The organism is Halomonas sp. DN3 (assembly GCF_024137905.1).
GTDB classification, from domain to species: Bacteria; Pseudomonadota; Gammaproteobacteria; order Pseudomonadales; family Halomonadaceae; genus Halomonas; species Halomonas litopenaei.
This window is the reverse complement of the sequence record NZ_CP099965.1, coordinates 2,245,061-2,302,731: the sequence shown is the minus strand read 5'-3', so window position 1 is coordinate 2,302,731 and position 57,671 is coordinate 2,245,061. Positions and strand designations below refer to the sequence as shown.

The 57,671-nt window shown below is 63.5% G+C and carries 41 protein-coding genes (2 of these 41 running past the window's edge); 16 read left to right on the top strand and 25 right to left on the bottom strand.

What is annotated here, in order from left to right; translation table 11 throughout:
* The 6 genes from NKF27_RS09880 to NKF27_RS09855 form a co-directional block, all read right to left on the bottom strand.
* Positions 1–9,870: the 5' portion of an Ig-like domain-containing protein gene (locus tag NKF27_RS09880; protein ID WP_253556301.1), read on the bottom strand. 4,053 nt of this gene lie to the left of the window's left edge; the window shows 9,870 of its 13,923 coding nt (coding positions 1–9,870); it begins with the start codon at positions 9,868–9,870; its stop codon lies beyond the left edge, outside the window.
* Between the two features lie 2 nt (positions 9,871–9,872).
* Positions 9,873–10,610 (bottom strand): hypothetical protein, encoded by a 738-nt coding sequence (locus NKF27_RS09875; protein WP_253556300.1) that lies wholly within the window; start codon positions 10,608–10,610, stop codon positions 9,873–9,875.
* Between the two features lie 69 nt (positions 10,611–10,679).
* A complete protein-coding gene (locus NKF27_RS09870; RefSeq protein ID WP_253556299.1) occupies positions 10,680–12,815 on the bottom strand; it encodes an HlyD family efflux transporter periplasmic adaptor subunit in 2,136 nt (711 codons plus the stop codon).
* 3 nt (positions 12,816–12,818) lie between these two features.
* The gene (locus tag NKF27_RS09865) at positions 12,819–14,243 is read right to left on the bottom strand and encodes an efflux RND transporter periplasmic adaptor subunit (RefSeq protein WP_253556298.1); all 1,425 of its coding nucleotides are present in this window, start codon (positions 14,241–14,243) and stop codon (positions 12,819–12,821) included.
* Positions 14,240–15,025 carry an efflux RND transporter periplasmic adaptor subunit gene (locus tag NKF27_RS09860; RefSeq protein WP_253556297.1) on the bottom strand — a complete coding sequence of 262 codons (786 nt, stop codon included), beginning with the start codon at positions 15,023–15,025 and terminating at the stop codon, positions 14,240–14,242. The genes NKF27_RS09865 and NKF27_RS09860 overlap by 4 nt, the downstream gene beginning before the upstream one ends.
* 41 nt (positions 15,026–15,066) lie before the next feature.
* On the bottom strand, positions 15,067–16,515 hold the full coding sequence (locus NKF27_RS09855; RefSeq protein ID WP_253556296.1) for a TolC family protein: 1,449 nt from the start codon (positions 16,513–16,515) through the stop codon (positions 15,067–15,069).
* Positions 16,516–16,534: 19 nt separating this feature from the next.
* Here NKF27_RS09855 and NKF27_RS09850 point away from each other — a divergent pair, with 19 nt between their 5' ends.
* Entirely contained in the window at positions 16,535–16,906 is a 372-nt protein-coding gene (locus NKF27_RS09850) for a hypothetical protein (RefSeq protein WP_253556295.1), read from the top strand.
* A 721-nt stretch (positions 16,907–17,627) separates the two neighbouring features.
* Here the strand turns inward: NKF27_RS09850 and NKF27_RS09845 are convergent.
* The 7 genes from NKF27_RS09845 to NKF27_RS09815 form a co-directional block, all read right to left on the bottom strand.
* On the bottom strand, positions 17,628–17,768 hold the full coding sequence (locus tag NKF27_RS09845; protein WP_253556294.1) for a hypothetical protein: 141 nt from the start codon (positions 17,766–17,768) through the stop codon (positions 17,628–17,630).
* Positions 17,768–18,685 carry a LysR substrate-binding domain-containing protein gene (locus NKF27_RS09840; RefSeq protein WP_253556293.1) on the bottom strand — a complete coding sequence of 306 codons (918 nt, stop codon included), beginning with the start codon at positions 18,683–18,685 and terminating at the stop codon, positions 17,768–17,770. The genes NKF27_RS09845 and NKF27_RS09840 overlap by 1 nt, the downstream gene beginning before the upstream one ends.
* Before the next feature lie 247 nt (positions 18,686–18,932).
* The gene (cls, locus tag NKF27_RS09835; RefSeq protein WP_253556292.1) at positions 18,933–20,366 is read right to left on the bottom strand and encodes a cardiolipin synthase; all 1,434 of its coding nucleotides are present in this window, start codon (positions 20,364–20,366) and stop codon (positions 18,933–18,935) included.
* A 161-nt stretch (positions 20,367–20,527) separates the two neighbouring features.
* Positions 20,528–22,033, bottom strand: a complete 1,506-nt coding sequence (locus NKF27_RS09830; RefSeq protein WP_045991456.1) for a fumarate hydratase — start codon at positions 22,031–22,033, stop codon at positions 20,528–20,530.
* A gap of 365 nt (positions 22,034–22,398) precedes the next feature.
* A complete protein-coding gene (gene uvrB, locus NKF27_RS09825) occupies positions 22,399–24,429 on the bottom strand; it encodes an excinuclease ABC subunit UvrB (protein WP_253556291.1) in 2,031 nt (676 codons plus the stop codon).
* Positions 24,430–24,506: 77 nt separating this feature from the next.
* A complete protein-coding gene (locus NKF27_RS09820) occupies positions 24,507–24,926 on the bottom strand; it encodes an OsmC family protein (protein WP_253556290.1) in 420 nt (139 codons plus the stop codon).
* Positions 24,926–25,123 (bottom strand): hypothetical protein, encoded by a 198-nt coding sequence (locus tag NKF27_RS09815; RefSeq protein ID WP_045991458.1) that lies wholly within the window; start codon positions 25,121–25,123, stop codon positions 24,926–24,928. The genes NKF27_RS09820 and NKF27_RS09815 overlap by 1 nt, the downstream gene beginning before the upstream one ends.
* A gap of 190 nt (positions 25,124–25,313) precedes the next feature.
* On the opposite strand from NKF27_RS09815, the gene NKF27_RS09810 reads away from it, so the two are divergent.
* Positions 25,314–26,342: a folate-binding protein YgfZ gene (locus NKF27_RS09810; protein ID WP_253556289.1), complete on the top strand. Its 1,029-nt coding sequence runs from the start codon at positions 25,314–25,316 to the stop codon at positions 26,340–26,342.
* 54 nt (positions 26,343–26,396) lie between these two features.
* Here the strand turns inward: NKF27_RS09810 and NKF27_RS09805 are convergent, their stop codons facing one another.
* Both NKF27_RS09805 and NKF27_RS09800 read right to left on the bottom strand, forming a co-directional pair.
* Positions 26,397–27,176 carry a TatD family hydrolase gene (locus NKF27_RS09805; RefSeq protein ID WP_253556288.1) on the bottom strand — a complete coding sequence of 260 codons (780 nt, stop codon included), beginning with the start codon at positions 27,174–27,176 and terminating at the stop codon, positions 26,397–26,399.
* 144 nt (positions 27,177–27,320) lie between these two features.
* On the bottom strand, positions 27,321–28,910 hold the full coding sequence (locus NKF27_RS09800) for a peptide chain release factor 3 (protein ID WP_253556287.1): 1,590 nt from the start codon (positions 28,908–28,910) through the stop codon (positions 27,321–27,323).
* Positions 28,911–29,219: 309 nt separating this feature from the next.
* On the opposite strand from NKF27_RS09800, the gene NKF27_RS09795 reads away from it, so the two are divergent.
* Positions 29,220–30,773 (top strand): alkaline phosphatase, encoded by a 1,554-nt coding sequence (locus NKF27_RS09795; RefSeq protein ID WP_253556286.1) that lies wholly within the window; start codon positions 29,220–29,222, stop codon positions 30,771–30,773.
* A 144-nt stretch (positions 30,774–30,917) separates the two neighbouring features.
* Here NKF27_RS09795 and NKF27_RS09790 read toward each other — a convergent pair whose 3' ends face one another.
* Both NKF27_RS09790 and NKF27_RS09785 read right to left on the bottom strand, forming a co-directional pair.
* Positions 30,918–34,070, bottom strand: coding sequence for an efflux RND transporter permease subunit (locus tag NKF27_RS09790; protein ID WP_253556285.1), 3,153 nt, complete (start codon positions 34,068–34,070; stop codon positions 30,918–30,920).
* Complete coding sequence (locus NKF27_RS09785; protein ID WP_253556284.1) at positions 34,067–35,350, bottom strand: efflux RND transporter periplasmic adaptor subunit; 1,284 nt, start codon at positions 35,348–35,350, stop codon at positions 34,067–34,069. The genes NKF27_RS09790 and NKF27_RS09785 overlap by 4 nt, the downstream gene beginning before the upstream one ends.
* Positions 35,351–35,667: 317 nt before the next feature.
* Between NKF27_RS09785 and NKF27_RS09780 the strand changes: the two genes are divergently transcribed.
* A complete protein-coding gene (locus NKF27_RS09780) occupies positions 35,668–36,927 on the top strand; it encodes an ATP-binding protein (RefSeq protein ID WP_045991463.1) in 1,260 nt (419 codons plus the stop codon).
* Between the two features lie 21 nt (positions 36,928–36,948).
* Positions 36,949–37,488, top strand: coding sequence for a response regulator transcription factor (locus tag NKF27_RS09775; protein ID WP_045991464.1), 540 nt, complete (start codon positions 36,949–36,951; stop codon positions 37,486–37,488).
* 287 nt (positions 37,489–37,775) lie between these two features.
* On the opposite strand, the gene NKF27_RS09770 is transcribed toward NKF27_RS09775, so the two are convergent.
* Together NKF27_RS09770 and hybE are read right to left on the bottom strand one after the other, a co-directional pair.
* Entirely contained in the window at positions 37,776–38,546 is a 771-nt protein-coding gene (locus NKF27_RS09770; protein WP_108447995.1) for a 3-hydroxybutyrate dehydrogenase, read from the bottom strand.
* A 139-nt stretch (positions 38,547–38,685) separates the two neighbouring features.
* The gene (gene hybE, locus NKF27_RS09765; protein ID WP_253556283.1) at positions 38,686–39,105 is read right to left on the bottom strand and encodes a [NiFe]-hydrogenase assembly chaperone HybE; all 420 of its coding nucleotides are present in this window, start codon (positions 39,103–39,105) and stop codon (positions 38,686–38,688) included.
* 122 nt (positions 39,106–39,227) lie between these two features.
* Between hybE and NKF27_RS09760 the strand changes: the two genes are divergently transcribed.
* The 3 genes from NKF27_RS09760 (at position 39,228) to NKF27_RS09750 (ending at position 41,505) form a co-directional block, all read left to right on the top strand.
* Positions 39,228–40,058 carry an inositol monophosphatase family protein gene (locus NKF27_RS09760; RefSeq protein WP_253556282.1) on the top strand — a complete coding sequence of 277 codons (831 nt, stop codon included), beginning with the start codon at positions 39,228–39,230 and terminating at the stop codon, positions 40,056–40,058.
* A gap of 187 nt (positions 40,059–40,245) precedes the next feature.
* Positions 40,246–40,509 (top strand): GrxA family glutaredoxin, encoded by a 264-nt coding sequence (locus NKF27_RS09755; RefSeq protein ID WP_045991468.1) that lies wholly within the window; start codon positions 40,246–40,248, stop codon positions 40,507–40,509.
* Positions 40,510–40,746: 237 nt separating this feature from the next.
* Positions 40,747–41,505 carry a DUF1338 family protein gene (locus NKF27_RS09750; RefSeq protein WP_253556281.1) on the top strand — a complete coding sequence of 253 codons (759 nt, stop codon included), beginning with the start codon at positions 40,747–40,749 and terminating at the stop codon, positions 41,503–41,505.
* Positions 41,506–41,512: 7 nt separating this feature from the next.
* On the opposite strand, the gene NKF27_RS09745 is transcribed toward NKF27_RS09750, so the two are convergent.
* The 3 genes from NKF27_RS09745 to NKF27_RS09735 all read right to left on the bottom strand — a co-directional run bounded on the left by NKF27_RS09745 (position 41,513) and on the right by NKF27_RS09735 (position 44,580).
* On the bottom strand, positions 41,513–42,805 hold the full coding sequence (locus NKF27_RS09745; protein WP_045991470.1) for an MFS transporter: 1,293 nt from the start codon (positions 42,803–42,805) through the stop codon (positions 41,513–41,515).
* A gap of 356 nt (positions 42,806–43,161) precedes the next feature.
* Positions 43,162–43,821, bottom strand: a complete 660-nt coding sequence (locus tag NKF27_RS09740; protein ID WP_045991471.1) for a CoA transferase subunit B — start codon at positions 43,819–43,821, stop codon at positions 43,162–43,164.
* A 57-nt stretch (positions 43,822–43,878) separates the two neighbouring features.
* Entirely contained in the window at positions 43,879–44,580 is a 702-nt protein-coding gene (locus NKF27_RS09735) for a CoA transferase subunit A (RefSeq protein ID WP_253556279.1), read from the bottom strand.
* A gap of 182 nt (positions 44,581–44,762) precedes the next feature.
* Here NKF27_RS09735 and NKF27_RS09730 point away from each other — a divergent pair, with 182 nt between their 5' ends.
* The 6 genes from NKF27_RS09730 (at position 44,763) to NKF27_RS09705 (ending at position 50,379) form a co-directional block, all read left to right on the top strand.
* Complete coding sequence (locus NKF27_RS09730; protein WP_045991473.1) at positions 44,763–45,665, top strand: LysR family transcriptional regulator; 903 nt, start codon at positions 44,763–44,765, stop codon at positions 45,663–45,665.
* 130 nt (positions 45,666–45,795) lie between these two features.
* Positions 45,796–46,671: an acyltransferase gene (locus NKF27_RS09725; RefSeq protein WP_253556278.1), complete on the top strand. Its 876-nt coding sequence runs from the start codon at positions 45,796–45,798 to the stop codon at positions 46,669–46,671.
* Positions 46,614–47,552 carry a LysM peptidoglycan-binding domain-containing protein gene (locus NKF27_RS09720; protein ID WP_253556277.1) on the top strand — a complete coding sequence of 313 codons (939 nt, stop codon included), beginning with the start codon at positions 46,614–46,616 and terminating at the stop codon, positions 47,550–47,552. Before NKF27_RS09725 ends, NKF27_RS09720 begins: the two co-directional genes overlap by 58 nt.
* 163 nt (positions 47,553–47,715) lie before the next feature.
* Positions 47,716–48,876, top strand: coding sequence for a glycosyltransferase family 1 protein (locus tag NKF27_RS09715; protein WP_045991475.1), 1,161 nt, complete (start codon positions 47,716–47,718; stop codon positions 48,874–48,876).
* A 149-nt stretch (positions 48,877–49,025) separates the two neighbouring features.
* A complete protein-coding gene (locus NKF27_RS09710) occupies positions 49,026–49,598 on the top strand; it encodes a phosphatase PAP2 family protein (RefSeq protein ID WP_253556276.1) in 573 nt (190 codons plus the stop codon).
* Between the two features lie 115 nt (positions 49,599–49,713).
* Positions 49,714–50,379, top strand: a complete 666-nt coding sequence (locus NKF27_RS09705; protein WP_253556275.1) for an alpha-ketoglutarate-dependent dioxygenase AlkB — start codon at positions 49,714–49,716, stop codon at positions 50,377–50,379.
* Between the two features lie 164 nt (positions 50,380–50,543).
* On the opposite strand, the gene gcvT is transcribed toward NKF27_RS09705, so the two are convergent.
* Positions 50,544–51,653: a glycine cleavage system aminomethyltransferase GcvT gene (gene gcvT, locus NKF27_RS09700; RefSeq protein WP_253556274.1), complete on the bottom strand. Its 1,110-nt coding sequence runs from the start codon at positions 51,651–51,653 to the stop codon at positions 50,544–50,546.
* An 83-nt stretch (positions 51,654–51,736) separates the two neighbouring features.
* Positions 51,737–53,128 (bottom strand): sodium:alanine symporter family protein, encoded by a 1,392-nt coding sequence (locus NKF27_RS09695; RefSeq protein WP_045991478.1) that lies wholly within the window; start codon positions 53,126–53,128, stop codon positions 51,737–51,739.
* Positions 53,129–53,692: 564 nt separating this feature from the next.
* On the opposite strand from NKF27_RS09695, the gene gcvH reads away from it, so the two are divergent.
* Both gcvH and gcvP read left to right on the top strand, forming a co-directional pair.
* Positions 53,693–54,085, top strand: coding sequence for a glycine cleavage system protein GcvH (gene gcvH / locus NKF27_RS09690; protein WP_045991479.1), 393 nt, complete (start codon positions 53,693–53,695; stop codon positions 54,083–54,085).
* A gap of 146 nt (positions 54,086–54,231) precedes the next feature.
* Positions 54,232–57,126, top strand: coding sequence for an aminomethyl-transferring glycine dehydrogenase (gcvP, locus tag NKF27_RS09685; RefSeq protein ID WP_253556273.1), 2,895 nt, complete (start codon positions 54,232–54,234; stop codon positions 57,124–57,126).
* 102 nt (positions 57,127–57,228) lie between these two features.
* On the opposite strand, the gene NKF27_RS09680 is transcribed toward gcvP, so the two are convergent.
* Positions 57,229–57,671, bottom strand: the final stretch of a protein-coding gene (locus NKF27_RS09680; protein WP_253556271.1) for a helix-turn-helix domain-containing protein. Its footprint extends 517 nt past the window's final position; 443 of the gene's 960 nt are visible here — the last part of the coding sequence; the start codon falls outside the window, past its right edge; the stop codon is at positions 57,229–57,231.

The window sequence follows — 57,671 nt, the reverse complement described above, 5'->3', positions numbered from 1 at the left end:
TGTGCTGCTGCCGCCCTCACCATCGCTGACGGTATAGGTGATCGTCGGTACTTTGCCGTGGTAATTGAGGACCGGTTCGAAACGCCAGGCGCCATCGGCTCCCACCGTCAGCTTGCCGACACCCTCGATGGTGACGGTTGAACCGGCATCGGCACTCTCGCTCATGCCGTCGACGCTGAAGTCCACGATCGTCAGGCTGCCATGATCGCTGTCGATGTCGCTGTCATTGTCCAGTAGCCCCGGCAAGCTGTCGTCGGCCTCCGAATCCAGCGGCGTGTCCTCGGGAGTCGTGGCAGTCTCGCCGGCAACCACTGGTGCGTCATTGACCGGCGACACCTTGACCGTCACATCGACGGTGGTGGTGCCACCGTTGCCATCGGAGACCTCGACCTGGAAGGTGATATCGCCACTGACGTTGTCATCGGGGGTGAAGGTGAAGGTTCCATCTTCATTGAGCGTGACCTTGCCGCCGTCAGGCTGCTCGACGAGTTCGAAGCTGAGATCATCCCCGTCGACGTCATTGGCCTCGATGGAGCCGCTGACGGGCGTGTCCTCCTGGGTCGTCAATGCATCGACGCTGGCCGTAGGGGCGTCGTTGGCCCCCTTGATGGTGATGGTCAAGGTCGCGGTGGACGCGCTGCCGTCGGCGTCGGTGATCTGATAGCTGAAGGTCTCGGACAGCGTCTCTCCCGATTGCAGGGCATCCACCCTGGCATTGGTGTCGTCCAGGGTATAGGTGTAGCTGCCATCGGCGCCCAGGATCAGGCTGCCGAAACTGCCGGCGATCTCGGCGCCGACGCTGTCCGCACTGACGCTGCTGCCCTTGCCTACCGCACTCACCTTGGTTCCGCCATCGGCGCCTTGGCGGTCATTGGTCACCACACTACCGGCACCGGCATCGCCATCCTCGACGACGCTGGCGGTATCCTTGGCGGCGATCGGCGCATCATCGAGGATCTTGACCACCAACTCCTTGCCGTAGGTCTTGGTATCGTTACCGAGGGTATCGGTCATTGATACCTCAACGTGGTCGAAGACCGCCCCCCCGGAGTGATCGGTCTGCTCGGTCAGCACAAATCGATAAGTGACGGTATTTTCCCGTACGTCGGTGCCTTTACCCAATGTATAGCCGGTGATCTCGAAATAGCCGTGCTCGGCCTCGATACGTACTGATGGGTTCGCCTCGGATAACGCCGCCAACTCGCTCTGGGTGAAGCTGGTGTCGCCGATGGTCAGAGTATCGAGCTGCTGTCCCACCCGGTCGACCACCGAGAACGCCCCCTCATAGATCACCTCGCCCGAGACTCCGGGGTCTGTGCCGGTGGCGCCATCCGTGTTGAGCTGGGCTTCGTCTACCTCGCCCCCTTCCGTACCGATGACCGCCGTCGTGCCATAGATGCGGATGGTCAGGCTGGCGGTAGACGTGTCGCCGTCGGGATCGGTCACCGTGTAGGTAAAGGTGTCCTCGATCTTCTCGCCCGCCTTGAGATGGGCCACTCGGTCAGCGTCAAAATCCGGCACATAGCAGTAGCTGCCGTCGTCGTTCATGGTCAGGGTGCCGAACTTCCCCTGGAGCCCCTGACCGACGTGGGACGCCGATGGCTGATCCGAGCCCGCGCCTACGCCGCTGACCGTGCCACCGTCGCCGCCAAGGATATCGGCGTCACCGTCCATGGCGTCGGGATCCTTGCCCCCGCCCCCGGTCAGCACATTGCCATCGGCGGTGCTGCTGGGTTGTCCCGGCATGTTGATCGCATCGTCGACGTCGCTCTCGGCCTCCGGAGCATCGTCGAGGATGGCGATCGACAGGGTCCCTACGTCCGTGGCGACATCACCGTCGACGTCGGTCACGTCGATCGCAAAATCGTCGCTGACCGCCCCCAGGCTATGGTCGGCGCGGGCCGTGAGGGTATAGGTGTAGCTGACCTTGCCAGTGGCGCGATCGTAGCCGTTGATGGTGAGTTCACCATGATCGCCCAGGATCTTGATCGGCGTATCGCCGCTGGCGGCCAGCTTGGCAAGCGTCAGGGTGGTTCCACCAAGGCTGATACTGGAGAGGCTATCCGCCGGCACCAGAGTGAAGCTGCCGGTGTGGGAGACGCCACTGCCCAGGGAACCAGATCCGCCCGGCAAGCCTGCCTCGCTCACCTGTCCGTCATTGACATCGCCACCATCACTGCCATCACTACCATCGCCCAGGCCACCGATGGTTACCTCATCATCCACCGCCTCGACGGTGAGCGAGAGTTCTCCCGTCGTTGTCCCGCCCTTGCCATCACTGACGCTGTAGCTGATCTTGGGCACATCTCCGTGGTAGTTCAGCGCCGGCTCGAAGCGGTAGGACCCATCGGCGTTCAAGGTGAATTTGCCGACACCGTCGATGGTGGCTTCCGTGCCGGCCTCGAAGGTTCCCGTTACGCCTTCGATGGTAAAGCCGCTGCCGCTGAGGCTGTCACCATCCACATCGCTGTCGTTGGCCAGTACCCCATCGTCCTTGTTGACCACCAGGGGGGTATCTTCACTGGTGGTGTTGGTGTCCGGCTTGGCGACAGGAGCATCGTTGACCGGTGTCACCGTCACCGTCACTTCCACCGTGGTGGTGCCACCGTGACCGTCGTCCACTATGACGTCGAAGCTGACGTCACCGTTGACGTTCTTGTCCGGTGTAAAGGTGAAGCTGCCGTCGTCATTGAGTGTGACCGTGCCCCCATCCGGCTGGGCCACCAGGTCGAACGACAGCGAATCGCCGTCCACGTCGCTGGCGGTGATCTTGCCGGAGACCGGCGTATCCTCAGGCGTGGATATCGCATCCACGCTGGCCACCGGCACATCGTTCGCCCCCACGATGGTGATGGTCAGGGTCGCGGTGCTGGTATCGCCATCGGCATCGATGATCTGATAGGTGAAGACCTCGCTCAGGGTGTCCCCCACGGCCAGCTTGTTCACCTCGCTGTTGCCGCTATCGAGTTCGTATAGGTAGTTGCCGTTGGCGTCCAGCACCAGACTACCGTAGCTGCCCTCTAGTCTGCTGCCGACGCCCCCGCTTGGCGACTCCTCTCCAACACCCACCGCATGGATCACCCCCTTGCTGGGGACGCCATCGGCACCTGCCAGGTCGTTGCCGATGACCGAGCCACTGATATCGTCGCCCTCCTCCGCGATCTGGGCGCTATCGGCCTTCGCCACCGGTGTGTCGTCGACGATTGCGATGGCCAGGGTTCCGGCATTGGCCGAGACATCCCCGTCAACATCGGTAACGCCGATGACAAAGCTGTCGTTGACCGCCCCCCCCTTGTGGCTGGCCTTGGCGGTCAGCGTGAAGGTGTAGCTGACAGTACCGGTCTTCTGGTCAAAACCGGTAATGGTAAGGAAACCATGAGCGCTGGTGATCTTGACCGGAGTGGTGGCACTGGCCTCCAGTTGTGCCCGGCTAATGGAGGTGACGCCGACCGTCAGGCTCGCCAGGCTATCGGCAGGGCTCAGCGTGAAGCTGCCACTATGGTTCGCCCCGCCGCCCACCACGTCGGAGCCTCCGGACAGCCCCGACTCCTTGACCTCCCCGTCGGTAACGGTGCCGCCATCGCTGCCGTCGTTGCCGTCGCCAAGCCCCCCGAGGCTGACCTTGTCATCCACCGGCTTGACCGTGATAGCCAGCGCACCGCTGGCTGTCCCGCCATTACCGTCACTGACGGTATAGCTGATCTTCGGCACGCTGCCGTTGTAGTTGGGCGCCGGCACGAAGCTATAGGAGCCGTCGGCGTTGAGTGTCAGACTACCGACACCCTCGATGGTGGCAGTCTCGCCCGCCTTGAAGCTGCCCGTCATGCCCTCGACGCTGTATCCGCTGACCCTCAGGCTATCGCCCTCCAGGTCACTGTCGTTGGCCAGCACCCCCTTGTCCTTGGCGACCTCAAGCGTCGTGTCCTCGTTGGTCTCGGCCTTGTCATCCACTGCCGTCGGGGCGTCATTGACCGGCGTCACCGTGACGGTGACCTCGACGGTAACGGTTCCTCCGTTGCCATCGGAGACGCTCACGCTGAAGGTGATGTCGCCGCTGACGTTGGCGTCAGGGGTGAAGGTGAAGCTGCCGTCCTCGCTCAGATTGACGGTGCCGCCTTCTGGCTGGGCGACCAGATCATAGGACAGGCTATCGCCCTCCACGTCCTTGCCCGCAATGCTGCCGTCCACCGGCGTATCTTCCGCCGTGGTCAGGTCATCAACGGTCGCGGTCGGTGCATCGTTGGCGCCCTTGATGGTGATGGTCAGGGTTGCGGTACTGGTATCGCCATCGCCGTCGGTGATCTGGTAGGTGAAGGTTTCGATCAGGGTCTCGCCCTTCTGCAAGACATCGACTTTCGCGTTGGTGTTGTCCAGCGCATAGACGTAGCTGCCGTCGGCGTTGAGCGTCAGGGTACCGAAGCTGCCCACAAGGGCACTGCCGACGCTTCCCCCATCGGTGGATTCGGCAACCCCCACCTTCGACACCTTGCTGCCATCGGCGCCCTGCCGGTCGTTGCTCAGTACGTTGCCTGTGGAGGCCGCGCCGTCCTCGGTCACTATGCCGGTATCGGCTGTAGCCGTGGGTGAATCGTCGACGATACGAATCGCCAGTGTCCCCATGCCCTTGGTGACGTCCCCTTCGACATCGGTCGCGTCGATGACAAAGCTGTCCTTTATCGCACCACTTGAGTGGTCGGCGGCGGACGTCAGGGTGTAGCGGTAGCTCACCGTGCCGGTGGCAAGGTCATAGCCCTTGATCGTCAGAGTACCGTAGCTGCCGGTCACCTTGATCGGTGTCGTGGCGCTGGCCTGGAGTTGAGCCAGGGAAATGGACGTACCTCCCAGGGTAAGGCTCGCCAGGCTGTTCGCCGGGCTCAGGGCAAAGGTGCCATCGTGGGTCAGTCCGGCGCCGTCGGTCGCGACCAGTCCCGATTCCTTGACCTCGCCGTCGACGCCATCCCCGCCATCGCCGAGTCCGCCCACCGTCACGCTGTCATCCACCGCATCGACCGTAATGCTCAGGATGGCGGTGTCGCTGACCCGCCCATCGCTGAGCACATAGGTCACCTTGGGAACCGTGCCATGGTAGTTGAGGGCAGGGTCGAAGCGGTAAGAACCATCGGCGTTCAAGGTCAGCGTGCCGACGCCGGCAATGGTAGCGGTTTCTCCCGCCTTGAAGCTCCCCGTCACCCCTTCGATACTGAAGCCCGCCACCGATAGGGCATCACTGTCGATATCGCTGTCATTGGCCAGAACACCCTTGTCCTTGCCGACGATCAGCGGCGTATCCTCGGCGGTGCTGGCGCTGTCATCGGCCGCCTCGGGCGCATCATTGACCGGACTGACCTTGACCGTCACCTCCACCTGGGTCTTGCCGCCATGACCATCGTCGACCGTCACACTGAAGGTGATATCACCATTGACGTTGGCATCCGGGACAAAGACGAATTCACCACTGTCCTTGTCGAGAGTGACGGTTCCCCCCTCCGGCTGAGCATCAAGAGTAAAGCTCAGGGAGTCATCTTCAGGGTCCTTGCCGACGATGGTGCCGGTGGTCTCGGCGTCTTCCGCGCTATAGACGGTCATATCATCGGCCGTCGGAGCGTCGTTGCTCCCCTTGATGGTGATGGTGAGAGTCGCCGTGCTGGTATCGCCATCGGCATCGGTGATCTGATAGGTGAAGGTCTCGGTGAGGGTCCCCCCCTTCTGCAGGGCGTTGACCGCGGCGTTGGCGTTATCCAGGGTGTAGAGGTACTTGCCGTCGGCCTGGATCAACAGGCTGCCGTAGTCGCCGGCAATGCTGCTGTTCACCCCGCCGGCAGGCGTCGCGTCGCCCTTGCCGACCGCGCTGATCGCACCACTGTCCGCAGCGCCATCGGCCCCCAGGGTATCATTGGAAATGACATCGCCCGTCAGCGTGCTGCCACCGCTGGCGTCCTCGTCGACACTGCCGGTATCGGCGGTGGCGGCAGGGACGTCGTCGACCACCAGGATGGCCAAAGTCCCGGCGTTGGCGGTGCTGTCTCCGTCGGTGTCCTTGGTACTGATCGAGAAGGAGTCCTTGATCGGTTCAGAGCCATGCGAGGCTTCTGACGTCAGGGTATAACGGTAGGAGACGGTACCGGTGGCGCTATCGAAACCGATGATCATCAGATCACCGTAGCTGCCGGTGATGGTGATCGGAGTGGTACCACTAGCCTCAAGCTGGGCCAGGGTAATCTTGGTGGCGCCGATGGTGAGGCTATCGAGGCTAGAGGCAGGACTGAGGGTGAATGTGCCGGCGTGTACACCGTCACTGCCACCGGCATCGGTACCGCCCGTCAAGGCCGACTCATTGACGCTGCCATCGCTGCCCTCACTGCCGTCCCCCAGCCCACCGAGCGACACGCTATCCTCCACTTCGGCGATGGTGATGGTCAGGGTCGCGCTGGCGGTCCCCCCTTCGCCATCGCTGACGGTGTAGGTGATCACGGGGACGCTGCCGTTGTAATTGGGCGCTGGAACAAAGGTATAGGAGCCGTCGGCGTTGAGCGTTACCGCTCCCTTGCCGGCAATGCGGGCGGTTTCGCCGGCCTTGAAGCTGCCGGTGAGGCCAGCCACGCTGAAACCGGAGACGACCAGACTATCTCCCTCGGCGTCGCTGTCATTGGCCAACAGCCCTTCGCTCTTGTCGACGCTCAGCGTCTCGTCTTCCTTGGCACTTCCCTTGTCATTGGCGGCGGCAGGTGCATCATTGACCGCGGTCACCTTGATGGCAAGCGTCGAACTGGCGTACCCCCCTGAGCCCTTAATGGTATAGGTGATGATCGGCAGAACCCCGAAAAAGTTCTTCACTGGATCGAACCGGTAGGAACCATCCTTCGACAACGTCAACTTGCCGATAATATTGCCGTCGCTATCCTTGACGGTATTGGCTTGCCCCAGCACCAGTGCGGTATCGGCCACGCCGTCACCATCGGTGTCGATCGCCGCCGAGGCAATTTCGGTGGCCCCTGCCAGGGTATCGTTGGACAACAGCCCATTGTCCTTGGTAACCACCAGAGCCACGTCCTCATTGGTTTCCGCCGCGTCTTTCACCGCCGTCGGCGGATCGATGCTGTCGCGATAGTCCAGATCGAAACCGGGGGGTGAGGCGTCGCTTCCATCGGCCGCGATATCATTGTCGCTGTCGGCCAGGGAAAAATTGCCGCCAACCAGGTTTTCATCATTGCTGTCGTAGCCGTCGTTGGCATCCGATCCCTCGAAGATATCGAGCAATCCATCTCCATCGGTATCGGTGGCGTCACTGACGGATGCCGCCCCATCATCTCGCTCGGCGATGTCCAACTTGCCGTCATCGTCGGAATCGCTGTCGAGATAGTCCTTCGTGCCATCGCTGTCGGTATCGACTGGCGCCAGTCCGAGGCTGACAGACGCCCCGATGTCGTCAGATTTGGCATCGTAGGCGTCATCCAGCCCATCGCCATCGGCATCGATTCCGGTTGGCGCTATATACTCACCGGTAGTCTGCGCTTCCACGTTGTCGGTGATGCCATCATTATCGCTGTCGATATCCAGATGATCAGCGATATTGTCATGATCAGCATCCTTGGCCACGCCACCGATATTTACCCTGACACAGGCCCCTATATTGCTGTCGTTCTCATTGAGAGGATTCCAGCTCATGCTCAGGTTCATCGATTTGACGTCGACGACCCTTATCGACCAAGACTCTCCGTAAATATTACCTAATCCTCTCATGCTGAACGTGACGGAGTTCAGATAGACGCCCTCGGCAATATTCAGAACATTCTTGGGATCATGGACCACGATGTAGGCACCGGGACTCGAAACGGTAAGCCGGTCCTTGTTGTCAAACTGTCTTCCACTGGAGACTGTCTTGCTATCGATGACAAAGTCGACGATAGTATCTGACGAAAAGTTGGCAGTCGACACATTATCATTGGAATAATTGAAATTAATCGCACCGTCGCTCCCCCCATAACTGAGACTTCCGGTGGTAGGGTCGGAGGTCAACTTTACGCTTGTCCCGTCGTAATCAAGGTCCGGTATCTTGTTGCTTCCAATATTACTGGTGTCGATGGGAAAACTTGAGGAAGTATCTTTTCCTTCAGTAATATCGAGAATGCCGTCATTGTCTTTATCGATATCCTCATGATCCATGACGCCATCACCATCACCATCACCATCGACCACCGGGTTTTCCCGATAGTCCAAATCGACGACCAAGGGTTTCGCTCCCTCGCCGTCCGCCGGCAGATCATCATCGGAGTCCAGTAGTGCAAAGCCATTGTCCGAGACATTTTCATCGTTGGCATCGAAGCCATCGTTGACATCTTCCCCCTCGAAAATATCCAGCAGGCCGTCATGGTCGGTATCGGTAGCATCTGAAACAGAAGAGGCCCCATCATCGCGCTCGGTGATGTCCAGCTTGCCGTCATCGTCGGAGTCGACGTCGAGATAGTCTGCCGTGCCGTCGCCGTCCGTATCGACCGACGTCAACCCCTGGCTGGCACCCGCACCGGCATTTCCGGTGGCCGCGTCGTAGGTATCATCCAAACCATCGCTGTCGGCATCGACGCCTGTTGGTGCGGTGTAACCGCCGGTGGTCTGCGCCTCCACGTTGTCGGTTATGCCGTCATTATCACTATCGAGATCCAGGTAATCGGCGATATCGTCGTGGTCACTATCTTCTGCCACGCCTCCAACCAGCAGACGCATCGTTCCGCCACCATTCGTGCTATCGTAAAGATGCGCGACATTTTCCATGCTAAGGGTCAATTCCTTCACACCCACGACCCGAATCTTCCATTTTTGATTGTAGGTGTTCGACGACGTATCTTCATAAAAACTGAGCGGACCGAAATAGACACCTGGATCGATACTCAGGTTGTTACCTGGATCTTCCACAATGATCATGGCGCCAGGACAGCCAATGGTAATGATATCCTTTTTTTCCAGCAGGGGGCCGTCCGACCCAAGTTTCGACATCAAGACGAAGTCTACAATCTTGTCAGAGGTAAAGGTGATCGAAGTCGACCCCGACGTCTTGGAGGGGTACCAGAAACTGAATTCCCCAGGATTGTTACCGGCAGTAAATTTTCCGTTTGCGCTCGAATCCAACTTGACCGTCGAACCATTATAATCCAAATCGGGAATTTTCCCCGTTGTACCAATATTACCGACATTCACACTCTCTAGTGTCGAATCGTCCCGCCCTTCACTGGAATCAACGATACCGTCGTTGTCATCGTCGATATCGACGTGATTCATGACGCCATCGCCGTCGGTGTCGAGCCGAGCACTATCGCGAAAATCAAGATCGCCCAACATCGGTACTGGGCTCGCGTCATCGCCGCTGAGATCGCCGTCGCTGTCCGAGAGGTTAAAGTCACCGCCAGAGACCAGTTCGTCATTGGCGTCGAACCCGTCGTCCTTGTCGCTACCCTCGAAGATGTCCAGCAGACCGTCGCCGTCGGTATCGCTCTTGTCGCTGATTCGAGAAGGCGCCCCATCGCCACGTTCGGCGATGTCGCGAATGCCGTCCTCGTCGCTGTCCGCGTCGAGAATATCGGCGGTTCCATCCTGGTCGGTATCCACCGCAGACAAGCCGCCGCTGGCTGCTACCGACCCATCCGCGCTGTCCTTGTCGTAGGCGTCGTTCAGGCCGTCACCGTCGGCGTCGCTACTGCCAGGCGCAATATAGCCGTCGGTGGACTGGGCCTCGACGTTGTCGGTGATGCCGTCATTGTCGCTGTCCAGATCCAGCTGATCGATGACCCCGTCTCCATCGCTGTCACGCGCCCCACCGACACCAATGCGCAGGGCGCCTCCCAGGGCGTCACCATCTGCTGAGGCCGGAGTCTTCATGCCTACGCTGACCTGCTGGGCGTTGACCACACGAATCGACCAGGCCTGGTCGTAGGCGTCGTTTGGGCTGTGCTTGACCGAAAAGGTGATGCTGTCCGAGTAGGACCAGCGGCGATCTCGAGCTCCCCATTGGGGTCGTCGACGATAATGACGGCTCCGGGACTTGAGATGGTGATCTTGTCTGGAAAGTCGAGCCAATGTCCTTCGCTCCCCTGCTTCGAAGTAATGACAAAATCGACAGGAGCATCGGCCGTGAGACTCACTGACGCCTCTCCGTCCTCGTCACAGGTGAAATCTATCTCACCGCTGTCGTCGATGGCGCTGACACTGCCGGTGTGGCTGACGTCAAAGGACACGGTCGTTCCGTTGAGCTCTAGGTCGGTGACCTTGTCGCTAGCGATGGTACTGGTGTCCAGCGCCGTACTGTCGTCCGTCTCGCGCTCGTTGGTATCGATCACTCCGTCGTTGTCGTCATCGATGTCATCGCTATCGGCGACACCGTCACCGTCGCTATCCTTGCCGGCGTCCCGACTCGCTGCTTGCTCCGATGCCACCGCAGAAAGCGCCTGGGTCAGGGCATCGCTGGATTCAGCGCTCTGTTCAGATGGCGCGGCGCCATCATTCCCTGCCGACGCCGTCTTGTCAGCGTGCTGATCCACCGCCTTTACCGTGGCCACGCCGGCAGCGTCCAGCAATACACGAGATTCGAGCTCACGAAACAGCAGGTCGTCCTTGGACATTTTCTTCTCCTTACCTTGGAATCAGTTCTCGCGAGCGCACCGGTGCGCTCAGGACATTGTCTTTCGGGGTCAGGCGCTCCACTCGCGCACCAGTACCTGGGCGATGCGTCGCGCCGCCTGAACCGCCAGGCTGACGGGCTCCCCCTTCAATCGAATCTCTCCACGAAGCTCGGTCAGCGGGGCGACCACCGGATGCCTTGTCAGGGCGGTCACCTCGAAGGCCGCCTGTTCCGGGATGGCCCTGCCCTCATCGAGCCTGGACGCCACCGGGCCGCCATACACCGACGCCAGAAGCCCTTCATCCAGGTATGACGATGCGGCCGACGCCATGCTGTACAGCTGCATGTCGATGGGCTCCAGGCGACGCTGGTCGTCAACGAACTCGCAGGCATCACCGGGCGCTACCAGACGCAGATCGTCGCTATCCAGATAGCCTCTGGCCTCGAGCGAGGAGGATGACGCCACCAGTGCCAGCTGGGTGTCGACGTCGACCCAGCGCCCCGGATGCAGAGGACGCGCCATCTCGACCACGACACCATCGATGGCCGCGACCACCTCCAACTGGTGCTGGGTGCGTGCCAGACCTGACAGGCGCTCACGCTCCATTTCCTGCTCGCTGGCAAGCACCAGGCTCTGCGACAGGTCTTCGCGGTCGGCACTGCGGCGATCGAGTCGCCGCTCCACCAGGGCGAGGCGTTCATGTGTGGTGCGCTGCATCTGCTCGAGCTCCGGTGCCTCCAGCGTCATCAGCACCTGGCCCCGCTGCACGACCTCACCGACCTCGACCAGAACGCGATTCACCCTGGCCGGCCTGGGCGAATAGGACGGTGCCTGTCGGGCGGCGCCAAGCACTGCGGGGATACGCACTTCATGGGGTAGGGGCAGCGCAAGAAACCCAGCCAGCAGTATCATCACCAGCGTGGTGCCCAGTGCGCGCAAGCCGACATCGCGTCTTCGCGTCCACCACACCTTGAGTTCGCGCAGGATCGGCAGGGCGATGAACCAGGCCACCTCCACGACAAACAACAGGACCCCGAGGAGCTTGAAGAAGAGGTGGTAGACCACCAGGGCGATACCCAGGAAAAGAAAGAAGCGATAGATCCATACGGCGAAGGCGTAGACGATCAAGAGCCTGCGCCGAGCCAGCGTCATGGACTCCGGAACAGCGTCGCCAAACCCGAAAAGCGACTCCCTCAACCACCAGCGCCCCATGGCAAAGGCTCGCTCCTGCAGGTTGGCCACCCCGACCAGATCACTGAACAGGTAGTAGCCATCGAATCGCATCAGCGGGTTCAGGTTCACCGCCAGGCTCATTACCCAGCCGGTGGTGGCCAAAGCGAAGGCCACGAAGCGCAGTGCACCGTCGGGCAAGAACACCCAGGCCAGGGTGGCGTAGACTGCGATGATCAGTTCTACCGCCACCCCGGCCAGGTCGATCAGGACACGCTTGCGGCGGGAGGAAAGACGCCAGGCATCGGTGGTGTCGGTAAACAGCACCGGCATCATCACGATCAAGGCCACCCCCATGCTGCCGACTCGAGCCCCCTGTCGAGTGGCGCAGAAACCGTGGCCAAGTTCATGCAGGGTCTTGACCAGTGCAAGGCTTCCGCCGAAGGCCACCGCACCGGCAACACTGAACATGTCCGGCAGGGTGGTAAGAAAGCTCTCCCACTGGCGAGAGACCAGATAACCGCCGCCGATCGCCATCAGCAGCGTCACCAGCCAGAAGGTTCGAGTGAAGAAGATCCCGACCCAGGGAAGGCAGCGCTGAAGCGCCGGTGCCGGATGCACCAATGGAATCCTCACGAATAGATAGTGATGCAGCAGCCAGCTCCACCAGCTCGGTCGGCGTGCGCAGCGTAGATGCCATGCCTTCCGGTAGCTGTGGTCTGGCCGGCATACCAGCAAGTCATGCTGATCGAGAAATACGATCAATCGCTCGACGTCCTGCAGGCTGACATCATCGATTCCCTCGATTCGAAGCCGTGCCAGGAGCGCCTCCCGGGTACCCTCCCCCCAGTGATTCAGCACCACCACCACCCGGTGTTCCACCTCGAAGAACCGATTGGCCAGCGGGTCATGAATCTTCCAGCGCCGAGCCCCTTCGCCTTCCGCGCCCCCTGCTATCAGCTCCAGGTCCTGGCGCAGTGGAGGAAGAGGGATCGCCGCATCGATGTCTTCGGCCGTACCGGTACCGTGGTCCATGATTCACATTCCTGTGAGCTGACGAACAGCAACAAGGGGACGACGGAACAGGTAGTAGAACAGCGATACCGGGGTGCCCTGGATCCTGGCTGTTCCCCTGAGCCCCATGCGCGGGACCCAGCCATCTCGGGTTTCCGGCTTGGCCAGTACCTCGAACCTGGCCACCCCACTGGCATCGGGCTGGGCCTTGTAAGACGCCCGTTCAAGGGATGCATCCAGCGGGTCCAGCGGCGCCGCATCCAGAAAGACACTCACCTTGGCTCCGGCAACCAGATTGACCGCATCGGGCGCGGCGACTTCCAGCCTGAAGGCGATCGACGTCGCATCGGCCACCTGCATCAAGGCCTCACCTACCTTGACCGGCCGACCAACCCAATCCTGTGGATCACTGTAGAGCGCAACCCCGGGACGTTCGGCCCGGATGACAGCTTCCCCCAGCCGCTGCCGGGCATAGTCACGTTCGGCCTCCGCCAGTCGCAGTTCGCTCTGGGCGGTGGCCAGTTCACGCTTGGCCTCTGCACGTGAGATCGCCGCCTGCTGAAGCCGCAAGGCGCGAGATCGGGCGACCTGGACCTTGCGTTCGGCAACTTCGAAGTCGTTTCTCAAGCCAAGATCCACCAGTTGCACCAGCGGATCCCCGCGGGCCACCCGCGCGCCCGGTGTCACCAGGATCTTCTCGACCACGCCTGCCAGAGGCGCAGCCACCACGAAGGGTGCCTCAGGCACCACTTCCGCTGGCGCAAGCACCGACAATGGCACCCTGACCAAGGCCAGTGCCGTCACCAGGCCGACCCCCACAAAGGCGGCCAGCCAGGGGCCCCTGCGTTTCCACGCATGCAGGCTGCGTCGGCTCCCGAGCAGTGCGCAGACACCGTGGCCATAGGCGTCGGCCAGACGTCGCGCCAATGTCTGATGCGCCTCATCCCAGGGTGAACGGCGCACCAGCAGCCAGCCGGCACCGACACAACGTCCCCCCTGTGTCAGCGGCACCCACAGCCCGTGCCCCGTCATTGGCGATGCACCATCACGCCCCTGCTCGGCCCGGATATCCAGACAGCGAGGCTCGCTCCCCGACTCTGTCCCAAGCCGGCGAACCAGGCGTTCGTAGTCACGTACCAGAGCGCTATCCCGGGCCAGTCGGCTGACGCCTCCCACCGCCTGTACTCGCCAGCGCCTCGTTCCGCAGCGGCTCAGCACCAGCGACTGATCGGCATCCAGCAGGCCATGCCCTTCGTTGGCCAGATGACACCACAACTGATCGAGACTGCCGCACTGGCGCAACTCGCCCTCGACGCGCAGTAGCCGCATTGCCCCTGCCTGCGCCCCGCCTTCGGGCGCTGCCTGCCTGGCGTCACCAGAGGCAGACGGATTACCCTCGTTGCACTCCACTCCTGGCGCTGCGGGACGACAGCCAAGTGCGACCGTCATGTCGTCGCACTCCCACGACAGGTACCGGCATCCGATATCGACTGCCGACTGCCATCGGCCTTCCAGCGCGCAAGGCCACTCATGCCCGGCAGCACCCGCGGTGGGACATCCGTGACCCGACTGATGACCTTTACCGTCTGGCTGACAGGATCCACCGCTGCCGAGACCCTCGACACCTCGGCCGTCAGGTGATCTCCGGTTTCATCCACGACAAAGGAAAAATCGCTGCCTGGAGCCAGCCAGGCCAGCCAGCAGGAAGGCACTACCATCTGCAACTGCAGGGCCCCATCGCTGACGATATGGATCAAGGGAGCATTGGCCTGAGGGGTTTCGTTGGTCCTAACCAATGGCTCCACCACACGTCCGGCGAAGGGCGCCTTGAGTTCGCATCCGCGCTGCTGTTCGTGAATGGATTCAACACTGGCGCGCAGCTCGCGCACCTTGTAAGTGGCGATGTCCACGTCGGCCCGCCCCGTCGCCCCCATCTCCAGCAGTTCTCGCTGAACGGCGGCGTTGCGAGACTCTGCTGCCACCTGAGCCTGAGCCGCATGCAGGTCCGCCTCCAGCCTCGCGCAGTCGAATCTCACCAGCACCTCATCCTGGGCAAAGTGATTACCCTCCAGGTAGGGCACCTCGATGACAGGAGCGGAGATCCAACTGGACAGCACTGCCTGCTGCTCCGCTTCGAGAATGCCGCGGACCTCCTCGCCTCCCGCCTGGACGTCACCAGCGCCCATGATCAGACCCAGCAGCACCAGGCGAAGCGCTCTGTCGCGTATCATCGAGGAACGCCTCGGCGAAGCTGGACGACTCGAGCGCGTGTTCATGAGCGCCCCACCCGCTCCAGAGCCAAGGCGTCGCCTCGACTGGCCCACAACCGGCGGAGATCGGCCGACAGCTCGGCAACACTTTCGTCACTGCTCATGCCAGCGTCCACCGCGTCTATGCCGGTAGCGGTATACACATTGGCATAGGCACCCTGAAGATCGGACAGCGCCTGATCCATACGGACCTCGGCCAGCAGCGTATTCATCTGTTCGCGGATCAATGTCTGTTCGCTGACATGCTGAGCCTGATACCCAGCTGACACCTGATCCTCGATCGCCCGCTGCACTTCCAGGAAGCGACGCGCGGTATCAAGCTCTCCACGACGTAGCTGGTAACGGGCACGCGTCACCGACACCTGGGTGGCCACCGCCATGGTCAGCGCCAGGCCGCGCGCATCCAGCAATTCGCTCTGGGCCTCGATACGCTCCTGGCGGGCCGGCAAACTGAACACCTTGAGCAGATTCCAGCTGGCGTGGGCACCCCAGGTCACCCAGTCGCTGTTGTACAGAAAGTCGTCATCGCTGTAGTTGGCGCCGGCAAACAGCTTGAGACTTGGCAGTGTCTCGAGAATTGCGGCGGTCCCCTCACGCTGGTTGTTACGCAGCTGATAGGCCACCTCGCGCAGCTCGGGCCGGTTCATCACCGCCAGCTTCAACATCGCATCGTAGGACAGGTCTATCCCGGCCCAGGCCAGGTCACGAGATGGCAATACCAGCTCGTAATGCTGCTCCGGCGAGAGATTCATCAACGCCGCGAGCTGCTGCTTGGCCACCTTCAATTCTCGCGTCAGAGACTCAAGATCACGACGAATCGTCAGCAGTTCCCGTTCATAGCTCAACGCCGGTAAGGGTGCCGTCAAATGACTATGCTGTTGTCTGTGGGCATGCTCCAAGGCCTGCTCGGTACTGGCCTCCAGTGAGCGAGTCTTGGTCAGCAGCCTTTCGGCACTGACGGCACGCCAGTAGGCGGCGCGAACATCCTCGATAATCCTCTGGATCACCTTGCGCTTGCTTTCTTCCGCCAGCATCACACCGTCGGCACGCTGCTGAGCCCTGACGTAGGAAAGACCAAAGTCGAGCACGTCCCAGCTCATGGTCAAATCCGTTGCCAACTGGTTGCGTTCGCTTGATGACGATGGTTCCAGCGAAGTCTTTCCGGTCAACAGCGACTTGCTTCGACTGCCCGGTTCATTGGAACGACCATTGTAATTGAGGTTGCCAACCACCTTCGGCAGCATGTCGTAGTGGGCAAGGTCGAGCTCCTTGACCCTCAGGGCCTGTTCCATCACTTCGACGCGGTAGTCGAGGTTGTACTTGATAGCCCGTGCCATGGCGGAATACAGATCGATGGGAGCGACGACCGGTTCCTGATCTGACGTCACCTGGGCAAGCAGTTGATCCGCCCTGAGCTGGCGAGCCTCGGGTGATATAGGCTGCGGTGACACGGCGCAGCCTGACAACACCATGACCGCGGCCATCCCCAGAAATGCTGCTCCTTTCCTGACAGGATTTGATGATAACTTCCTGCTCTGGATCTGCGATCTTGTGTCGATCATCCTTGTAGCCCTCAAACCGTATTGTGACGTTGAGTTGCGATATTCCATCGTCGATGGCTTCCCTTCATCCATGAAAACCTTTGTCCTTTGTGCCCTGAAGCGTCGGCCAAACAAACTCGAACCCGCACAGTTTCGTAAAGGTTTGTTGTCGGTGTGTAAGCAACTATGTTCGTTGTTGCTCAAGCTGGTCAATCGCCCACGCACCAAATCCTTCTGGCAGCCACTGCCTTCACTGACCCAGATCAAGCACAGCAAAAATGATGCGATAACACCGCAATAAAGGTTCACACTCCCCTTTAGCTACGAACTTAATTGACACGACATTACGGTAACCAATGAGCGTATTTACGGACCAAAAACGGGCATGAAAAGCCCGTCAATCCAGGACAAGACTGAGTTAAAGACGTAGATAATCTACTCTAGCGACGTACAACGCAGGCAAGAGAGCAGGCGGTTTTTCCGCAACACAACCGCCGACGACAAGACGTTGGCATGCCGAGAAATGGGCTCGTGACGATAGATGACAAGAGGGTAAGGGAATAAGCGAGCAAGGGGATTAGGGAGCAAGGGGGTAAGGGAATAAGCGAGCAAGGGGATTAGGGAGCAAGGGGGTACGGCAACAAGGGGCTCAGGCGTGAGATGTTTGCTGAGGGGACGCGTAAGGTGTCAAGGACCACAGCATGGACTGCAAGCCCCGCGTGCGGCGCGCATGTCGATACGCAATAAGAAGGTGAGGTGCGGTCGTCAACAGCGACACAACGCCAGGCTAGCCCTGACCAGACCAGACCAGACCAGGCAGCGCTATCAGTAGTTGATGCTCAACAGGCGCTTGTCGACAGCAACGTTTCATCAAGCAACAGCCATCAGGCCTCGAGAAAATCTCGCGGCAGCTTCATCATCTGGCGCCACAGTTTTTCGACGCCGGGTTTACTGAATGCAACCAAGAGGTGTGAGCAGCGATGCAGTGCGTTGCCGACAGTGGGGAGGCAATCGCACCTCCATCAGGCCTCGAGGAAGTCTCGCGGCAGCTTCATCATCTGGCGCCATAGCTTTTCGACGCCGGGTTTGCTGAACGCAAACCAGGAGGTGTGAACAGCGATGCAGTGCGTTACCGACTGTGGTTGGCCTGATCGCACCTGCATCAGGCCTCCAGGAAGTCTCGCGGCAGCTTCATCATCTGGCGCCACAGTTTTTCGACGCCAGGCTTATGCACCAGTGAGCAGCGATACAGGCGAATCTCCAGCGGGACATCCCACTGCTCGCCGCCGGCGCGCACCACCGCCCCGCTCTTCAGCTCCTGCCTGAGGCAGAAGTCGGGTATCCAGGCCATGCCCACGCCCTGCATGACCATGGCCTTGAGCCCCTCGGCCATGGCGGTCTCGTAGACGGTGCGCAGGCGCATGCGCAGCGGGTCATTCTTCAACAGCATGCGCACGCTGCGCCCGAGAAAGGCACCCTGGGTGTAGGCCAGGTACGGCAGGGAGTCGTCACCCTCCAGAGGGAAGCGCGGCGCCCCCTGCTCATCCGGCAGGCTCACCGGTATCATCTTGACCCGCCCGATGGAAAACGAGGGGAAAACTTCCCCATCCAGCTGCATGCTGGCGTAGGGGTCGTAGTAGGCCAGCATCAGGTCGCAGTTGCCTTCGCGCAGCACATGGATGGCCTCCCCCACGTTCATCGCCACCAGCCGCGTCGGCAACTCCCCGAGCCCCTTCTGCAGCCGCGAGATCCATTGAGGGAAGAAGCTCAGCGCCAGCGAATGGGCTGCCACCACGTCCAGCGCCTCGTTGGCCATGGCCAGGCCGCGCAGATGGCCGAGGGACTCGTTGAGCTGCTCGACGATATTGCGAGCGGTCACCAGAAACAGCTGCCCCTGAGGGGTCAGGTCGATGGGCGTGGTCGAGCGATCCACCAGGGTGACGCCCACCGCCTGTTCGAGTGAGCGAATACGGCGACTGAAGGCCGGCTGGGTGACGTGGCGCTGGCGTGCGGAGGCCGAGAAGCTGCGGGTGTTGGACAGCGCAACGAAGTCCTCGAGCCATTTCGTTTCTAGATTCACCAGCACTCCTTGTCAAGACACCAACCACACGGGACGCCATCGCCTTGAACGTGACCGAAGGGGCCACATCAGACCGCCCGATAAAACGGCTAAATGTACCGGAAAGCGCCCACCTTCCCAAGGGAATACTGACGCTTTATTGCTCCGCCACGCTGCGCGCCACTGTGCCAGACATTGACCAGCCTCCAGCAGAGCCTTGATCTTTTTGCCTCGGGGGATGGCAAGGCAGCGGCGGCGACTGCACAGACTACTGCACAGGCGCCAGCAGGTAGGCGGCCCGGGACACCAGCTTGCGCCACAGCGGACGCGAGTGCAGCTCGTCGAGGCTGACCTCGCGGCAGTTGGCGAAGTCCTGTTCCAGCATGGCCTCGACCTCCAGGGCGAACGCCTGATGTGGCACCAGGGCGGTGATCTCGAAGTTCAACCGGAAGGAGCGGTTGTCCAGATTGACGGTACCGACACTGGCGGCGCTGTCATCGATCAGCATGACCTTCTGATGGAGAAATCCCGGCTGATAGCGATAGACCTTGACCCCGGCGCGGATCATGTCCGGCAGGAAGGCGAAGGCCGACAGGAAAACCAGCAGATGGTCGGGACGTTCCGGCATCATGATGCGCACATCCACCCCGCGCATGGCGGCCAGGCGCAGTGCGTCCTGGACGCCTTCGTCGGGAACGAAGTACGGACTGGTCACCCACAGACGCTGATGGGCGCTGTGGATCAGGTGCTGGACCAGCAGGCTCGCGGTCTCCTGGGGATCCGCCGGGCCCGAGGGAACGATCACCACATGGCGCCCGTTGCCTTCATCGAGCGTGGGCTGATCCACCTGGGGCGCCCAGGAAAGACTCAGCATGGTGCCGGTAGCCCAGTGCCAGTCCTCCCAGAAGGCTTCCTGCAGCCCCAGCACACTGGGCCCGACCAGCTTCAGATGGGTATCGCGCCAGGGTCCGTGGCGAGGATCCTGTCCCAGATACTCCACCCCCACGTTAAAACCACCGAGCCAGCCTTCGCGACCGTCCACTACCAGGATCTTGCGATGATTGCGGAAATTGAGCTGAAAACGGTGACGCCATCCGCGCGAGGAGTGAAAGGCGCTGACGTGGATGCCCGCCTCGCGCAGCTCGCCCAGATAGCCGTCGCCAAGCTGCCGGCTACCGATCTCGTCGTACAGGAAGTAGACCCGTACCTGACGCCGTGCCGCGCGCACCAGATGTTCCTGCAGCCGACGGCCAAGTTCATCATTACGCACGATGAAGAACTGAATGAGGATATAAGAGCGGGCCGCATCGATACCGGCAAACAGGCTGTCGAAGGTCTGATCGCCATCGACCAGCAGCTCCGTCGAGTTGGCGCGGGTCAGCGGCATCATGGCAAGCTTTTCGACCGCCTTGACGTCGGCGTCGGTGGCCCCCACCAGATAGGAATCGAAGCGATCTCGATAGCGCAACAACACCCGCCGCAGCAGCGTATCGCGCTGGCCGCGCGCCGACACATAACCGTAGAAGCGTGGTCGGCCGAAGACCCAGTAGGCCGGCAACGCCAGATACGGCATGGCGACCAGCGAAATGATCCAGGCGATCGCCCCCTGAGAGGTTCGACTCGACATCAGCGCGAGCACGGCGGAGATGGCCCCGCCCAGGTGAATCAGAAAGATGGCCAGGCCAAGTAGCCATGAGGTCATCGAAGGTCTCCATCCGTGTGACACCGCACCACATCGGCCGGGGCGCACTTGCTAGCGTTATTGCGGACTCCAGCATACCCGTAACGCAGGCGGCCCCGCCAGATGACGGGGCCGCCTATCGTGTCTCGCCGTGCACCAGGGCGAGACATGGCATGGGGAGATCAGACGCTCTCGGCGATGATTTCCTTCCACTTGGCCGGACCGGTCTGGTGCACCGATGAACCCTGGCTATCCACCGCCACGGTCACCGGCATGTCCTCCACCTCGAACTCGTAGATGGCTTCCATGCCCAGGTCCTCGAAACCGACAACCCTGGAGGCCTTGATCGCCTGGGACACCAGGTAGGCCGCACCACCCACCGCCATCAAGTACACCGCCTGGTTGTCACGGATGGCCTCGATCGCGATCTGACCACGCTCGGCCTTGCCGACCATGCCCAACAGTCCTGTCTGCTCGAGCATGGTGCGGGTGAACTTGTCCATGCGCGTGGCGGTGGTCGGTCCAGCCGGCCCCACTACTTCGTCACCGACCGGATCGACCGGCCCCACGTAGTAGATGAAGCGCCCTTTCAGATCCACCGGCAGCGACTCGCCCTTGGCCAGCATGTCGACCATGCGCTTGTGCGCCGCGTCGCGCCCGGTCAGCAGCTTGCCGTTGAGCAACAGGGTATCGCCCGGCTGCCAGGTCTTCACCTCTTCCGGGGTGACCTCGTCGAGATTGACGCGCTTGACGTTGCCACCGGCTTCACGGGTGATCTCCGGCCAATCCTCGAGCTTGGGCGCCTTGAGCGCCGCCGGCCCACTGCCGTCCAGGGTAAAGTGGGCATGACGGGTCGCCGCGCAGTTGGGGATGATCGCCACCGGCTTGTTGGCGGCGTGGGTCGGGTAGTCCTTGACCTTGATGTCGAGCACCGTGGTCAGGCCACCCAGCCCCTGGGCACCGATGCCGCTGCGGTTGACCTTGTCGAACAGCTCCAGGCGCAGCTCCTCGGCGCGATTGGCAGCGCCTCTGGCCTGGAGGTCCTGGATGTCGATCGGATCGAGCAGGGCTTCCTTGGCCAGTTCCATGGCCTTCTCGGCGGTTCCGCCGATGCCGATGCCGAGCATGCCGGGCGGACACCAGCCTGCGCCCATCTTGGGGAGCTGTTCCATGACCCAGTCGACCACCGAGTCGGAGGGATTGAGCATGGCGAACTTGGACTTGGCCTCGCTGCCGCCGCCCTTGGCCGCCACGTGAACCTCGACGGTATCGCCAGGCACCAGCTTGTGGTGGATCACCGCCGGAGTGTTGTCCTTTGTGTTCTGACGCTTGCCGTCGGGGTCGGCCAGCACCGAGGCGCGCAGCACGTTGTCCGGGAAGTTGTAGGCCCGGCGCACCCCTTCGTTGATCATGTCATCGAGGCTCATGTCGGCCTCGAAGCGCACGTTCATGCCCACATGGACGAAGACCGTGACGATGCCGGTATCCTGGCAGATGGGACGATGGCCGGTGGCACACATCCGCGAGTTGATCAGGATCTGGGCGATGGCATCCTTCGCCGCCGGATTCTCCTCCCGCTCGTAGGCGGCCGCCATGGCGTCGATGAAGTCCTTGGGGTGGTAGTAGGAGATGTACTGCAGGGCATCGGCGACACTCGTGATGAGGTCGTCCTGGCGAATCACGGTCATGGCAGACTCCTTGGCTGGGTCGATACGCCCGCTCTCTTGGCGTCCCGTAGGCGTCATGGCGGGCTTGCGAGGGCCCGTAGTGTAGCGCATTACGCCACGGCTCGGCAGCCGTCTGTGCCGGTTCGTTTAACGCGCTACTGACCCGGCGTTTGCTTGCCGGCTGGCGGAGATCCCGCCTCACCCTGGAGAACGAGCCTGCGCTGCGCCAATTGAACAAGATGCGCCAGCCAGGGCAGCAAGGGCAGCCAGGCGGCAGATCAGGCCAATCGGCAAGATAACGGTATAACGTTCGAATAAAGGCACTAGGAGCGCGGTCAAGGCAGGACGGACTGCCAGGTTCGCCCGCCCCGCTTTCGCTGCCTCCTTTATACCGCTCCGAGCGCCAGCTGACGCTCTCTGAGCCCATGCAGGCGATCGCGCAGGCGCGCCGCTTCTTCGAACTCCAGATTGGCGGCGGCCTCGCTCATGGCGTCCTCGAGCCGCGTCATCTCCTTGCGCAGCTCCTCCGGGGACAGGCTGGCGGGATCGTAGACCGCTTCCGGTTCGGCCACCTTGCGCTCGCCCTTGCGTCCACGAGTCTTGCGGCTGCCCGGAGCCTGGGCGGCTTCGAGGATATCCGCCACCGAGCGGGTCACCGTCTGCGGCGTGATGCCGTGTTCCTCGTTGTGTGCCGTCTGCTTGGCGCGGCGCCGCTCGGTCTCGTCGATGGTCTTGCGCATCGAGTCGGTGATGCGATCACCGTAGAGGATCGCCTTGCCGTTGGCGTTACGCGCGGCCCGCCCCACCGTCTGAATTAGTGAACGTTCGGCGCGCAGGAAGCCTTCCTTGTCGGCGTCGAGGATCGCTACCAGCGACACCTCGGGAATATCCAGCCCCTCGCGCAGGAGGTTAATGCCGACCAGCACGTCGAACTTGCCCAGGCGCAGGTCGCGGATGATCTCGACCCGCTCCACCGTGTCGATATCCGAGTGCAGGTAGCGCACCTTGACGTCGTGTTCGTCCAGATACTCGGTCAGATCTTCCGCCATGCGCTTGGTCAGGGTGGTGACCAGCACCCGCTCGCCCACGGCGGTGCGCAGACGGATCTCCGACAGCAGGTCGTCCACCTGGGTCGAGGCCGGACGCACCTCGATCTCGGGGTCCAGCAGCCCGGTAGGACGCACCACCTGCTCCACCACCTGGCCGGCGTGCTCGGCCTCGTAGGGGCCCGGCGTGGCCGAGACGAAGATGGTCTGGGGCGAGATCCGCTCCCACTCCTCGAACTTCATCGGACGGTTGTCCAGCGCCGACGGCAGTCGGAAGCCGTACTCGACCAGGGTCTCCTTGCGCGAGCGGTCACCGCGGTACATGCCGCCCACCTGGGGCACACTGACGTGGGACTCATCGATGAACAGCAGCGCATCGGCGGGCAGGTAGTCGAAGAAGGTAGGCGGCGGCTCGCCGGGGTTGCGTCCGGACAGGTAGCGCGAGTAGTTCTCGATGCCGTTGCAGTAGCCCAGCTCCAGCATCATTTCGATATCGTAGAGGGTACGCTGCTCCAGCCGCTGGGCCTCGACCAGACGGTCTTCCTTGCGCAGGAAGGTCAGTCGCTCGACCAGCTCCTCCTTGATCCGATCCACCGCCGCCAGGATGGTCTCCCGCGGGGTCACGTAGTGGCTCTTGGGGTAGATGGTCATGCGCGGCACCTTGCCCCGCACCTCGCCGGTCAGCGGATCGAACAGGCTGATGGTGTCGATCTCGTCGTCAAACAGCTCCACCCTGACCGCCTCGTCCTCGGCGTCGGCCGGAAAGATATCGATGACATCGCCACGTACTCGATAGGTACCGCGCTTGAAGTCCATGTCGTTGCGGGTGTACTGCAGTTCCGCCAGACGACGCAGAAAGCCGCGCTGATCGATCAGTTCGCCGCGGGTAAAGTGCAGGCGCATCTTCAGGTACTGGTCCGGGTCACCCAGGCCATAGATGGCCGACACCGACACCACGATCAGCGCATCACGACGCTCCAGCAGGGCCTTGGTCGCCGACAGTCGCATCTGCTCGATATGGTCATTGATCGAGGCGTCCTTCTCGATGAAGGTGTCCGACGAGGGCACATAGGCCTCGGGCTGGTAGTAGTCGTAGTAGGAGACGAAGTACTCCACGGCGTTGTCCGGGAAGAACGCCTTGAACTCCCCGTACAACTGGGCCGCCAGGGTCTTGTTCGGCGCCATGACGATGGTCGGCCGCTGCAGCCGCTCGACGATGTTGGCCATGGTGAAGGTCTTGCCCGAGCCGGTCACCCCGAGCAGGGTCTGGTGGGCCAGACCCGAATCGAGCCCCCCTACCAGGCTTTCGATAGCGCTCGGCTGGTCACCGGCAGGCTGGAACTTCGACGACAGACGAAAGGACTTGCTCATCATGACTCCTGCTGGGGGACACCACCCAGATCGGGGCGGCTGGCGCCGACTTCAAGTCTCGCTCACGCTCGCCGACGTCAGGTTTGGGCCGTTGGCCCCAGCGTTCGCGTAGTAATTTCCACCGTGGAAGTGGTCATCAAGCGGTGGATCGGGCACTTGTGGCTGATCTCCTCCAGCCGTGCCAGCCGCTCGGGATCCTCGATGCCGTGGAAGGTCATCGCCACATCGAGCCGATAGACGCCCTTGCGCTCGTCGCGCTCGTCTCTGGTGACCGTGACGCTGACGCCTTCCAGCGGCCACTCCTTGCGCTGCGCATACATGCGCGAGGTGATCGCCTTGCACGCCCCCAGCGACAGATCGAAGTAGTCGTGGGGGTCCGGCGCCAGGCCATCGCCACCGAAGGCGGTGGGCACATCGACCAGCAGGTCGTCGAAGCTTTCGATGCTGACCCGCTGGCGCAGCTTGCCATCCTTCTCGGTAGTAATCTCGATACTCATCATTTCACCTCGATGCCGAGCTTGAGTCGCTTGATTGCCTCGATCAGGGCCTCGCGGCGAGCGCGGCCTTCCACCTCGGCGCCATGGCGGCCGACCTCCACGCTGTCGACGCCGTCGAGCATCATCAAGGCGGTGGTGATCTGATTGACCTGGTCGGCGTTATCGACGCCCTGGAAGGTCAGGGATTGCTGGGACATGAGGCGCGCCTCCTTGGCGGGTGAAGCGGAAGGACCGAAGATCGTGACGTAAGTTTGAAACTGGAGAAAAAGCTTAGCACGACAGCCCGTGCGGGTTCTTCTGCCCGTACCTTGCAAAAGGGGCGTCTCACCCTCACATTGCTGACAGGCGCAAACTTCACCTTTTTCGATACGCGCAACAGGATTGCTCATGACGGATTGGATCACCGCCCACGGCGGCCGCTTGACCGGCTCGGACCAGGTCGACTTCGACACCCCCGACGCGGCCCGCCTCGCCCTGGACAGCACCGTGGCCACCCCGTTGGTCCATCTCGGCGCGCTGGACGTGGTCGGCCCCGACGCTGAGCGCTTTCTGCAGGGCCAGACCAGTGCCCAGCTCGCCCACGCCAATGGCCACTTCGCCCCGCTGACCTGCTTCTGCACCCCCAAGGGTCGCATGCTGGCCAACGGCCAGCTGATGAAGGTCGATGACGAACGCTTCAGGATCGTGCTGCATCGCAGCCTGGTGGCCCCGCTGGCCCAGCACCTGGGCAAGTTCGCCGCCTTCTACAAGGCCGAGCTGACACCCCGCGATGACCTGGCGCTGATCGGCCTGATCGGCCAGGAGGCACCCGCCCTGACCGAGGTCGACTGCGACCTGACACCGCCCGATCCCTGGCGTCAGGCCAGCCACGGCGACACCCTGGTGCTCGGACAGCCTGGCCCTCGCCCTCGCTATCTGATCATGCTGCCGCAAGGCGAGGCCGAGGCCTTTTTCTCTCGGCTGATCAAGCAGTGTCAGCCGGTGGGCAACCAGGTGTGGCGACTGGCGGACGTCCAGGCGGGTCTGTGTTTCATCGACGCCGATCAGCAGGACGCCTACCTGCCCCAGATGCTCAACTGGGAGGCGCTGGCGGGCATCAGTTTCAAGAAAGGTTGCTACACCGGTCAGGAAGTGGTGGCTCGCGCCCACTTCCGCGGCCAGGTCAAGAAGCGCCTGTATCGCGCCCAGCTCGAGGGAACTCGACTACCGCCGCTGGGCAGCGAGGTGATCGACGAAAGCGGCAAGCGCCAGGGCGAGGTGGTGGCAAGCGCCCTCGATGCCTATGGGCAGGCCGAGGTACTGGCGGTGCTGAACACCCGCGCCGATGAGGCCGCCCTCAGCTGCGAGGATCAACGCCTGAAGCTTCTGCACCTGCCCTACGCCATCGATCGCCTGGACCCCGAGAGTCTGGTCTGACACCGCTGACGCCCGGATTTTTCGATCCGGGCGATATTCCTGCCCTCGCCCTTGTCAGGACGACGGCAGGCCGAACAGCCGGCGGGCATTGTCACTTGAGTGCAGCGCCACGGTTTCCGGTGTCTGCCCTCTGATCTCGGCCACGTGGCGACACACCTCGGCCACCATGGCAGGTTCATTGCGCTCGCCCTGGTGGCCCGACAGCGGCATATCGGGGCTGTCGGTCTCCAGCACATAGGCATCATCGGGCAGCGACGCCACTGCCCGGCGCACCCTCCTGGCCCGGGGATAGGTCACTGTCCCCCCGAGGCCCAGCGTAAACCCCAGATCGACAAAGCGGCTCGCCTGCTCCGGAGAACCGGCGAAGGCGTGGATGAGGCCCCCTGCGGGGAGTCCGAACTGTGCCAGGCGCTTGGCGACCTCGTCGTTGGCGCGCACACAGTGGACCACCACCGGCAGACGCAGATCCCGCGCCAGCCTGAGCTGGGCATCGAACAGTCGCCATTGGCGATCGAGGGTGTCGCCAAAGCGCGCATCGATCCCGCACTCCCCCAGGGCAACGCAGCGAGGGTTGGCCTCCAGCGCCCGGCCCAGCGCGCTGATATCGTCGTCCTCGCCCTCCAGCCGATGATGCTCCAGAAACACCGGATGCAGACCGAGACAGGCGTGCAACCCCGTCTGCTCGGCCAGGTCCAGAGTGCGCTGCCAGGCGTCACGGTGGGTACCGGCCACCACCAGCTGTTCGATCCCCGCCCGCCTGGCCCTGGCCAGGACCTCATCGCGGTCGGCGTCGAAGTCGGCAAAGTCGAGGTGGCAATGGGCGTCGATCAGCATCAGAGCTCCTCTTTCTACACCGTCCCACAGCCTCCCACACCTTCCCCCCCGCACCAGGTCTTCAGCTTGGCATGGCAGAGAGCGCAGGAGGCGCCGTAAAAACGTCGCGAGCGATTCAAGCGCAGCAGTTTTTCCGGTGTCTCCTCAGTGCTCGCGGGTCTCCCTGAACCGTATATCCGGCCAGCGCTCCTGGGTCATCTGCAGATTGACCCGGGTCGGGGCGATATAGGTCAGGTAGCCACCGCCGTCGATGGCCAGGTTGGTGCTGGCCTTGCGCTTGAACTCCTCGAGCATCTTCGGATCGTCGCAGTAGATCCAGCGGGCGGTATTGACGTTCACCCCTTCATACATGCAGTCGACCTTGTACTCTTCCTTGAGGCGATGGGCGACCACATCGAACTGCAGGGTACCGACGGCGCCAAGGATCAGGTCGTTGTTGTCCAACGGCATGAATACCTGGGTGGCGCCCTCCTCCGAAAGCTGCTGCAGGCCCTTCTGCAACGCCTTCATCTTCAGCGGGTCCTTGAGCCTGACCCGCTTGAACAGCTCCGGGGCGAAGTGGGGAATGCCGGTGAATCGCATGTCCTCGCCCTGGGTGAAGGTGTCACCGATCTGGATGGTGCCATGGTTGTGCAGGCCGATGATGTCACCGGGCCAGGCTTCTTCCACGTGGGCACGATCGGAGGCCATGAAGGTCAGGGCGTCGGCGATCTTGACGTCCTTGTTGATGCGCACATGGCGCATCTTCATGTTCTTCTGGTACTTGCCCGAGCACACCCGCAGGAAGGCGATGCGGTCGCGGTGATTGGGATCCATGTTGGCCTGGATCTTGAACACGAAGCCGGTGAAGCGCTCGTCCTCGGCCGGTACCTCGCGCACGTCGGTTTCCCGCGCCTGGGGCGGCGGCGCGTACTTGACGAAGCCATCGAGCATCTCGCGCACACCGAAGTTGCCCATGGCGGTACCGAAGTACACCGGCGTCAGCTCGCCACGGCGATAGGCCTCGAGGTCGAAGCTATGGGAGGCACCGCGCACCAGCTCGACCTCCATGCGCAGTTCCTCGGCCAGATCCTCGCCAAGCACCTCGTCCACCTCGGGGTTATCGAGGCCTTCGATGCGCTTGTCTTCCGGAATCCGGTTGCCCTGTCCCTGGGTGTACAGGTGGATGACGTCGTTATAGAGGTGGTAGACCCCCTTGAACTGACGCCCCATGCCGATCGGCCAGGTCATCGGCGCACACTGGATATTGAGCACCGTCTCGACCTCATCCATCACCTCGATGGGGTCACGGATGTCGCGGTCCATCTTGTTGACGAAGGTGAGGATCGGCGTGGTGCGCAGGCGACAGACCTCCATCAGCTTGATGGTGCGGTCCTCGACGCCCTTGGCGCCGTCGATCACCATCAGCGCTGAGTCCACCGCGGTCAGGGTGCGGTAGGTATCCTCGGAGAAGTCCTCGTGGCCCGGCGTATCGAGCAGGTTGACCATGCGACCGCCGTAGGGGAACTGCATCACCGAGGTGGTCACGGAGATGCCGCGCTCCTGCTCCATCTTCATCCAGTCCGAGGTGGCGTGGCGATCATCACGCTTGCTCTTTACCGAACCGGCCAGCTGGATGGCGTTCCCGAACAACAGCATCTTTTCGGTGATGGTGGTCTTGCCCGCGTCCGGGTGGCTGATAATGGCAAAGGTGCGCCGAAGCCCGGTTTCCTGGGCCTGCTTGGGGTTGGACATGGAGACGGTTGCCTGCTTGCTCGTAAAAAAGTGGGGCACGGGGACAAGGCCCCCATGCGCAAGGGCGCCATGATACCGCGACAGGGGCCCTGGCTGCATCTGACTATACTGACACCATCATCCTCTCTATCGAGACCCTCGAGCGTCCTTGCGGCTCTGCTGTTCATAGCGCTTCGCATTAATGCAATAGATTCGCGATCAAGCTGTCATCGACGGCCGCAATGCTAGGCGTCTGGCCGCGACCGCTCCCCTCGAAGGGCGACGCGCCACCCCGCCAAGACGACCGGACGCAACGACAAGGAGAGCCCCATGCATACCACCCGACGCCAGTTTCTCGGACTCGGCCTCAAGGCCAGCGCCGGCCTCGGCCTGATCACCGCCGCCCCCGGCATCGTGCTGGCCGAATCCCGCCGCCCCGTGATCACTTCCGGGGTGATGAGCGGCGACGTCGGTGCCGACCGCGCCGTCATCTGGTCGCGTGCCGACCGTCCCTCGCGAATGCTGCTGGACATCGCCGACAACGCTGCCTTCAACAACGCTCGTACCCTGCAGGGCCCCACCGCCCTGCCTGCCAGCGGGCTGACCGCCAAGCTCGACGTCACCGGCCTTGCCGACCTGCCGGAGGTGTTCTACCGCGTGCGCTTTGCGGCCCTCGGCGACGATCGCGCCGTCAGCGAGCCGGTCATCGGCCGGCTGTTGATGCCGGGGCAGTCACGCCGCTCGGTGCGCTTCGTGTGGTCCGGCGATACCGTCGGCCAGGGCTGGGGCATCGACGAATCTCGTGGTGGCATGCGCATCTACGACACCATGCTCAAGCAGTCGCCGGACTTCTTCCTGCACTCCGGTGACACCATCTACGCCGATGGCCCGCTTGAGGAAAGCGTGAACCTCGAAGACGGCAGCGTCTGGCGCAACCGCATGACCGAAGCCAAGAGCAAGGTGGCCGAGACCCTCGACGAGTATCGCGGCCAGTACCTCTACAACCTTTTGGACGACAACCTCAAGCGCTTCAACGCCGAGGTGCCGATGTACGCCCAGTGGGACGACCACGAGACCGTCAACAACTGGTACCCCGGCGAGATCCTCGATGATCCGCGCTACACCGAGAAGAACGTCTCGCTACTGGCGGCGCGAGCCCGCCGCGCCTTCCTCGAGTCGATGCCGATCCGCCAGCGCCCCGAGGCCCCGGAGATGATTCGTCGTCGTTTCACCTACGGCCCCGAACTCGAGGTGTTCATGCTCGACATGCGCACCTATCGCGCGGCCAACAGCACCAATACCCAGGGCGCAGACGACCCGGCCTCGAGCCTGATGGGGGCTCGCCAGGTGGACGACTTGATCGCGGCGCTGAAGGCCTCGACGGCCACCTGGAAGATCATCGCCTCCGACATGCCGGTGGGCCTGGTGGTCGCCGACGGCGAGCACTTCGAAGCGGTGGCCAATGGCGAGGGTGGCGCCCCTTCCGGGCGCGAGCACGAGATCGCCCGACTGCTCAAGGCGATCCACGACAACGCCATCGCCAACGTGGTGTGGCTGACCGCCGATGTCCACTACACGGCCGCCCATCACTATGCGCCGGAACGAGCCAGTTTCAAGCAGTTCACGCCCTTCTGGGAATTCGTCAGCGGCCCGCTGCACGCCGGCACCTTCGGCCCCAATACCCTGGACGCCACCTTTGGCCCGGAGGTGGTGTTCCAGAAGGCCCCCGCCGATGGTCGAGCCAACCTGCCGCCCAGCGAAGGCTTTCAGTTCTTCGGCCAGGTGGACCTGGATGGCGACAGCCTGGCGCTCACCGTCACCCTCAAGGACACCGAGGGCAACAGCCTGCACCAACAGATATTGACGCCTCAGCAGGCCAGCTAGTCAGGCGATGCCACCTGTCGCTGCCAAGACCCGACAGCGCCGCCGTCAAGGCGGCGCTTGTCCTTTGCCCCTGAGGCCACGGGCCCAATGGAGCGCACGACAGGCCCACCATGCGCAGGTCCGACTGCTCCCCCCTATAGCGGCCTAGCCCTCAGACGTGGTGTGACGTGATGTCCGTGAGGCCAGCGCTGCCCGGAGGTGTTCCAGGTAGCTCAGCAGTACCGGGATCACCGCCAGCACCAGCAGGGTCGAGACACCGAGGCCGAAGGCGATGGTCACCGCCATGGGGATCAGGAACTGGGCCTGCAGCGAGGTCTCGAACAGCAGTGGGGTCAGTCCACCGATGGTCGTCAGGGATGTCAGGAACATGGCCCTGACCCGCTGCACCACCGCCTCGTTGAGAGCCGCGTCGATATCCCGCCCGGCGTCACGCTCGTGACGATAGAAGGTCACCAGGATGATCGCATTGTTGACCACGATCCCGGACAGCCCGAACAGCCCGAACATCGACAGGATGGTGAGATCCAGCCCCATCACCCAATGGCCCAGCAGGGCTCCCACCAGCGCCAGCGGAATGGTCGCCATCACGATCAGCGGCAGGCTCCAGGAGGCAAATACCCAGGCCAGCACCACGTACATCAGGCCCAGCCCGATGATCAGGCCGGTACGCATGTCGGCGAAGGTATCGCGCTGGTCCGCCGCCTGGCCCTCGAAGGTGTAGCTCAGGTGGTAGCGCTCGGTCAGCGCCGGCAGCACCTCGGCTTGCAGCGCCTCGACCACCGTGGCGGTGTTGGTCACCTCGGTGTCGAGGTCGGCACTCACCTCCACGGCCAGACGCCCATCGGCGTGACGCAGCGCCTCGAAGCCCTGGCGGTGATCCAGCGCCATCACCTGGTCCAATGGCACCAGGCGGCCATCGTCCACTCGCACCATCAGCCGCGGCAGGGTCGCCAGGTGCTCACGCTGGTCCTGCGGTAACAGCACCCGCACCTCGATCTCGTCGGCACCGTCCTGGTAGGTCTGCACCAGCACGCCATCGAAGGCTGCCCGCAACTGGCGCCCGAGTTCCCGGGTGGTCAGGCCCAGCGCCTGACCATAGGCGTTGACCGAGTAGATCAGCTGTTCGCGCCCCCAGGGCATGTCGTCCTCGGGCTCCAGCACCCCGGGCAACTGTCCGAGGCTACGGGTCAGTGATTCCGCCGCCCGCTTCAGCGACTCGGCGGACTCGCCGACCAGGCGCACGTTGACGTCACGCCCCGGCGGCCCGCCGCTGCGCTCGACGATGGACAGGGTGTCGAGTCCCGGGACCTCGGACAGACGCTCTCGCCAGGCACGGATAAACGGCAGGTTGCGCACCGAGCGCCTGTCTGACGGCACCAGCTCGACCATGATCGAGCCGACATTGTCACCGGTCCGTCCGCTGGCGTCGGCGGACAGGGTACCGCCCACGCGCACCACGGCGCTGCGCACCAGATCCCCGCCGAGATCCTCTTCGGTGTCGTCGAGGGCCTTTTGCATGGTGGCCAGATAGTCCTCGACCCTATCTCGAGAGGTGCCGGTGACGAAACTCAGGTTGGCGTAGAGGATATTCGGCTCCGGCGTGGGGAAGAAATTGAACGCCAGACGTCCGCCCGCCAGGAGTCCCACCGTCACCAGCACCAGCGCCAGCGCCGCGCTCAAGGTCAGCGCCCGATGGCGCAAGGTGCTGGCGGAGAAGCGTCGGAAGGGCCCCTGGCGAAAACGATCGAAGCCGCCGTCGAAGGCACCTCGCAGACGCCCCAGCGGCCCCGGACGGCGCTCGCCGCCGGCGCGAGGCGAGAAGGCGTTGCGCAGGTGGGCCGGCAGCACCACGAAGCACTCAAGCAACGATGCCACCAGCACGCAGATCATCACCACCGGAATGTCGCGCAGGATGTTGCCGATGATTCCCCCCACCATCAACAGCGGCATGAAGGCGGCCACGGTGGTCAGCGACGACGCCACCACCGGCCACAGCATCCTGCGGGCCGCACCCGCCGAGGCCAGGCGTGCCGCCTCACCTGCGCGAAAGTGAGCATCGGCGTCCTCGCCGACGACGATGGCGTCATCGACGATCACCCCCAACGCCATGATCAGCGCGAACAGCGAGATCATGTTGACCGAGCCGCCGATGCCCCAGAACACCGCCAGGGCACCGAGAAAGGCGGTGGGAATCCCGATGGCCACCCACAGCGCCACCCGCGCCGGCAGGAACAGATACAACAGCGCCAGCACCAGCACCAGGCCGCCCAGGCCATTGTTGATCAGCAGACCGATGCGATCGGCGATCAGCTGCCAGGTCTCGTCGTGGACCTCCAGCGTGATGCTCTCGGGCAGCTCCGCGCGGGTTCGCTCCAGCCAGCCATTGAGCACCTCGGCGGCGGCCAGTGAGTTGCCGTTCTCCGAGCGCTGCAGCATCAGCTCCACCGCCGGCTGTCCGTGGTGGAGCACCTCCACCTGACGCGGACGGTTCTCCTGGCGGATCACCGCGATATCACCGAGCGCCAGACGCACCCGCTGGCCCCCGCGCACCGCGATATCGGCGAACTCCTCGGCGCTGCGGCGCTGTTCCACCGCGCGCAGCTCGCGCTCGCCGTCCTGACTGCCAAGCAGCCCCGCGGGCAGGTCCAGCGACAGTCCCTCGATGCGCTCGGCGATCTCCGGCAGGCTCAGGTCCAGCTCGCCGAGCCGCTCCACCGGTACCTCCACGCTGATCTGCTGCTCCGGCAGCCCGACCAGCTCGACCCGATCGATCCCGGCCGACAGCAGCTCGTCCTCGAAGCGACGAGCCAGCCTCCGCAGCGCCTCGCGATCGACGTCACCGGACAGTATCAGGCGAGCCACCGGCTCGAAGTTCTGGGCCCGCGAAACGCGCGGTTCCTCGGCGTCCCCGGGCAGATTGGTGAAGCCATCGACCTGCTCGCGCACATCATCCAGCGCCAGCACCGGATCGGTACCCTCGAAGAACTCCAGGGTAATGCTCGACACCCCCTGGGCCGAGGTCGAGGTCATCCGCTTCAGGCCATCGAGATTGCGCAGGCGCTGCTCCAGCGGGATGGTGATGCCCTGCTCCACGTCTTCCGCCGAGGCGCCGCTGTAGACGGTCTGCACCGAGACGATGTCCAGCGCAAAATCGGGGAAGAACTGGATGTTCATCCGCGACAGGCCGAGGGCGCCGCCGATCAGCATCACCAGCATCACCAGGTTGGCCGCGACCCGGTGGCGGACAAAGAAGCCGATCGGGCCTCTGGGAGCATTCGGTTGGGTATCTTCGCTCACGGGCCGGCCTCCGCCCGCACATCGTCGCCCGCGGACGGGGAGCTCACGGGCTCACCAGACCTCTGGCCAGCCAGGTCCACCACTCTCAATCCTTCGATGGCGTTGGGCAGATGGGTGATGGCCAGGCGCTGGCCGTCGGCCAGACCGTCACCGCTGACGATCACCCAGGTGCCCCCGTCAGGACCGCTGGTCTCGCCGTGTCGCCTGACCTCAATCGGCCGCAGACGCCCCTGTTCGATGACGTAGATCCGATCGGCACCGTACAGGGCGCTGAAGGGTATCGCCGCACTCTCGGCCACCTCGGGACGGGCGAGTGACAGCGATACCAGCGAACCAGGCCGCAGGCGGGCCGGCGAGGACACCACCTCGAGGATGGCCTCGGTGCCGGCGGGGTCCCCCTGGCCCGACAGTGCTCTCAGCCGATAGCGCCCGCCCTCGTCGTCGACGGCCTCAGGGCGAGCGCCATCGGCCAGGCTCGACACCAGTTCGGACTGCACGCCCCTGGGCACCCGGGCACGCACCTCGAGGCCATCGAGCGGGATCAGATCGAGCAGGGCGTCACCCTCGCGCACCCGGTCGCCCGGCGCGACTTCAACAGCGGTGACGATACCGGCGAAAGGCGCTTCGGCCCGAGCCCTTCGCGCATCGCGACGGGCTTCGGCCAGCGACGCCTCGGCCTGGCGCCGCTGGGCCTCGAGACTGGCCAGCCTGGCCGGGTGTCCGTCGAGTTCGCCCTGGCGACTGACCAGCGTCACCTGGGCTCGAGCGATTTCGTTCTCGTCGGCGTCAAGCTCGGCCCGGGAGGCCAGATTACGCCGCACCAGCGAGCGCATACGCTCGAGCTGACTGCGGGCGTTGTCGAGCAGCGACTGTTCCCGAGCCAGCGCCTGTCGATCGCTCTCGAAGCGAATCTTTTCCGCCTCGATCTCGGCCTCCAGCCGTGCCACCTCCGCCTCGGCCCGAGTCACCACCGGCACCACGTCTTCCTCGGCCAGGGCTACCAGCAGGTCGCCCTCTTCGACCCGGTCACCATCACGTACCGGGCGCTGCCCGACGTGGCCATCCAGCGACGCCACCAGCCTCAGGCGATCCGGCGCCAGCACCTCGCCGTAGAGCGCCAGGGTCGGTGCGTGGCGGCCCAGCGACAGCGTCATGGCGGCGACCGGCCACTCGCGTTCTTCCACCGTTACCGGAGGCGGCGCCGGCCGCGTCACCTTCAACAGCCAGAATCCACCCACGCCGATCGCCAGAACCACGATCGGTAGCAGTCGCTTCAGCATTCCATCCATTCCCTTGTTCAGACCGCGCCCTTTGCCGATGAAGCGCTGTGTCAACGCATGCCGATAAAGCCACTTGGTACTGTGCTCAAGCCGACAGTCACGTCGAAGACACCACCTGGCGTCTTCGCTGCACAGGCCCCTGCCACTGTTGCCCAGCCACGGGCGAGACGCAATCGCTCACCGCCAACGACCTTGTCCCTTGTGCGCATGCCCCTGGGAGCGGAGACACCGATCCGGGCGCCGTGCCTGTAGCGCGCGCCCCACGACGGCCGCCCCTGCGATGCGCTATCATGCCGCCACTCATCGAGGGAGAGATCATGCCTGCCGCCCTTCCACTGCCGCTGTCGACGCCCAACCGCAATCTGATCCGCCTGACCTTCGTACGCGGCATCACCTGGACCGGTTTTCTGGTCGCCATCATCGTCGGCATCGAGCTGCTGGACTTCGCCCTCGACGTTCCTGCGGTGATCGCGGTAATCGTCGCCATGGGCCTGATCAATATCGCCACCTGGTGGCGCCTGGGTCGGCCCAGGGATGTCAGCCATCACGAGTACCTGATCCACCTGCTGCTGGACGTGGCCGGGCTGACCCTGCTGTTCTACTTCACCGGCGGTGCGACCAACCCCTTCATCACCTACTATCTGGTGCCGGTGACCATCGCCGCTGCCACCCTGCCCTGGCGTCACGCCTGGATCCTGGCACTCACCGCCATGGCCGCCTACAGCGCCCTGATGGTGGTCTACCATCCGGTGCCACAGCTGGGCTCCCACTATGCCTCCAGCGTCAACCTTCACGTGCTCGGCATGTGGCTCAACTTCTTCCTGTCGGCAGGCCTGGTGACCTTCTTCATCTACAAGATGGCCCACGCCCTGCGCCATCGCGACCAGACCCTGGCTCGGACTCGCGAGGCGGCGCTGCGCTCGGAGCAGGTGCTGGCGGTGGCGACCCAGGCCGCCGGCACCGCCCACGAACTCGGCACGCCGCTGTCGACCATGGCGGTAGTGCTGTCCGAACTCAAGAACGAACACCACGACGACCCCAGGCTGGTGGAAGATATCGACCTGTTGCGCCAGCAGGTTGACACCTGCAAGGCGCGCCTGCGCAACCTGGTCGAAAGCGCCGACCTCCGGCGCAAGGACGAGCCGGAGACCCGCGACGCCCAGAGCTGGCTCGACGGCGTGATCGACCGCTGGCTGGTGCTGCGCCCGGACGTTACCCATCGCCTTGAGGTCGCACGCAGACGCGGCCAGCCATCGATCGCGGTGGATACCACACTGGACCAGGCGCTGACCAACCTGCTGAACAACGCCGCCGACGCCCAGCCAGACGATATCGAGATCCAGCTCGACTGGACCGCCGACAAGGTGATCATCGATATCCGCGATCATGGGCCAGGCATCCCCATGTCGATCGCCGACCAGCTCGGCGAGACCTTCGTGTCGACCAAGAGCAAGGGACTGGGAATCGGCCTGTTCCTGACCCATGCCACCATCAATCGCTTCGGCGGGGGCGTCAGTCTGTATAATCATCACGACGGCGGCACCCTGACCGAGGTCACCCTGCCCCGCGTCGGCTGAGTCTCCATTCACGAGGACATCATGCAAGACACCGCACACCGGCTACTGATCATCGATGACGATGAGGTCTTTTGCCACGTACTCGAACGCGCCATGCAGCGCCGCGGCCACGAGGTCGAGGTGGCCCATGACGCCACCCAGGCGCTGGAACTGGCGCGTCGCCACCAGCCTGAGGTCGCCACCCTGGACCTCAAGCTCGACCAGGACTCGGGGTTGAAGCTGTTGCCCGAACTGCTGGAGGTGGTTCCCGACTGCCGCATCGTGGTGCTGACCGGCTACTCCAGCATCGCCACGGCGGTGGAGGCGATCAAGCTCGGGGCGGTCAACTACCTGTGCAAGCCAGTGGACGCCGACGAGGTACTCAGCGCCCTGGAACAGCGTGAGGGCAATCCCGAAACCGAGGTGGCAGACAACCCGCCGTCGATCAACCGCCTGACCTGGGAGCATATCCAGAAGGTGCTGCAGGAACACGACGGCAACATCTCGGCCACCGCCAGGGCGCTCGGCATGCACCGTCGCACCCTGCAGCGCAAACTGCAGAAGCGTCCAGTCCGGCGTTGATGACACCATCGTACGCCGCTGGTGACAGCCCCCCGATACAGCGGACACCCGATACAAAAGAGACGCAGCCCAAGGGCTGCGTCTCTTGTTTGAGCTCAACACGCTAGGCGCTGTCCGACGTCGGGTGTCTCTCCGTCCTTCTCTACCGTCCTTCTCTGCGCCAGGCGCCTCTAGATCAGAGGTCTTTGCGCCCGTGCATTTTACCCCCAGGCTCTCAACACGAAGGGCCAAGCGCCAGGGGGTCTGCAACAGAGGGGCTGAAACAGAAAGGCCTGCAACAGCGTGCTTTACTGGGCGGTCCAGCCCAGATCGATATTCCAGCTGGCGCCGGTGACTGCACCGGCCGCATCCGAGGCAAGATACCCGACCAGGCTCGCCACCTCGGAGGGGTCGATCAAGCGCTTCACGGCGGCATTCTTGAGCATGATCTGTTCGATCACCTCCTGCTCCTCCATCCCATGGAGTCTGGCCTGGTCGGCGATCTGATTGTCCACCAGTGGCGTCTTGACGTAGGCCGGACACAGGGCGTTGGCGGTGATGCCCTGGGCGCCGCCTTCCAGCGCAGCGGTCTTGGTCAGTCCGATCATGCCGTGCTTGGCGCTGATGTAGGCGGCCTTGCCGGGCGAGGCCACCTGGGCATGGACCGAGGCGATATTGACGATGCGCCCCCAACCATTCTCGCGCATCGACGGCCAGGCCGCCTGGGTCAGCAGGAAGGGCGCGGTCAGCATCAGATCGATGATCTGACGCCATTTTTCCTGGGGGAACTCCTCGATGGGAGCGACGTGCTGGATGCCGGCGTTGTTGACCAGAATATCCAGCCGCCCGAAACGCCTCAGGGCTTCATCGACGGCGCCGCGACAGGCCTCGGCCTGGGTGAGATCGGCCTCGTGGAAGACCGCACCCTCGGCCTCGGCCACCTCCCGTCCGGCCGGGTTGAAGTCGACCGCCAGGACTTGATGCCCCTGAGCACGCAGATGGGCGACGACCGCCGCACCGATGCCGCTGCTGGTGCCGGTCACCAGGGCAACTCTGGGAGTGGAATGATCGCTCACTATTGCTCTCCTCTGGGTCTGGAACACATCACCCGTCGAACGGGTGGCGTCGCTGATGACGATGCCTGCCAATGCCTACATCAGCATCCCAGCATATGCCAGTGCTGCATTGCAGCGCCAGCCGGACAAAGGTCTCGATCGCTCACTCGGGGGCCGTCATCACCTTGTCCATCAGCCGCTGTGCCAGGCGACAGGCCTCGCCCATGTCGTCGACATCGCCAAGGTCGTTCAATAGCAGGCAGCGCCACAGTATGTCCCCGGCCATGATTTCCGGCTCCAGCTCGAATTCCCCCCTTGGCAGCTCCAGCACCTGAGGCCCGACCGTGCCCGTATCGCACGCCTCGGCGGATTCCTGCACCAGCGCCAGCGACAGGTCGCAGGGCGTCAGCCAGGCGCCAACCAGCCATCCAGGTCGGCCAGGACAGGGCGCAAAACACAAGGCATCCACCGCAAGCCGGGGGTGAAACTCCGGACGCGCCTTGAACGCTCGCAGGTGGCGATCACTGAATTCCCTGGCAAGACGTTCCAGCCGCCGGTACTGCTCCATCGATAACGCAGACATCCCACCTTCCTGTCACTGTTGAACCCTTGATTCCCCGTTACTGTCCTCGACACCCACAGGCACGCGCCGAACGGGAATGTTAGACTTCAGCCAAAATCCCTCCCCCCTGCAAGGAGTCGCCCATGACCCTCGAGGAACGTCTGGAAGCCACCATCGACATCGCCACGGCGGCTGGCAAGATGATCCGCGATGCCCGCGAAGGTGACGACCTCAAGCATCACTTCAAGGAAGGCCAGGAGCTGGTCACCGATACCGACGTGGCGGTGGACACCATGATCACCGAACGCCTGGAGTCGGCCTTCCCCGGCGAGGACCGCCTCAGCGAGGAGCTGGCCCCCGACAAGGATGCCGTGGAAGAAGATGGCGCCCTGTGGGTGGTCGATCCCATCGATGGTACCGTCAATTTCGCCCACGGGCTTTTCCATGTGGCGGTGTCCATCGCCTACGTCAAGGATGGGGTCACCCAATTGGGCGTGGTCCATGCCCCCTTCCTCGGCGAGACCTTCACCGCAATACGCGACAAGGGCGCCTGGCGCAATGGACAGTCGATCAGCGCAAGCCAGAGCGAGTCCCTCGAGCAGAGCCTGGTCGGTACCGGCTTTCCGTACCGGCGTGATAGCCGTCTGCCCCTGATGCGACGCCTTGGCGCGGTGCTTCACCACTGTCGCGATGTGCGTCGCAACGGCGCCGCCGCCCTGGATCTGTGCGATGTCGCCTGTGGTCGCCTGGACGCCTACTACGAAACCGTCTCTCCCTGGGATTTCGCCGCAGGCTGGCTGATCGCCCGAGAGGCCGGCGCCCGCACCGGGCACCTGTATCCCTGCCCGGCGGGTCTGCCCGAGGACCTTTACGGCGAGAACCTGCTGGTCAGCGCCCCGGCGATCTTCGACGAACTCGGAGAGCTGCTGCGCCAGGCCGACGCAGGGGAATTGCGCGATATCGGTATCGGTTGAGCGTCGACTTTTCGCCATGCCGATAGCCGTGTTCGATCGAACGGCATTCAGCAACGCTATTGGCCTTCCGCGACGCAATCCGTCACAATGCGCGCCATCCACTTACTCATTGGCCGTCCCGCCGCCTGGCGCCGGACAGGTCGCTGATTCAACACTACCCACTGCATCAACGATGCGAGGAGCTTTCATGATTGTTGTCATCTTCGGTCGCCCCGGCTGCCCCTTCTGCGTACGCGCCAAGGAGCTCGCCAACTCTCTGAGCGACGCCGGTCGCATCGAGGGCTACCGCTACGTGGACATCCACGAAGAAGGCATCACCAAGGCCGATATGGAAAAGACCATCGGCAAGCCGGTCACCACCGTGCCGCAGATCTTCGTCGACCAGACCCACGTGGGCGGCTTTACCGAGTTCGACCAGTACGTTCGCGACAATGAGCTGATGCCTGCCTGAACCGACGGCACAGCCGGTAACAAGACGGGAAGCCCACACGGGCTTCCCGTTTTCTTGCTGAAGACCCCACGAGACGTGCGCCTGATCATGCCACCTGCCCTGCCCATCCTGGCCAACAGAGCTTGCCCTCACCCGTCTGGCCGCCGAAACCGTTGAACGTTCGCCCGTCGTTGAAAGATCGTCCCTCCTTCCTGCCTATACTCACAGAACAGGCTTCCTGGCAGGCAAGGATCGGCAATGACAGAGCAGCAGCGCTTCGCTCAGCAATTGTGGCTGGACTACGTCCATCAGCACCCTGACATCGGTGCGCTGCGCCTGTGGCCGGTGGATGCGCCGGTCGAGTGCTTCACGCTGGTCACCGTGAGCCAGTCCCCCTGGAGCCTGGCCTCCCTGTTGCCGGATCTTGAGCAGCACGGCTACCGCCCTCTATATCGCTACGCCCTGCCCGACCGAGGCCTGCTCGCCTGCCTGTTCGCCGGCCGTGAAGAAGGGCCGAGACTGAACATCGTCGAGCTGCAGACCACCCGTCTGTCGCGCCAGCCTCGCGATACTCTGCTGAAGCTGGTCGCCACCGGCAACGCTGAACGAACACCATTGCTTGGCGCCAACCGCCCCTGGTCGATGCCTGACTGGGACAGCTACCAGCAGCTTCATCGCGCCCATCCACTGGCCGGCTGGCTGGCGGTCATGGGCCCCCGGGTGCATCACGTCGCCTTCGATTGCCACAGACTCGACAGAAGCCTGGTCGAGCTGGACCAGGCACTCCAGCAACATGGCCTGCACGCCGGACAGAACGAGGATCTGGCGCTCCCCCTGTCGGCGATGGTCGAACACCGCTTCTACCCGACCTGTTCTCGGCGTCTGGCGTTCGCCCTGGGAGATGAACATCGAGTGCAGCTCGGCGGCCTGCTGCTGCTGGAAAAACAGGCCAGTGCGGGCCAGCAGCGCACCGCCGACGTGATGCTGCCACCCCACAGCCGCTGCGAAATCACCTGACGCCAGGTCAGCCGACGGCGTCGGCTGTGTGCTCTTCTTCACCCTCCAGGTCCAGCTCAAGCTGCTGGGGCTCGTAGCGGGGATCGATCTCGGCGAAGTGCGGAGTCTCCATCACCGGCTGAGCGACGAAGGGCTCCTGCTCGACCGACTTGCCCCGCTCACCGTGGAGCCTGACCATCACGAACATGGCCAGGGCAAAGGCCGCCATGCCGAGAAACAGCCATAGTCCGTCGGGACCCGCCGCCTGCATCACCAGCGAGGCACTGAAAGGCCCGATGACCGAGCCGATGCCGTACCAGATCATCAGCTTGGCATTGGCAGCGACCACCTCCTCGGGTTCGAGCCAGTCATTGGTATGGGCCAGACTGAGCGAGTACAGGGTGTGCAGCATGGCAGTGTGGCCGCAGGCGATCGCCAGCAGCAGCCAGAAGCTGGCACCGGCCGCCGCCGAGATCAGAGCACCGGTGACGGTCATCACGATCGCCATCCACAGAATGACGCGACGCCGGTCGAGACGATCCGAAACCCGTCCCAGCCCCCACTGGGCGACCAGCGCCACCAGGGTGGTAACCGCCATGAACTTGGCGGTCTGGGCGGTGGTCAGGCCGATTTCCTGACCGTAGTACGGAGTCATGGCGAAGAACGCCTGCACCATCAGGCCGCCGGTAAAGGCACCGACCAGGCCAACCGGCGCCCGCCGATACAGGGTCGACAGACGAATCTTGCGCGGCGTCACGTCGTGGTGACGACTGGGCCCCTGGATGCGATGAATCGACAACGGGACCAGCGACAGCGCAAACAGCATCCCCACCACCGAGAACAGTACCGGGCCGCCCGGGTCGGCCAGGTTGAGCATCCACTGGCCGCCGGCCAGCGAGGTGGTCGAAATCACCATGTACCAGCCCAGCACGCGACCGCGATTATCGTTGCTGGACTCCCCCGACACCCAGGACTCCATGACCATCAACAGGCCCGCCGTGGCACCACCCCCGATCAGCCGCCAGACCAGCCAGGCCCAGGGATTGATCCACAGTCCATGAAGCATGGCGGTGACCGCCAGCGACGCCGCACAGGCGGCGAACACGCGAATATGGCCGACGCTGCGAATGCGCTTCTCGAGCCAGTAGCTTCCGGCCACGAACCCCAGCGAGAAGCTCGACATCAGAAGCCCCGCCATCTGGGAGGGGAAGCCCTCCAGCGACATGCGGACCCCGAGCAGGGTCATGATCAGACCGTGACCCAGCAGGAAGCTGATCTCACACAGGAACAGAACCGGGAGAGTGGCAGGGAGTGCGCGCAACACAGACCTCCGTGGCGATGGCGAATGGCCGGCCGAGAGCCCGTCTCGACCAGTGACCTGGGCGCCGCATTGTACCTGCCAGGGCTAGACTCTCCATCCCTCCCACGAGGTTCATCCACAGATTCTGTGGATAAAGCTGTGCATCAAGGCGTTTGAACCGTCCAAAAGCCCGATCACTGCGGCACCGGACTCAAGATGGTCATAAATTCGGCAACCGCGACAGGGTCTCGCAAACGCCAGCGGCCCGGCGTAAGCCGGGCCGCTGTAAGGGTGCCAAAACCTTGTTCTCGCTCAAGGTATCAACCAGCAGAACATGCTGGCTCGGCAAGGGTGACGCCGGTCAAAGGGCGTTTTGGTCAGTCGAAGACCATTTCCGGGACGTCATCCGGCACGATCAGCTTGCCGGCGGTCTTTTCCTTGATCTCCTCGACACTGACGCCCGGTGCCCGCTCCTTGAGGATAAAGGCGCCGTTATCGATCTCCAGATAGGCCAGATCGGTCAGCACACGATTGATGCAGCCGGCACCGGTCAGTGGCAGGCTGCAGGACTCCAGCAGCTTGGAAGTGCCGTCCTTGGAGGCGTGGGTCATGGTGCAGATGATGTTTTCGGCACCCGCCACCAGGTCCATGGCTCCGCCCATGCCCTTGATCAGCTTGCCCGGGATCATCCAGGAAGCGATGTTGCCGTTCTGGTCGACCTCGAAGGCGCCCAGCACCGTCAGGTCGACGTGACCGCCGCGAATCATCGCGAAGGACTCCGCCGAGGAAAAGATCGCCGACCCCGGACGCGCGGTGACGGTCTGCTTGCCTGCGTTGATCATGTCCGGATCGACCTCTTCCTCGGTGGGGTAACGCCCCATGCCGAGCAGACCGTTCTCGGACTGCAGCATCACGTCCATGCCTTCCGGAATATAGTTTGCCACCAGGGTCGGAATGCCGATGCCCAGGTTCACGTAGAAGCCGTCTTCGAGTTCGCGCGCGACACGCTGCGCCATCTGTTCACGAGTGAGTGCCATCTTGATGCCTCTTTGCTGTTCTTTGGAGAAGTCGTTGCGTCAGGGCGATGCGCCTGATCAGCCCTGGTGTACGGTGCGCTTCTCGATACGCTTCTCGAAGGTGCCCTGGATCAGGCGGTCGACGTAGATACCGGGCGTGTGGATCTCGGCCGGATCCAGCTCGCCCGGCTCGACGATCTCTTCGACCTCGACCACCGTGATCTTGCCGGCGGTGGCGACCATGGGATTGAAGTTCTGGGCGGTCTTGCGATAGACCACATTGCCGTAGCGATCGGCCTTCCAGCCCTTGACGATGGCGAAGTCACCGACGATGGCCTCTTCAAGGATATAGTGGCGACCGTTGAATTCGCGCACTTCCTTGCCCTCACCGATGGGGGTGCCATAGCCGGTCGCCGTGTAGAAGGCGGGAATACCGGCACCACCGGCGCGCATCTTCTCGGCCAGGGTCCCCTGCGGGGTCAGCTGCACATCGATCTCGCCGTCGAGCATCTGACGCTCGAACAGGGCGTTCTCGCCCACGTAGGAGGCCAGGATCTTGCTGATCTGACGGTCCTCCAGCAGCACCCCGAGGCCAAAGCCATCGACGCCACAGTTGTTGGAGACCACCATGAGGTCCTTGACCCCGCGACGCTTGATCTCGGCGATCAGGTTCTCCGGAATGCCGCAGAGACCGAAGCCTCCGGCCAGCACCGTCATACCGCTCTCGATGCCGTCCATCGCCTCTTCATAGGAATACACGCGCTTGTCGAATCCGGCCATGTGGGGCGCCTCGTCTGTCGATGAAAGTGAAAGGAGAGGTGGCGAACCGGCACCGTTCCGGTGCCCCGCCCTGCCTCAAGGTAGCACTGAAGGCAGTGTTGCTCGCCCCCATATATTTGTTAAGTTTGTTTTATTTATTGATTATTTATATCTTTAAATAAATTTGACCTTGGTAGCATGTCGTGACCGTCAAGCAACTGCGTGCCTTTCTGGCGGTGGCCAGAACCCTGAGCTTCACCCAGGCCTGTGAACAGCTCCACCTCTCCCAGCCGGCGCTGAGCCTGGCGATCAAGGGTCTCGAGGACAGCCTAGGCGGTAGACTGCTGATCCGCACGACCCGAAGCGTCCGCCTGACCCCCGAAGGTGAGTCCCTGGTGCCGCTGGCCAAGCGCTTGCTGGTGGAATGGGACAATACCGAGGACGCCCTGCGCCAACGCTTCACCCTGCAACTTGGACGGCTCTCCCTGGCCGCCATGCCGGCCTTTGCCGGCAATCTGCTGGCCCCGGCGCTGGGGGTGTTTCACCGCCAGCACCCCCGCATCAACGTCACCGTGCATGACGTGGTCAACGAGCAGGTGATCGACATGGTGCGCCAGCGCCAGGTGGAGATGGGCATCGCCTTCGAGCCAGAGGCCACCGGCAGCCTGCACTTCACTCCGCTGTTTCACGACCGCTTCGTGGCCGTGCTGCCCCCACGCTCGCCTCTGGTACAGCATTCGAGCCTCGACTGGGAAAGCCTGATGAGCTGGGACTTCGTGGCGCTGCAGCGGCCCTCCATGGTACGCCGCCTGCTGGAGCAGCAGCTCGGTGCCCGACACGGGGCCCTCAAGGTAGCCTTCGAGACCCATCAGCTCGCCAGCGTCGGACGCATGGTGGCCAATGGCCTGGGCGTCAGCGCGGTGCCCTCGCTGTGCCTGCGTCAGATGCAGGAGGCCGGCGCGGTCTGCCGCCCGCTCAAGGATCCCGTCATCGAGCGCGCCGTGGGGGTGGTCACCTGGAATCCCCATGAGCTGTCGGTGGCCGCCCGCGCCATGCTCCAGGTACTGGTCGACAATATCGAGACACCGACCCTCTCAGAAGCATGACGCCGACATGGCCGTGGACCCTCGCACTGGGCAGCCGGCACCGGATCCATTAGGATTGGCGGGCCTGCCTCGCCCACTGTCACGGCTTGGCGACACCCGCTTTATCTGCTGTTGCGAGGTTATCCTAGGAATGTCGACCCTCAAGGGCCTGATCAGCGTTCTGCTGCTGGTTGGCAACACGCTATTCTGGACCATCCCGCTGGTGATCCTGACCCTGCTCAAGGTGGTCACCCCCGGGCGGCGCTGGCAGCGGCGCGTGCTGGCCGGGCTCAACGCCATCGCCCTCAACTGGATCGGTTTCAACCTGTGGTGGATGCGTCACTGGATCAAGCCCGATCTTCGCATGTCGGTGCCCGAGGGACTGAGCCCGGACGCCTGGTACCTGGTGCTGTCCAACCATCGGAGCTGGACCGACATCTTCCTGCTGATGATGGCGTTTCATCGCAAGATCCCGATGCCACGCTTCTTTCTCAAGCAGCAGCTCATCTGGATCCCGGTCGTAGGCATGGCCTGGTGGGCACTGGAGTTTCCCTTCATGCGCCGCTACAGCAAGGAGCGCCTGGCCGCCAACCCACGCCTGGCCGAACGCGATCGCAAGGCCACCGAGCGCATGTGCGAGCGCGCCCGCGACGTCCCCATTGCCATCATCAACTTTGTCGAAGGGACCCGTTTCACCCCGGCCAAGCGCGAGGCCAGGCAAAGTCCCTTTCGCCATCTGTTGCGCCCCAAGGCCGGCGGCATCGCCCAGGTACTGAACCTGCTTGGCGATCGTCTCGACGCCATCATCGACCTCACCATCGACTACCAGTCGAGCCAACCCAGCTTCTGGCGCTTTCTGTGCGGCCAGGAGAAGGCCATTCGCCTTGATGCACGCCGCCTCGACGTGGCGCCGTGGATGCTGGAGGGGCGCTATCACGACGACCCGCACTACAAGGAACGCTTCCACTCATGGCTCAACGCCCTGTGGCAGAACAAGGACGCCTCACTCGACTCGCACCGCTGGTGATCGCCCTGCTGCTGGCCGGCTGCGCCGGTCAGGGGGCATCCCCTGCGTCATCGCAACGCAGCGCCAGCGTCGCCGGCAGCAGCATTGCCGGCGACTGGATCAGCGTACAGCGCGGCGACACCCTCGGCTCCATCGCCCGCCGCGCCGGCGTACCGCTATTGCGGCTGCAACGCTTCAATCCGGGTGTCGACGCCCGCCACCTGGCCGTGGGTCAGCGCCTGCTGGTGCCCTCTCATCAGGAGCGGGCGCCGTCCGGCGGCCCCTATCGCTATCAGATCCGCCCCGGCGACACCTATAGCGCCGTTGCCAGGCGCTTCGGCACCACCGCTCAGCGCATCCAGAGTGCCAACCCTGGCGTCCGCGCCACCGACCTCAAGGTCGGCCAGGTGATCCAGGTGCCGCTGGCCAGCCGATCGGTCGCCAGCCGCTCATCGTCCAGCAGCAGCTCAGGCACGTCCAGCCCCTCTCGCTCCGCTTCGTTGCCGGATCCCGGTCCGGTCGCCTCTAACGCTCGTGGCTGGCCCTGGCCGCTGGACGACTACCGGGTGGTGCGCCGTTACGGCAAGGACAGCCGCGGCAGCCTGCAGCCGATGCTGCTGGCCACCGACGAGGGCGCCCGGGCCAAGGCCGTTGCCGATGGCCAGGTGCGGTTTGCCGACGGCATGCGCCAACTGGGCCAGGTGGTGATCGTGCACCACGCCGACAACCTGCAGAGTGTCTACGCGCTATGTGACGACCTGCTGGTCAAGCAGGGAGAACAGGTCAGCCGTGGCACCCCTCTGTGCGTGGTCGGCAAGCATGCCTCGACCGGCCGCCACGATCTGCTGTTCGACATGCGCCATGGCGGCAAGCCCATCGACCCGGACACCATCCTTCGCTGAGCGCTGCGGGCCGAGTCGACGCAAGCACAGACCGCTTGTCCGTCGCCCGGCCCCGTCGACACCGTAACAGCCTGTTCATATCGCTGACCTAGAGATGTCATGCTGGAGCATCACTCTGTCTCGGGAGCGGGCCATACGGGGCCCGACCGGTACGAGGAATTCCATGCGCATCTGTCTGGTCAGCGAAACCTGGTCTCCTGATATCAATGGGGTCGCCCATACGCTGGGGCGCATCAGCCAGGAACTGCGTGCTCTTGGCGTGACGCTGCAGCTGGTCCGGCCGGCCCCCGTCGACGGCTCCACCGAACCCGCCACCGGGATGGCCCACGAACTTCGCGTACGCGGCATGTCGATGCCGCGCTACAAGGAAGTGCGTATCGGCTGGGCCTCCGCCAGTCGTTTGCGCAGGCTATGGCGCGACAATCGTCCCGACGCCATCTATGTAGCGACCGAAGGCCCCTTGGGCTGGTCAGCCCTGCGCGCGGCAGAAAAGCTGGACATTCCCGTGGTCAGCGGCTGGCACACCAACTTCGATCACTACTGCCAGGACTATGGTCTGCCGTGGCTGGCGCCACTGGTACGCAATCGCCTGCGGCATTTTCACAATCGCTGTGCGGCGACCCTGGTACCGACCCATCAGCAAGCCCGGGAGCTTGCGCAAAGAGGCTTCGAGCGCGTCAGCGTCATGGCACGCGGCATCGAAGGCGATCGTTTCACCCCCGCCAAGCGCAGCCAGCAACTGCGCGACAGCTGGGGTGTCGGCCAGCACCAGCCGGTGGCGCTTTACGTGGGCCGACTGGCGCCGGAGAAGAACCTGGAGCTGTTGCGCGACACCTTTCTCGACATGCTCGAGGCGCGCCCCGACATGCGCCTGGTGGTGGTGGGCGACGGCCCCGGGCGGGCATCGCTGGAAAAGGCCCTGCCGGACGCCATCTTTACCGGCTTCATCGATTCCGCCGAGATGCAGATCCACTACGCCAGCGCCGACATCTTCGTCTTTCCCTCGCTGTCGGAGACCTGGGGCAACGTCATTCTCGAAGCCATGGCCAGCGGCCTGGCGGTCGTAGCCTTCCGCCACGCGGCCGGCGCCGAGTTGATCACCACCGACAAGGATGGTGTCAGCGTCGCCGCCGGTGACAACGCCGAATTCCGCCAACAGGCGACAGCGCTATGCCAGCAGCAGGCACGCTACGCCCGCCTGGGCCGCGCCGCCCGGGAACGCGCCCTGGCCTACCGCTGGCCGTCCATCGCCCAGACCTTCCTCGACGCCCATCACCAAGCCCTGACGTCGGGAACCGGCCTGTCGGACCCCGCCAAGGCCTAGATCAGGCAGTGGCTCGAACACCCCGCCGCCAGAGCGAACACCCCGCCGCCAGAGCGAGTGGCGGCGTGGAGACCACAGGCAGCGGGCCCTAGCACGACACATGACGACAAAAGACGCTAGAAGACGACTTACCGCCAGGGAGATGTGACATGCCCACTAAAAGCCCGCAGATGTTCGACCGCCTGGATATGCTCGAGTGGCAACTGTGCCAGCGCACCGCCGGCCTCAGCATTCACCGCCCCTGGCTATCCACCTTGAAGATCTCCAGCAAGCTGGGCGACTGGCCGATCTGGGTGGCGCTGATCCTGGCGCTGCCGGCGATCCACGGCCGCGATATCGGTCTGCGCCTGATGCTCGAATACACCGTCACCGCCGTGGTGGCGATCGCGGTGTACAAGCTGCTGAAGACCCGTCTGTGTCGAGAGCGGCCCTTCATCACCTTTGGCGGCAGCATCCAGTGCAACGAACCGGCCAGGGACCGCTACAGCTTCCCCAGCGGCCACACCATGCACGCGGTGATGTTCTGCACCCTGGTCGCGGTACACAGCCCCGCCCTGCTGCCCTGGCTGCTGCCCCTGGCGGGCCTGATCGCCATCTCGCGGGTGGGTCTGGGACTGCACTACTACAGTGACGTCCTTGCCGGCGCGGCGCTCGGCTATGGCATGGCCCTGGCTAGCCTCGGGCTTTCCTCGACCACTCTGCTGATCGCGGCGTCCCACTGACGCCGCCTCGGGGGGGCATCACTGCCGCTCGCCCGCATCTCGCCCGCACCTCCAGTACAAGCGCCACCGCTCCTGATCGGTGGCGTCAGCCAGCCTTCACTGGCATCCTGCTTGAATGCCTCCACATGACCCCAAAGCGCTGCTCGAATTGCTACACGAAGCACCACTCGAAGCGCCATCCCAAACCCTGGTCGAGACCCCGCCGCTTTACTACCTGCCCGGGCTCATAAGCGAGTCCGACGCCAGCGACCTGCAGGATAGGCTGCGCCAGGAACTCGACTGGCAGCAGCCCGAACTGACCCTTTACGGGCGCAGTCATCCCATTCCCCGCCAGCAGGTATGGATGGGCGATCACGCCTATCGCTACTCCGGCAGGGACTTCGCGCCCTGCCCCTGGCATCCGACGGTGGCGGCCCTGCGTGATCGTCTCAATGACCTGCTCGAACGGTTTTCGGCCGTCGACAAGAGCACACCGACCAGCGCCTTCAATAGCGTACTGATCAACCGCTATCGCAACGGCGAGGACCGCATGGGCTGGCACTGCGATAACGAAGCGGAACTTGGCGACTGCCCTACCATCGCCTCCATCAGCCTGGGGGCGACCCGTCCCATGCGCTTTCGCTGGAAGAACCGCTCGTCCGAGGCCTTCAACGTCTGGCTCGAAAGCGGCAGCCTGTTGTGGATGGGCCCCGGCTGCCAGGAACAGTTCGAACACGCCCTGCTGCCGCGCAAGATCCCTGGTGAGCGAATCAATCTGACCTTTCGTCGACTTGTCGCCTGACCTGCAATGCTGGCGCCAGACCCGAGCCGTCTCTTTCTCCAGGACATAAAAACGGCGCCCTGTGGGCGCCGTTGATCGTTCATTCGGTGGCAACTTGCTGCCACCCAAGATAACGGTATAAGGCGTTATCTATCAAGTTATCAGCCGCGTTATCAGCCGCGTTATCAGCCGCGATAGTAACCCGGTGTGATGACCGGCATGCAAGTCACCGTCATCGGCAGACGCTTGCCTCGCACCTCGGCGTACACGGTGGTGCCGATCTCGGCTTGATCGAGGCTGACGTAGCCCATGGCCACCGGCTTGCCGACGCTGGGGCCAAAGCCACCGGAGGTCACCTGCCCGAGTAGACGATCGTCCTCGCTGTAGAGCTCGGCACCTTCGCGCACCGGGGCACGCCCCTCACCCAGCAGGCCGACGCGCTTGCGCTGGTGGTCCTTGACTTCGACCTGGTGCAGCACCAGATCAGCCCCCGGGAAGCCACCGGCGCGCTCGCCGCCACGACGACGCGGCTTGCCAATGGCCCAGATCAGCCCCGCCTCCACCGGCGTCGTGGTGGTATCGATATCGTGGCCGTAGAGACAGAGCCCGGCCTCCAGGCGCAGGGAATCACGCGCACCCAGGCCGATGGCCTCGACCTCTTCCTCGGCCAGCAGCTTGCGCGCCAGGGCGTCGGTCTGATCCGCTGGCACCGAGATCTCGAAGCCATCCTCGCCGGTATAGCCGCTGCGGCTGATCCACACCGGGATACCGTCGATGTCGAAGCGACCATGCTGCATGAACACCATCTCGCAGGCTGCCGGACACAGACGCGCCATGACATCGGCGGTCTTCGGCCCCTGCAGCGCCAGCAGGCCGCGATCGACCACCTCGACTTCGTGGTCGGGCAGCCCGCGACGCAAATGGGCGATGTCCTGATCACGACAGGCCGCGTTGACCACCAGGTAAAGGTGGTCACCGGCGTTGACCGTCATCAGGTCATCGAGGATACCGCCGTCTTCGCTGGTAAACAGGCCATAGCGCTGCATGCCTTCGGGCAGGCCGACCAGATCCGCCGGCACCAGGGTCTCCAGCGCGGCCAGCGCGTTCTCGCCACGAATCAGGATCTGCGCCATGTGCGAGACGTCGAACAGGCCGCAGGCCGCGCGGGTATGCTCATGCTCTTTCTTGACCCCCAGCGGATACTGAACGGGCATGTCATAGCCCGCGAACGGGACCATCTTGGCCCCCAGCTCTCGATGCAGGGCATTCAGCGGTGTCGTCTTGAGTTCACTCATGGCGTTTCGTCTCGTGGTTCGTGAAAGAACCCTTGCAACGACAGGAGGTGCCCCTGAGGGCACCTCCCGTGGTCGGCTCAGGCTCAGGACTTGTCGTGATCAAGGGCCTCGCCCGGCAGGATGTCCTTGCCGTCGAAGTAGTCCTTGGTCAGCTTGAACACCACCGGCGACAGCAGCGCCAGGGCGATCAGGTTGGGAATCGCCATCATGGCGTTGAAGGTGTCGGCCATCAGCCAGATGAAGCCAAGCTGGGCCAGCGCACCCACCGGAATGGCCAGCACGAACAGTACCCGGTAGATCATGATGGAGCGGGTACCGAACAGGAACTGGAAGCACTTCTCGCCATAGAAGGACCAGCCAAGGATGGTGGTGAAGGCGAAGATCGCCAGGGCGATCGACACGATGGCCTCACCCCAGCCATTGGGCAGGGCATTGTCGAACGACAGCGCGGTCAGCGAGGCGCCGGCCTCACCGGTCTCCCAGATCGGCGCGGTCAGGATCACCAGGGCGGTAATGGTGCACACCATGATGGTATCGATAAAGGTACCGAGCATGGCGATCAGACCCTGGCGAACCGGGTTCTTGGTCTGGGCCGCGGCGTGGGCGATCGGCGCGCTGCCAAGACCGGCCTCGTTGGAGAAGATACCCCGAGCGACACCGAAACGGATGGCCGCCATCACCGCTGCGCCGGCGAAGCCACCCATGGCGGCGTGGGGATTGAAGGCGTAGTAGAAGATGTTGCTCAGGGCGCCACCGATCTGGTCGGCATTGACCGCCAGGGCACTGACACCGGCGATGATGTAGGCGATACCCATGATCGGCACCAGCTTGCCGGCCACCTTGGCGATACGCTTGATACCGCCGAGGATCACCGCACCGGCCAGCACCATGATCACCACACCGGTAATCCAGGGCTCGATGCCGAAGCTCGACTCGAGGGCGTCGGCCACCGAGTTGGACTGCACGGTGTTGCCGATACCGAAGGCGGCCACGGCGCCGAAGAAGGCGAAGGCGCCACCCAGCCACAGCCATTTGCGGCCGAGTCCGTTCTTGATGTAGTACATCGGTCCGCCGATATGGAAACCGGTGTCATCGGTCTCGCGATAGCGAACCGCCAGCACCGCCTCGGCAAACTTGGTGGCCATGCCCACCAGGGCGGTGATCCACATCCAGAACACCGCACCGGGGCCACCCAAGGCAATCGCCGTGGCCACACCGGCGATGTTGCCGGTACCGATGGTCGCCGACAGCGCCGTCATCAAGGCGTTGAACGGCGAGATCTCGCCTTCATCCTTGCTTTCGGACTTGCTGTCACGCCCGCCCCACATCAGCTTGAACCCCATCCCCAGCTTGCGGATGGGCATGAGCTTGAGACCCAACTGGAGGTAGATACCCACCCCCAGCAACAGGATCAGCATGATCGGTCCCCACACCACCCCATTGATGGCGGAGAAGATATTGTTGAGTGCTTCCACGGAAGTCTCCCTTTTGACTCGGCACTTGTTGTTATGCGCTGTCGACCAGCAGAAAGCCTGTTTACCGTGAATTGTTATCGGAATAACAGGCATATCAGACGAATCGACAGCACGGACCCGCCTACGATAGCGGATATTGTCGCAAGGGCACCAGCAACGCTTGTCCACGCTAACGCCGCTTCGCCAGCCGTTGTTTGCATGAACGTCAATCGTGTTTCCTATTGGAAACTTTTGCCACCTTAGCCAAGGCGTTTGGTCTTGGCAAATCCCCCTTTGGTCGCTGAAGGCCCCTGCGCCTCTTCGACGTCTGTAGCATAGTCGCCAACGTCGAATCATGCCGGGTCTCGCCACCAACGCGTCCATCGCGTGCCATCCGCCCATCCCCTTCACCTCACCGTGGCTTCAGCCACGGGCGTGGACTGGACGCCAACCGCGAGTCGTTCCACCCTATGTCTTGAGAGTGCGGCGACCACCCCGTTTTTCTCTCATCATGGACTCGCCAAACGCCGAGAATGGCGTTAGCATGCGCGAAACCGGAAAACCTTTTTCGTATAGGAAATCGAGATGAGCTCAATCCCCGCCAACCTGCGCTATGTCGACAGCCACGAATGGATTCAGGACAACGGCGACGGAACCGTCACCATCGGCATCACCGATCACGCTCAGGAAGCCCTGGGAGACGTGGTCTTCGTCGACCTGCCCGAGGTCGGCACCAGCCTCGCCAAGGGCGACGAATTCGGCGTCATCGAGTCGGTCAAGGCCGCCTCTGACCTCTATGCGCCGGTGGACGGCGAGATCGTCGAGGTCAACGAGTCCCTCGAGGACGCTCCGGAAACCGTCAACGAAGCGCCTTACGAGGATGGCTGGATCATGAAGGTGCGCCTCGACGACCAGAGCGCCCTCGACGACCTGCTCGACGCCGACGCCTATCAGGCGGTGGTCGACGCCGAAGGCTGAGCCGGGCCTCTGCGACCCGCGCCACCAGGGGGAGCCACTCCCTCCCCTCGCCGGGGCCATGTGGCCCCGGCCAACGCGCCCGCCACCACGCGAGGCAACCCGTTATTCATCCGGATCTTCGGGGTCCGTCACACTCAAGGTGTTCCATGGCTTTCGATACACGTCGCCTGGCCGAACTGGCCGATCACGATGCCTTTCTCCGTCGTCACAATGGTCCCGATGGGGACGACAGGGCCAAGATGCTGTCGGCCCTGGGTGTCGAAGGCGTGGAGTCCTTGATCGACAAGACGGTGCCCGCCAACATCCGCCTGGGCCGTGAGCTCGATCTGGACCCCCCCAAGGCCGAAGCCGAGGCGCTGGACTACCTGTATCGTCTGGCCCGCCAGAACAAGGTTGCCCGCAGCTACATTGGCCAGGGCTACTACGACACCCACCTGCCGGCGGTCATTCAGCGCAACGTGCTGGAAAACCCGGGCTGGTACACCGCCTACACCCCCTATCAGCCCGAGATCTCCCAGGGCCGCCTGGAAGGCCTGTTGAACTTCCAGCAGATGGTGATGGACATGACCGGGATGGAATTGGCCAACGCCTCGCTGCTGGATGAAGCCACCGCCGCCGCCGAGGCCATGGCGCTGTGCCGGCGCTCCAACAAGAAGGCCAAGACCAATGCCTTCTTCGTTGCCGACGATGTCTTCCCCCAGACCCTGGACGTACTCAAGACTCGCGCCTCCTGGTTCGGCTACGAGATCGTCATCGCCCCGGCGGACGAACTCGCAAGCCATGACGTCTTCGGCGCGCTGCTGCAGTACCCGGGCAATGACGGACGCGTCCACGACCTGGCACCGCTGATCGCCGAGGCCAAGAAGCGCGGCGTGATGACCTGCGTTGCCACCGACCTGATGGCCCTGGTCCTGCTCAAGGAGCCCGGCGCCATGGGCGCCGATATCGTGGTCGGCTCGAGCCAGCGTTTCGGCGTGCCGATGGGCTTCGGTGGCCCCCACGCTGCCTTTTTCGCCACCACCGACAAGCTCAAGCGCTCGATCCCCGGCCGCATCATCGGGGTGTCCAAGGACGCCCGCGGCAACACCGCCCTGCGCATGGCCATGCAGACCCGCGAGCAGCATATCCGTCGCGAGAAGGCCACCTCCAACATCTGCACCGCCCAGGCGCTGCTGGCCAACATCGCCGGCTTCTACGCGGTGTACCACGGCGCCGAGGGCCTGCGCACCATCGCCGGGCGCATCCATCGGTTGACCACCATCCTGGCCACCGGCCTGGCCCAGAAAGGCGTCAGCCTGGCCAACGACAGCTACTTCGACACCCTGCGTCTGACCGGGGTCGATCGCGGCAAGATCCACGGTCGAGCCATGACCCACGAGATCAACCTGCGCTACTTCGACAACGGTGACGTGGGTGTCAGCCTCGACGAGACCACCACCGCCCACGACCTGGACGCACTGTTCGACGTGCTGCTGGGCGAGGAGCACGGCCTTGGCGTGCGCGAACTCGACGACGGCATCCTCGAGTCCCAGGCCAGCGGCATTCCTGCGGCTTGCCGACGCGAGAGCGACTTCCTTGAGCACCCGACCTTCCAGCGCTATCGCAGCGAGACCGAGATGCTGCGCTACCTCAAGCGCCTGGAGAACAAGGACCTGTCGCTGGCCCATGCGATGATTCCGCTGGGCTCCTGCACCATGAAGCTCAACGCCACCACCGAGATGATGCCGATCACCTGGCCGGAGTTCGCCCGCATCCATCCCTTCGCACCGAAGGATCAGGTCGCCGGCTATCGCCAGATGATAGACGAACTGGCGGCCTTCCTGGTGGAGATCACCGGCTACGACCACATCTCGATGCAGCCCAACTCCGGCGCCCAGGGAGAATACGCCGGTCTGCTGGCGATCCGTCGCTACCAGGCGGCCCAGGGCGAGGGCCACCGTGACGTCTGCCTGATTCCCAGCTCCGCCCACGGTACCAACCCGGCCTCTGCTGCCATGTGCAGCATGCGCGTGGTGGTGGTGGAGTGCGACGAGGATGGCAACATCGACCTGGCCGACCTCAAGGCCAAGGCCGAGCAGCACTCACAGGCGCTGTCCGCGATCATGCTCACCTACCCGTCCACCCACGGGGTGTTCGAGGAAGGCGTGCGCGAGGCCTGCGACATCGTCCACGCCAACGGTGGCCAGGTGTACATCGACGGCGCCAACATGAATGCGCAGGTCGGCGTGGCACGTCCGGGTGACTTCGGCGGCGACGTCAGCCACCTCAACCTGCACAAGACCTTCTGTATCCCCCACGGCGGTGGTGGCCCCGGCATGGGCCCGATCGGTGTCAAGGCGCACCTGGCCCCCCATGTGGCCAACCACAGTGTGACCCCGATCGACGGTGTCGAAGAGGACTCCGGCGCGGTGTCCGCGGCGGCCTTCGGCTCGGCCTCGATCCTGCCGATCTCCTGGGCCTACATCAAGATGATGGGCGCACGCGGCCTGCGCGAGGCTACCGAGCTTGCCATCCTCGGCGCCAACTACATTGCCACTCGCCTGGAAGCGCACTATCCGGTGCTCTACAAGGGCCAGAACGGCACCGTGGCCCACGAGTGCATCATCGACATCCGTCCGCTCAAGGCGGCCTCCGGCATCAGCGAGGAAGACATCGCCAAGCGCCTGATGGACTACGGCTTCCACGCCCCCACCATGTCCTTCCCGGTGGCCGGCACCCTGATGATCGAGCCCACCGAGTCGGAGTCGCTCTATGAGCTGGACCGCTTCTGTGACGCCATGATCGGCATCCGCGAGGAGATCGCCCGGGTCGAGAGCGGCGAGTGGAGCCTGGAGGACAACCCTCTGGTGAAGGCCCCGCACACCATGGCCGACCTGATGGACGCGGACTGGAACCGGGGCTACTCCCGCGAGATCGGCGCCTTCCCCTCCGAGGCGGTCAAGGGCGCCAAGTACTGGCCGGCGGTCAACCGGGTCGACAACGTGCTGGGCGATCGTCAGCTGATCTGCTCCTGCCCGAGCATCGACGAATACCGCGACTGAGCTGCCAGAACGCTCCTGCGGTGACAAACAACGACGCGGCCCTCGGGCCGCGTCGTTGCATTTGCTGTCCCTCTTTATTTCGGGGCTTGGCGAGGACGAATTTCAGCCGTCCCCCTGGCCATTTCGATGACGATGACGCATCTCGCTGGCCGAGCAATCGAAACGGCGTCGAAAGGCACGGCAGAACTGCGCCTGGTCGCTGAACCCCCAGCGGTAGGCGATCTCACCGATGCTCACCCCTTCCGCCAGATCGCACAGGTCCCGACGTGCGGCCTCGAGCCGCTGCATGCGAATCCAGTCGTTGACCGAGTGGCCGGTCTCGGACAGCAACTTGTGCAGATAGCGCAGCGAAATGCCGCACCCCTCCGCCACCATTGACGGCCCCAGTTCCGGGTCGCCAAGGCGGGCCGAGATGAATCGCTCGATCCGCATCAGGTGGGCGCTTTTCAACTGGGACTGGTCGCTGACCAACACCCGGTCATCCTTCTCCAGCACCAGCGACAGCATCGACAGCGCCTGCTCGAACAGGCGCTGACGCTCATCAC

Coding starts and splice junctions, on each gene's coding strand:
- NKF27_RS09860 (WP_253556297.1), bottom strand. CDS start 15,025: ATGATACGCGACAGAGCGCTTCGCCTGGTGCTGCTGGGTCTGATCATG.
- NKF27_RS09715 (WP_045991475.1), top strand. CDS start 47,716: ATGCGCATCTGTCTGGTCAGCGAAACCTGGTCTCCTGATATCAATGGG.
- NKF27_RS09710 (WP_253556276.1), top strand. CDS start 49,026: ATGCCCACTAAAAGCCCGCAGATGTTCGACCGCCTGGATATGCTCGAG.
- NKF27_RS09800 (WP_253556287.1), bottom strand. CDS start 28,910: ATGTCCAACCCCAAGCAGGCCCAGGAAACCGGGCTTCGGCGCACCTTT.
- NKF27_RS09805 (WP_253556288.1), bottom strand. CDS start 27,176: ATGCTGATCGACGCCCATTGCCACCTCGACTTTGCCGACTTCGACGCC.
- NKF27_RS09830 (WP_045991456.1), bottom strand. CDS start 22,033: ATGACCGTGATTCGCCAGGACGACCTCATCACGAGTGTCGCCGATGCC.
- NKF27_RS09780 (WP_045991463.1), top strand. CDS start 35,668: ATGCCTGCCGCCCTTCCACTGCCGCTGTCGACGCCCAACCGCAATCTG.
- gcvT (WP_253556274.1), bottom strand. CDS start 51,653: ATGAGTGAACTCAAGACGACACCGCTGAATGCCCTGCATCGAGAGCTG.
- NKF27_RS09755 (WP_045991468.1), top strand. CDS start 40,246: ATGATTGTTGTCATCTTCGGTCGCCCCGGCTGCCCCTTCTGCGTACGC.
- NKF27_RS09725 (WP_253556278.1), top strand. CDS start 45,796: ATGTCGACCCTCAAGGGCCTGATCAGCGTTCTGCTGCTGGTTGGCAAC.
- NKF27_RS09785 (WP_253556284.1), bottom strand. CDS start 35,350: ATGCTGAAGCGACTGCTACCGATCGTGGTTCTGGCGATCGGCGTGGGT.
- NKF27_RS09750 (WP_253556281.1), top strand. CDS start 40,747: ATGACAGAGCAGCAGCGCTTCGCTCAGCAATTGTGGCTGGACTACGTC.
- gcvH (WP_045991479.1), top strand. CDS start 53,693: ATGAGCTCAATCCCCGCCAACCTGCGCTATGTCGACAGCCACGAATGG.
- NKF27_RS09720 (WP_253556277.1), top strand. CDS start 46,614: ATGGCTCAACGCCCTGTGGCAGAACAAGGACGCCTCACTCGACTCGCA.
- NKF27_RS09740 (WP_045991471.1), bottom strand. CDS start 43,821: ATGGCACTCACTCGTGAACAGATGGCGCAGCGTGTCGCGCGCGAACTC.
- NKF27_RS09870 (WP_253556299.1), bottom strand. CDS start 12,815: ATGGACCACGGTACCGGTACGGCCGAAGACATCGATGCGGCGATCCCT.
- NKF27_RS09760 (WP_253556282.1), top strand. CDS start 39,228: ATGACCCTCGAGGAACGTCTGGAAGCCACCATCGACATCGCCACGGCG.
- cls (WP_253556292.1), bottom strand. CDS start 20,366: ATGACCTCATGGCTACTTGGCCTGGCCATCTTTCTGATTCACCTGGGC.
- NKF27_RS09705 (WP_253556275.1), top strand. CDS start 49,714: ATGCCTCCACATGACCCCAAAGCGCTGCTCGAATTGCTACACGAAGCA.
- gcvP (WP_253556273.1), top strand. CDS start 54,232: ATGGCTTTCGATACACGTCGCCTGGCCGAACTGGCCGATCACGATGCC.
- NKF27_RS09875 (WP_253556300.1), bottom strand. CDS start 10,610: ATGTCCAAGGACGACCTGCTGTTTCGTGAGCTCGAATCTCGTGTATTG.
- uvrB (WP_253556291.1), bottom strand. CDS start 24,429: ATGAGCAAGTCCTTTCGTCTGTCGTCGAAGTTCCAGCCTGCCGGTGAC.
- NKF27_RS09845 (WP_253556294.1), bottom strand. CDS start 17,768: ATGCAGGTGCGATCAGGCCAACCACAGTCGGTAACGCACTGCATCGCT.
- NKF27_RS09850 (WP_253556295.1), top strand. CDS start 16,535: ATGACCGCGGCCATCCCCAGAAATGCTGCTCCTTTCCTGACAGGATTT.
- NKF27_RS09820 (WP_253556290.1), bottom strand. CDS start 24,926: ATGAGTATCGAGATTACTACCGAGAAGGATGGCAAGCTGCGCCAGCGG.
- NKF27_RS09865 (WP_253556298.1), bottom strand. CDS start 14,243: ATGACGGTCGCACTTGGCTGTCGTCCCGCAGCGCCAGGAGTGGAGTGC.
- NKF27_RS09735 (WP_253556279.1), bottom strand. CDS start 44,580: ATGGCCGGATTCGACAAGCGCGTGTATTCCTATGAAGAGGCGATGGAC.
- NKF27_RS09815 (WP_045991458.1), bottom strand. CDS start 25,123: ATGTCCCAGCAATCCCTGACCTTCCAGGGCGTCGATAACGCCGACCAG.
- hybE (WP_253556283.1), bottom strand. CDS start 39,105: ATGTCTGCGTTATCGATGGAGCAGTACCGGCGGCTGGAACGTCTTGCC.
- NKF27_RS09775 (WP_045991464.1), top strand. CDS start 36,949: ATGCAAGACACCGCACACCGGCTACTGATCATCGATGACGATGAGGTC.
- NKF27_RS09795 (WP_253556286.1), top strand. CDS start 29,220: ATGCATACCACCCGACGCCAGTTTCTCGGACTCGGCCTCAAGGCCAGC.
- NKF27_RS09810 (WP_253556289.1), top strand. CDS start 25,314: ATGACGGATTGGATCACCGCCCACGGCGGCCGCTTGACCGGCTCGGAC.